Below are 50,911 nucleotides of genomic sequence, written 5' to 3'. Positions count from 1 at the left end.
GTGCGCGCCGAACACACCCTGGTGCAGGGTGGAGAACCAGCAATGTGCGGCTGGTGAGCGCTCCGGGTGTTTCCCGGTCTGTGCAGGTGATTCGGCGCCCTGCCCCAAGTCGATTGGAATCCGTTTGGACGAGTTTCGCCGACGGCTGTCTGTCCTACGCTCGGTCCATGCAGGGGATAACGATCCGAACGACGACCGAGGCTGACTGGGAAGCCGTCCGAGCGCTCCGCCTGGAGATGATCCAGGACACCCCGATGGCTTACGCGGAGCACCTGGCGGACGCCGAGCAGCACGACGAGACCGAGTGGCGTGCGCGGGGTCGCCGCGGTCAGGACGTCGGGGGAACCTCGCTCGTGGCGATCGACGCCGACGGCCGCTGGGTCGGTGCGATGGGGGCGTTCATCCCGGACGCCGCCACCGGACCATTGCTGGTCGGCGTGTACGTCGCGCCGTCGCACCGCGGCCGTGCGGCCGGCGTGACCGATGCGTTGCTCGACGCCATCGAGTCGTGGGCTTCCGGCCACGGCGCCACGCTCCGACTCCACGTGCACGAGCGCAACCTCCGGGCGCAGGCCTTCTACGCGCGACGTGGGTACGAGCTGACCGGGGCGACCGAGCCGTACGTCCTCGCGCCCGACGAGCGGGAGCTCGAGATGATCCGTCGACTCGACGGGATCTCCGCATGACCGGCGGTGGGGTGCGGTGGCTGCTGCTCGACGTCGGTGGCGTGCTCGAGATGGTCGACGACGCGGCATGGCCCGGGCAGTTCCGCGCGTGGTGGGCGGCTGCGTTCGGCATGACGGACGAGGAGTTCTCCTCGCGGTTGTCGGACGCCGACCTGCCCGATGCCGCGCGACGGACCGGGGTCGACGACGAGTACTGGGGGAAGATCGGCGCCGCTCTCGGCGCCTCGGCCGAGGTGCTCGCGTCGATGCGAGCCGACTTCTGGGACGCGTACTGCGGCTCCTTGAACGAGCCGCTCTTCGACTTCGTCGCCGGTCTGCGCGGGACGGTCGGGCTCGCGATCCTGTCCAATTCCGGTGACGGCGCCCGTCAGGAAGAGGAGCGACGATTCGGGTTCGCGGCCGTGTTCGACCCGATCTGCTACAGCCACGAGATCGGGGTCACGAAGCCGGAGCCAGAGGCCTTCCGGATCACGCTCGATCGGCTCGCTGCCGCGCCCGCGGATGTCCTCTTCGTCGACGACGTACCGGAGAACATCGAGGCTGCGCGGGCGGTCGGGATCCGGGCGCACCTGCACGTCGAGACCGCAGACACGATCGCAGCAATCCGCGCGGCGATGCCGGAGGATCGGGAGCAGTGACGGAGCCGGTGCGCGGCATGGTCTTCTTCGACGTCGACGGGACGCTCGTGTCGACCGGTTCGAGCAGCAGTCATCTCGCGGAACGATTCGGGCACCAGGACGCGCTGGACGAGGCTGAGCGTCGGTACGCCGACGGCTCGCTCACGAATCGACAGGTGAGCGAGATCGATGCCGCGGGCTGGCGCGGCGCATCGACGACGACCGTGGACCGCTGGCTCGACGACCTACCGGTGCTCCCCGGTGTGGAGCTCGTGGTGGCGTGGTGCCGCACGCACCAGGTCGTCCCCGTGCTGGCGTCGCTCGCGTGGCAGCCGGTCACTCGGTCGCTCGCGCGGCGGTTCGGGTTCGTCGCGCACGGCGGACCGCGGGTCGGGGTCACGGGTGGCACCTACGACGGGGCGGTGGCGGAGCACTTCGACGAGTTCGACAAGCGAGACCGTGCGCTCCGGTACGCGCTGGCCCGTGGTGTGCCGATCGAGCGGTGCTGTGCGATCGGGGACAGTCGGTCGGACATCCCACTCTTCGAGGTGGTCCCCGCGGCGCTGGCTCTCAACGCGACCGGAGCGGCCAGGGCGGCAGCATCGACCGCGATCGACACGGCGGACCTGTCGGACGTCGTGCCGTGGCTCGAGACGTGGCTGAACAGTCTGGACTGACCCGGCTCAGCGAGTGGATGCCCCGGCCTCCGTCGTGAGCGACTCCACCCAGCCCTGCGCCGCGCGGAGCAGGTCGTCACGTGACGCGCCTTCGAACGCGCTGAGGCGCAGGAAGTGCTGCGTGATCGTGATGCCGAGGATGCCGCTCACGGTCATCAACGCCCGCAGCCGGGCGTCGTCGCCGTCGAGAGAGCGCGCCAGGTTCTCGACCCGCTCGTCGAGGTAGCCGCGCATGGTGTCCGCCGCCTCGGGCACCGTCAGCATCGACCGGACGAGCGCCGCCGTCTCGGCGGGGAGCGCGTCGAACCGGATGCCCAGGACGTCGAGGAGGTGGTCGGCCGCCGCGCGCTCGCTCCCACCGTCCGACGTGGCCGGCAGCTGCACGGCGGTCGCGAACAGCGCTGCCTTCGACCCGAAGTGCTGCATGACGAGCGACGGATCGATGCCCGCTGCTGCGGCGATGCTCCGGATCGTCGTGCCCTCGTACCCGTTCGCACCGAACTGCCGCCGAGCGGCTGCGCGGATGCGCTCGGCGGTCTGTGCGCGTTTCGCGTCGCGTGAGGTCTCGGTCATGCGTCCGACTCTACGGCGTTGAGCGAGGTGTACGGTTCACTCAACGCCGATGAGTGAATGCACTGGCGCGAGACCAGACGGAGGAACCCCGATGACCCTGATCGCGATCGAAGAGCACTGGAACCACCCGGCCCTGACGGACGCCGTCAACGCCCTGCCCGACGACCGCCGCGACCCGAGCACGGCGCTGGACGAACTCGGCGACAACGGCGAGCTGCTCCGTGACCTCGGTGACGCCCGGCTCGCAGCGATGGACGCGCAGGGGATCGACGTCCAGGTGCTGTCCCTTGCGCCGCCCGGAGCGCAGCCGCTCGATGCCGCGGACGCGATCCCGCTGAGTCGGCAGGCGAACGACATCGCGATCGCCGCGGTCGCGGACCACCCGGACCGGTTCCGCGCGTTCGCGACCCTGCCGATGGCCGACCCGGACGCTGCCGTCGCCGAGCTGGAGCGCACTGCCGGCTTCGGTTGCGTGGGGGCGATGGTCTACGGGCGGACGGGCGAGGTGCAGCTCGACGACCGCCGGTACGACGACCTCTTCGCCGTCGCGGCGTCGCTCGGGCAGCCGGTCTTCATCCACCCGCAGATCCCGTCGAAGCGCCTGCGCGAGGCGGCGTACGAGGGGTTCGACCCGATGGTCGAGCTCGGATTGGCGACCTTCGGGTGGGGGTGGCACCTCGAGGCGGCACGCGCGGCACTGCGCCTGATCGTCGGCGGCACCTTCGACCGGCACCCGGACCTGCAGGTCGTGCTCGGCCACTGGGGCGAGCTGCTGCTGTTCTGGCTCGACCGTGCGGACAGCCTGTCGCGGGTCGCCGGACTCGAGCGGACGGTGTCCGACACCGTCCGCTCGAACCTCCACATCACCAGCTCAGGGATGCTCAGCCCCACGCTGCTCCGGCACGCGCTGGACGTCACGACGACCGATCGGCTGCTGTTCTCCACCGACCACCCGTTCCAGCGACCCTCCGCCGCCGAGATCGACACGTTCCTGCAGCAGTTCCCCTCGGACGCGGCCCGCGACGCGTTCACGTCGGGGAACGCACGTCGGCTGTTCAGGATCGGCGACCAGAAGGATGCGGCATGATCGGTCCGTGCCCAACCCGAACGTGACCGCCGCGTACCGCGCTGCCCGTGACCAGTTGCTCTCCGCAGAGTCCGCCGATGCCGCCCGCGCCGCCTTCCGGTGGCCGGACCTCGGCGACACCTTCAACTGGGCGGACGACTGGTTCGACGTCATCGCGGCCGGGAACGACCGCATCGCGCTCTGGATCGTCGACGCGGCCGGCTCGGAACAGCGGCTCAGCTACGCGGAGATGGCCGCCCGGTCCGACCGTTTGGCCGTTCGCCTGCACGAGCACGGCGTCCGGAAGGGCGACCACGTGCTCGTCATGCTCGGCAACCAGCTCGAGCTGTGGGAGACGATGCTCGCGGTGATCAAGCTCGGAGCGGTGATCCTGCCGACGTCGACGATGCTCGACACCGCCGACCTGCAGGACCGCGTCGACCGCGGAGCCGTCGCACACGTCGTCACGAACCGCAGCGAGACCGCGAAGTACGACGACGTCCGCGGGGAATTCTCGCGCGTGGTGATCGGCGGCACGGCGGACGGGTGGACGGACTACCCGTCGGATCTCGGCGAACCAGCGCCCGCGGGGGAGTCGCGACCGGTCGTGGTCACCAAGACCGCCGATCCCTGCCTCGTCTACTTCACGTCGGGCACGACCTCGAAGCCGAAGATGGTCGTGCACACCCAGACGTCGTACCCGGTCGGACACCTCAGCACGATGCACTGGCTCGGTCTGCGGCCCGGAGACGTGCACCTGGCGATCAGCTCACCGGGCTGGGGCAAGCACGCCTGGAGCTGCTTCTTCGCGCCGTGGATCGCCGAGGCGACCGTCTTCGTCCACGACACCCCGCGGTTCGATCCGGCCGCGCTCCTCGCCCAGCTGGAGTCCGCCGAGGTGAGCACGTTCTGCGCACCGCCCACCGCCTGGCGGATGATGCTCCAGTCCGATCTCGGTGCGCGCCCTCGGGCACTGCGCGAGGTCGTGTCGGCCGGAGAACCGCTGAACCCCGAGGTCATCGACCGCGTCGAACGCGCTTGGGGTCTGACCATCCGCGACGGCTACGGGCAGACCGAGACCACCGCGATCATCGGCAATGCCCCCGGCAGCGCTGTGACCCCGGGGGCGATGGGCCGCGCGTTGCCCGGTGTGACCGTGACGCTGCTCGACCCGGTCACCGGGCAGCCCGGCGACGAGGGCGAGGTCTGCCTCGACCTCGACGAGCGACCGGTCAACCTGATGGCCGAGTACCTCGGTGACCCCGACCGGACCGCGGCATCGATGCGTGACGGCTTCTTCCACACCGGCGACATCGCGGTGCGGGACGCCGACGGGGAGCTGACCTTCATCGGTCGGACCGACGACGTGTTCAAGTCGTCCGACTACAAGGTGTCACCGTTCGAGGTCGAGAGTGCCCTGCTGCAGCACCCCGCCGTGGCAGAGAGCGCCGTCGTACCCGCGCCGGACGACGCCCGGCTCAACGTCGTCAAGGCGTACGTGTCGCTCGCCGCCGGGTTCGACGCGACGGCGGAAACCGCCGAACAGGTGCTCGCGTACGCGCGGACCGCACTCCCGGCGTACGCACGCGTGCGTCGGGTCGAGTTCGCGGAGCTGCCGAAGACCATCTCGGGCAAGATCCGGCGCGTGGAGCTGAGGGAGCGCGAGGAGCGTGCGGCCGCAAGTGGCACGCCGATCGACGGTGAGTGGCGCGACGAGCAGTTCCCCGAGCTGCGCGTTGGCCGTCCAGCCAGGCCGTCGATGGAGGCCTGACTGCCGGGTTGGCCCTGACGGCCGGAGTCGCACGGGATCAGCCTTGACGCTGACACTCCGGAAGGAGTGCGTCAAAGGCTCCCGCCTCGGCTTCGCGCTTGATCCGTCCGTGGTAATCGCCGGCAGGGATGGCGCCAGTGGTGATGCTCGAGGTGCGTCCGATGGCCTCAGCGTCCGCGCACACGGCGACGATCACGCCGCCTTCGCCATCCGGTTCGGCCCCTCCGATCAAGTCGCCTTCCCGGTGGAGGATCTGCTCGGTGAGGTCGTACCATGCGTACGACCGACCCGAGGGGACCTGCTCGGTGGCCAGCGCGACGCTCTTGCCGATGAGATCGGTGGTCGCGACGTCAGGAGCGGAAGTGCACCCTGACAACCCGAGCAGTGTGGTCACGATCGCAACGGAAACGAGAGTGATGCGCATGCGTCCTCCTTCAGCTAGAAGCTCCTGATGTCGCAGGAGACGCGTGCGCTGCCAGGATTGAACGCGTACAGCCACTTCGACGTGCCCGACACGTAGTCCTTGCCAGCGCCGGTGATGTGCTTCTGGATCTTGTACTTGTAGCGAACGCCGACCGGGTACGCGACGAGTTGCTTGCCCTTGGGGACCTTCCGCTTGCTGCAGGTCACCGAGACGCTCTGGGTGGTCGAGGCGCTGATCTTCAACTGGCCAGCAGCCCAGCCGCGAGAGGCGCCCAAGTCGAGTCCGATCGTGCGGTTGGCCGTCCTTCCGCGAGTGAGTGAGCAGTCCATCGCGGCGGTTCGTGATCCACACGATGCGAGTTTCTGGGATCCTACGTGGCTTCCGGTCGACGTCTTGCTGATGATCTTGTGGTAGCTGCCCCACGCTGCTCGAGCGTCCCGTGCGCCCGGTTTCTCCGCCGCGGTCGCCGGCCCAGCGGCGCCCAGCGCTGACACGGTGAGCGCGACGCCGATCACTACCCCGAGGGCAGACCTCATTCTCCGCCGAACAGACATCGATCTCCTGAAGTTTCAACTATCAAATACTATCCACGAGTCTGGCGCGCTTCACCCTGTCCCGCAACTCGAGTCGTCAGTCGACCCACGATCGCGTGGGTGTCTAGGGTCGACTCGTGGAACTGATCACCGACGTGTCCCGCGGCGCCTGGCTGCTCGCCCGCGCGGGGGCGTTCGGCACCGTGGGCGGGACAGTCGGAACCGGCTTCGACGCCTACGCGCGCATCCTCCACCCGGTGTCGGCGGACCGCGAGGACCATTCGATCGTGGACGAATGGGACGACCACCCCGTCCTCGAGTCCGCCTGGTCGGTGGTCCGACGTCGCGTCGCGAACGGGCGGCATCGCGCACCCACTCGTCCAGTGGCGGAGCCTGACCGGCCGGACCGACGAGTCCGACCTGGTGTTCGAGGACGGATGGCGCGTCCACCCGCCCGAGGAAGGCTGGTTCGAGCCGATCCTGCTTGCTGCGCTCACCGAGCACCTGGCCGAGGCCACGTCGACCCCGGACGATCTGGTCGCAGCGGTCTGGGGCGGGTGGGGTGATCTGAGCGGCGGTTCGACGCTCGCCGTCGGTTGGCAGGGTCCGGACGAGCCGACTGCGGAGGAGATCGAGTCGATGCAGCGGTACGTCGTCGAGCAGCAAGCAGTGCACGACGGAGATCAGGCGGCGATCCGCGCCGCCCTCGCCGTCGAGCTCTTCCCGTCGCCGCACCGCGAGTGCTTCCTCCTCTCGGTGACCCTGCCGCAGCTCGCCGACCCGACGTGGCTCGACCGCGCTCGGATCGGGACGGTCGTCGACCTCGCCCACACCCCGCAGATGCTCTGGCCGGAAGACCACTCCTGGGTGCTCGCGTCGGAGATCGACTGGGACTCGACGATCGTCGCCGGGTCACGTGCCCTGGTCGACGCGGTCCTTGCCGACGACCGGTTCGAGGCCTTCCCGGTCGACGAGGACAGCGACCTGACGTGGGGCGGGGACCTCGTCAACGGTTGAACCGTGGCGGTGTCGGCGGCCTCGTCCGCCGTCCGTCGCCTAGAGCCGCGCGGGGAACGCCGACCGCCGGCCGACCAGCGTGAGCAGCGCCGCGATCGCCCCGAACACGATCATCACCACGGCCAGGACCAGTCCGTCGAACACGGTCAACAGCGCGGCTCCGAAGATCCCGGCGACGAAGATCGCGATGTTGAACGCGACGGGCAGGAAGGCGCTGGCGACGTCGGCGTTCTCCCCACCTGCCGTGGTGAGCGCCGCCTGCAGCTGCGTCGAGGCGCCTCCGAAGCTGACACCCCACAGGACGGCGGCGACGAGGACGGCGACCGGCGACGAGTGGCCGACGAGCAGGACGACCCCGGTGACGACGAACAGTCCGACGCTCAGGTGCAGCAGGGGCCGGGGATGCCGGTCGAGGAGCGCGCCCGTGATCACGACGCCGAGGATCGCCGCGATGCCGTAGACGAGGAGGACGAGCCCGGCGCTGAGGTCGGTGCCGGTCACCCGCAGGTACGGGGAGATGTAGGTGTAGATCGTGTTGTGCGCGACCATCCAAGCGGCGATGACGGCGAGGATGATCGCGATCCCACGGATGCGGAACACCTTGACCACGGAGAGCTTCGCAGTGCCGGTCTGGCCGGGTGCGTCCGGCACGAACACGGCGATCAACCCGAGGATGACGACCCCGACGAGGCTGAGGCCGATGAACGACCAGCGCCAGTCCAGGGCGGTGCCGATGAACGACCCGAGCGGCGTGCCCAGCGCGAAGCCGACGGGCGCACCGGTGGAGACGATGGCGAGGGAGACGCCCGCGAACCGGGCGGGACTGATGCGCCGCGCGTAGGTGGCGAACATGCCCCAGATGATCCCGGAAGCGGCGCCGGCGACGAACCGCGTGACGAGCGCGATGGTCACGTTCGGGGCGAACGCGGTGACGGTGTTCGCGATGATCAGCACGGCGATGGCCGTCATGATCAACGGCTTGCGGCGCAGGCCCCGCGTGAGGGCGATCGCCGGCACCGTGGCGATGACCGTGCCGATCGCGTAGGCGCTGACGAACAGTCCGACCGTGCCCTCGGACGTCCCCATGCCGTCCGCGATGACCGGCAGGAGGCCCGCGGGCATGGTCTCCATGGCGACGAGCACAAACCCGATCGCCGCGAGCAGTGCGAGCGGGAACCACGGCAGCCGGTCGTCGGCAACCGGAGTGGTCGACGGAGTCGACGGGGTCGTGGTCACGAGGGGGTCCATGTCCCTGACGGTAGGGCGGCTCGAGCGTCGGGAGGGAGGTTCTGCTCGACCCCGTTTCGGCAGAGCCTCACTCGCTGCGCGGAAGTGGTCTTCGCTGGGGGCATGACCGAACCCCAGACCTTCTTCATCACCGGGACCAGCCGCGGCATGGGCACCGAGTTCGCGCGCGCCGCCCTGGACGCCGGACACCACGTCGTCGCGACCGGGCGGGACCCGGAACGTGTCGTCGCAGCGGTCGGCCAGCACGACGAGCTGTTCGCCGTCGCGTTGGACGTCACGGACGAGCGCACCGTCCGGAGCGCGGTCGAGGCAGCGATCGAGCGGTTCGGCCACATCGACGTCCTGGTGAACAACGCCGGGAGCTTCCAGGGCGGGTTCTTCGAAGAGGTCTCCGCGGAGCAGTTCCGCGCGCAGATGGAGACGAACTTCTTCGGTGCGATGAACGTCACCCGCGCGGTGCTCCCCGTCATGCGCGCGCAGGGCTCCGGTCGGGTCATCAGCATCAGCTCGACCGCCGGCATCGTCGCCGGAGCCGGTGGGAGCGCGTACGCCGCGTCGAAGTTCGCGCTCGAGGGGTGGATGGAAGCGCTGCACGACGAGGTCCTGCCGTTCGGCATCCACACCACGGTCGTCGAGCCCGGCTTCTTCCGGACCGACCTGCTCGCGGAGGGCAGCTCCACGTTCTGGGGCGACGTCCACCTCGACGACTACCGGTCCTCGTCGGACCAGACCAAGGAGTTCTTCCGCGGCATGGAGGGCAAGCAGAGCGGCGACCCGGCGAAGCTCGCCCGGACGCTCCTCGCCCTGACCGAGATGTCCGCACCACCGGTGCGCCTCGTCGCCGGTGCCGACAGCGTCGAGGGGGTCGTGCGGAAGGCGCAGCAGCTCATCGAGCAGGCGCGGGCGTTCCCGGAACTGACCACGTCGCTCGACCTGGACGACCAGTCGAACTGAGGAGGGCGACCGGGTAGCACTCGGGACACAGCGCACGGATCCGGCTCCAGCGTGCAGCACGCGGCAGCGAGACTGGGTCGGTGCGCTCTCGTCTCGTCATCGGACTCCTCGTCGCCCTCGCCTGCACCGTACCGCTCACGGCGTGCTCGGCCGCGGAGGGCCTGGCCCGGAACGCACTGGGGTCGTCTGGCGGATGGAGCGGCACCGAGACGGCGGTTTGCCCGAGCTCGGAGGCGCCGGCGCCGGACGCAGCGAATGCGACACCGGACCCGACCCCGGCGCCGACACTCGACCCCGCCGTTGCGAGCCAGGTGCGCACCGCCCTCCGACAGGTCCGTGCGCTCCCGGCCGTCGCCGAGGCGACGCAGACGACCACGAACACCCCCAGCTCCGCCCCGGACCCGACCTGCTCCACCCGGTGGGTCACGTCGAACCACTTCGCGTCGCGGTTCACGGTCACGATGGACCCCGACGCGACCCCGTCCGAGGCCGGAGCCGTCCCGACGACGATGGCCACCGAACTGGCGTGGACCGGCGTCTCCCTGACGCTGACCGTGCCGGCGGACGAGGGGCACATCGCCAGCACCGTCCACTACAACGGCACGTTCGACCAGCAGATCCCGATCTCGACGTCCACTGCGGTGGCGCAGGGTCTGGCGACCCTCGCCGCGACCCCGCACGTGACCGGGCTCGAGGCCTCGATCCCGTACACGATGCGCGTCGACTACGGCTCGCTCGTCATCGGCGTGGACTCGGACGACCAGGGCGTCCTCGATGGCGTCCGCGCCGTGATCGACACGACGGCCTTCGCGGACACGACCCTGCACGGCGCGTTCGGCAACGGCGCGAAACCGTGACCCGCGGCGGCGGAGCGCGCCGGTAGCGTCGAACGGTGATCTCCACACCTCGCCCCGGTGTCCGCCCGTCCGTGTCCGACGACGGGCCACAGCGTCAGCTCACTGACCGCGCGACCCCGGAGCGGTGGGGACGACTCGTCGCGGACGCACTGGCACTACCGGACGTGGTCGAGGGGCACAGTCAGGTCTCGCCGGCGTCGTCGCGCGCACTGTTCCTCCGCGACCGTGCCGACCACGTCGTGCCGTGGACGTCGCTCGCTCCCGATGGGCGCCTCGAACCCGTGCACCTGCACGGTGTCGATGACACCTCGGTGCACCTGTGCCTGCCGGCGGCGCGCGGCGTCGAGCTCACCGCTCTCGGGTGGGCGACCCCGCACCAGTACGAGGACCACGGCACCGAGTTCCTCGTCTACGGGCCGCGCGACGACCACGAGGTGGACGTCGTGCTCTCGATCATCGCGGAGAGCCTCGCCTTCGCCCGCGATCCCGGCGACGAACAGCCCGGACACGGCCCGGCCTGAAGCCCGCCGCCCGCCATACTGAACCGATGACCCGCGCGCTGCTCCTCGTCGACATCCAGCTGGACTACTTCCCGGGCGGGGCCTTCCCCCTCGTCGAACCCGAGGCCGCTGCCGCCGCGGCCCGCACCGTGCTCGACTCCTTCCGCACCGCCGGCGACCTCGTGGTGCACGTCTTCCACGTGTCCACCGACCCCGACGCCACGTTCTTCGTGCCGGGCACGCCGGGCCTCGACTTCCACCCGTCGGTCGCGCCCGTCGATGGCGAGCCGGTCCTCGAGAAGCACGAGCCGAACAGCTTCATCGGCACCGGACTCCAGGAACTGCTGACCGACGCCGGAGTCGACGAGGTCACGATCGTCGGGATGATGAGCAGTATGTGCATCGACTCGACGACCCGGGCCGCGCACGAACTCGGCTTCACCGCGACGGTCGTCGCCGACGCGTGCGCCGCGCCGGACCTGACCTCCGGGGGCGTCACCGTCCCGGGCGCGAGCGTCCACGCCGCCTTCATGGCGGCGCTCGACGGCAGCTTCGCGACCGTCACGACGAGCGACGCGCTGAGCCGCTGACGTCCGCAGGGCGCGTTCGGGGCACTGAGACCAGGGCGAAGCGGACGGGAGGCCCGTGGCGGCCCCGCCCCGCGCCTCCCGTCCGCCAGCCGGCTCAGTTGATGATCTCGCCGCGCTCGTCCGCGCGCAGTGCGGCCAGGCGCTCGTGCCAGAGGCGCAGCGCGTCGGGCGTGAGTCGGGGCCAGTCGGTGACCTCGCGGACGATCCGCACCGGTTCGGTGCTGCGGTAGGACCGGGTCGGGTTGCCGGGGAACTTCTTGTCGGTGACGTTGGGGTCGTCCTCGTACGGACCGGTCGGCGCGACCTCGTAGACCCGCGGTTCGGCGTCACCGGCGGCGAGCTCGGCCGCGAGCCCGGCGCCGTCGGAGACCGCCGTGAAGTAGACGTGGTTCATGACCACCTCGGGGCGGTAGTTCGACCGGAAGCCCGCGGTGAGCAGGTCGCCCGGCACGAGGTCGGCCTTGGTGCCGTGGAAGAACGGTCCGTCGTCGTGTGCCTGCTTCACGGCGACAGGCTACGCCGAGCGGGTTAACCCCAGGCACCTGACATATCCCCCTTCCGACGGACGCGCCGCCGGACACCGCTGCAATAGCGTGGCCGCCGTGATCGAAGTCAGCCACCTCACCAAACAGTACGGTCCGAAGACCGCCGTGGACGACGTCTCGTTCGTCGTCCGACCCGGCAGTGTGACCGGCTTCCTGGGGCCGAACGGCGCCGGGAAGTCCACCACGATGCGCATGATCATGGGCCTCGACCGGCCCACCGCGGGGAGCGCGACGGTGAACGGCCAGCCGTACACGACGTTCCGCGACCCGCTCCGACAGGTCGGCGCCCTGCTCGAGGCGAAGGCGGTCCACTCGGGCCGCAGCGCCTACAACCACCTGCTCTCGCTCGCGGCGACCCACGGCATCCCGAAGGCCCGCGTGCACGAGGTCATCGACATGACCGGCCTCGAGTCGGTCGCGAAGAAGCGCGTCGGCGGGTTCTCGCTCGGCATGGGGCAGCGCCTGGGAATCGCTGCCGCACTGCTCGGCGATCCGAAGACCCTGATCCTCGACGAGCCCGTCAACGGTCTCGACCCCGACGGCGTCCTGTGGGTCAGGCAGCTCGCCCGACGCATGGCCGCCGACGGTCGCACCGTGTTCCTGTCCAGCCACCTGATGAGCGAGATGGCGCAGACCGCCGACCGCGTGGTCGTGCTCGGCCGCGGCAAGGTCCTGGCCGACGCCCCGATCGCCGAGTTCGTCGCCGGTGGGGGAGCCGCACCGGGCGCCGCTGGCGGTGGCAGCCGGGTCATCGTCCGGACGCCGTCGCCCGACCAGCTGTTCCAGGCCATCGGCCCGAACGCGACGGTCACCCCGCGCGAAGACGGCACCTTCCTGGTCGTCGGTCCCGACGCACCGACGGTCGGCAACATCGCCGCCCAGGCCGGCGTCGCACTGCACGAACTCACCCCGACCGGCGCGAGCCTGGAGGAGGCCTACATGGCCCTCACCCGCGACGACGTCGAGTACCGATCGGAGGGCACTCGATGAGCGCCACCACCTCGCCCACCACGCCGTCGACCCGCATGCACGGCGCGACCCGTCTGTCGTTCCCGCACCTGGTGCGGAGCGAGTGGATCAAGCTGCGCAGCATCCGGTCCACGTTCTGGTGCTATGCGATCCTGGTGCTCGTGACGATCGGCATGGCCGCACTCGTCGGTGCGAACACCAACAGTGGTGGCGACCAGATGCCGACGGACATCGCCAACGGCACCCTCGTGAACGTCAACACCGTGGGCGTCCTGCTCTCGTCGCTCGTCGTGGGTGTGCTCGGCGTGCTCATCATCACCGGCGAGTACGGCACCGGTCAGGTCCGCTCGACGTTCACGGCCGACCCCCGGCGCACCGGTGTGATCCTCGCGAAGGCCGTGGTCCTGGCGGTCACGACGTTCGTCGTCAGTGCCGTCGCGACCTGGATCGGTGTACTCATCTCCCTGCCGCTGCTGGCCGGCAACGGGGTGGAGCCGGAGATCGGCAACCCGTCGGTGTTCCTGCCGATCCTCGGGTCGTCCGTCTACCTGACGCTGCTCGCGCTGCTCGCGTACGGGATCGGCCTGCTGGTCCGGTCGAGCGCCGGCGGCATCGCGATCACGCTCGGGATCCTGCTGGTGCTGCCGGTGGTCCTGTCGCTGATGGCGGGGCTGATGAACCTCGAGTGGCCGGTCAACATCATGAAGTTCCTGCCCGACCAGGCCGGCAGCCAGCTCTTCGCGTACTCCTACGACGGCCAGGAAGCCAGTCAGGACGACATCGTCCTGAACGGCTGGGGCGGCTTCGGTGTCTTGGCGGCCGAGGTGCTCGTCGTGGGTGCACTCGCGCTGACGGTCGCGCGTCGACGCGACGTCTGACCCGACCGACTGCGCACGCGTCCTGCGACGTCCCACCTGTCGATCGACAGGTGGGACGTCGCTCGTTGCACACGCATCGACTGCCCGTGCGACGAGTGGCCCCGCGGCGTCGCTAGGCTCACGGCGTGCGACACCTTCCCGCCCTGGTCCTGCCGGCGCTCGCCGTCGTGGCCCTGCTCGCCGGCTGCACGTCGGCGCCGCCCGTCGACGAGCAGGCCCTCGCCAAGTGGAAGACGCAGCAGGAGGCGACGACCGAGACCGAGGACGCGGTCCTCGGCGTGCTGAGCGCCGACACGACCCCCGGCGACGAGGACCCCGCCCATCTCGAGCCCGGCGTCCGCGTGCAGTTCCCGGACTCCCGGACGATCGACCACCTCGAGTTCTCCTGCTACGGCAACGGGCACATGCGTGGCATCGTGCGGACGGTGCTGCCGGGCGGATCGCAGAGCATCGAACTCGATCCGATGGACTGCCGCGACAGCCCGCACCAGATCGAACTGTCATCGAGCAAGGACGTCGACAGCGTCGCGTTCAACGACTTCGACAGCGACCGGCCGAGCGCCTGGCGACTCGTCATCTTCGGTCCGGGCCCCTCGGGAGAGTGACTACCGCAGCACCTGGTAGCGGTGCAGCGTGACCCCGTTGTGGTACTCCCGCTGCTCGAGCAGGTCCAGCAGCACCGGCGATCGCACGCCCGTCACCGGCGGGTCGAACAGCGGCCGACCGGCGCCGAGCACCGCGGGGTGCGTGTAGAGCAAGAGCTCGTCGAGCAGCCCCGCGTCGAGCAACTGCGTCGCGAGGTTCGGGCCGCCGACACCGATGTCGCCCTCGGACTCCTCGCGCAGGACGGCGAGCTGCGCGATGGCGTCGTCGCCTCCGATGACCCGGGTGTTGTGGTCGGCGCTGGTCCGGGTGCGCGATACCAGGACCTTCGGCTGGTCGGTCCAGACCTCGCCGTACTCGCGCATGAACGCCGGCATCGACTCGTCGGTGCGGGCGTCCGGCCAGAACGGGTCCATCATGTCGCGGACGACCCGCCCCTCGACGGACAGGGTCATCGCGGCGGCGCGGGCGTTGAACTCGCGGTGCAGCGGCTCGTCGATCCGCATCCACTCGGGCCCCTCGACGTCGCCGAGTTCTCCGGCGTCGCGCTCGACGAAGCCGTCGATCGACACGTTCATCCAGTACACGAACCTCGCGGGCATCGCAGACTCCTTCGTCGCGCGGAACCGGACGGAACCGGCCCGGTCCGCTGCCCGCGAGCGTACGCTCGCGCACGCAGCCCTTCCTCGACGATGAGAGCAGGACCCCGTGCGCCGAACAGTCGCAACCATCCTCGCCGTCGTGACGCTCACGGCGGTCGCGGCCACGGGCCTCCCGGTCGGCCCCGCCGCAGCGTCCACGCCCGTGGCGGACCGGACCACCGGACACAGCGGCTCGGGACACGGCGCGGCTGCGCCGACCCACCGGAACCCGGTCGCGCTCAGCCTGCCCGACGGCGAGACGGCGGCGAGCTGCGCCGACCCGACCGCGATCCGCGGCGTCGGGCGCGACCGCAACTGGTACCTGTACTGCACGACCGACGCGTTGACGGCGACGGAGCAGAACGCCGACGGGTCGCTCGTGCAGCACGGTGTGCCGACCTACCGGTCGACGGACCTGACGCACTGGACGTACGTGAACGACGCGTTCCCGACGCGACCGGCGTGGGTGGGGTCCGCCAACGGGATCTGGGCGCCGGACGTCGTGTACCGGGCCGGCGACCGTGGTCGCGCGGGCACCTGGTACCTGTACTACGCCGCGTCCGACACGCCCTCGGCATCGGCACCGACCGGCGGGGGATCCGCGGTCGGCGTCGCGACGAGCTCGAGTCCGACCGGTCCGTGGAAGGACTCCGGCGGCCCGGTCGTGGCACCGCAGACCGCCGCGAACGGCACCGGGGCGCGCTGGGCGTTCGACCCCGAGGTCATCACCGACAAGGGCACCACGTACCTGTACTTCGGCAGCTACTTCGGCGGCGTCAACGTCCGCACGCTCAGCGCCGACGGACTCCGCTCCGACCCCGCGAGCGAGCGGCAGATCGCGATCGACAACCGGTACGAGGGCGCGTACTTGATGCGCCACGACGGCTGGTGGTACTTCACGGGCTCCGCCACGAACTGCTGCAACGGCGCCCTGACCGGGTACGGCGTCTTCGTCGCCCGGTCGCGCAGCCCCCTCGGACCCTTCACCGACCAGGACGGTGTCGCGATCACGAGCACCCGGGTCGGCGGGACACCCCTCCTCGCGCAGAACGGCAACCGCTGGGTCGGCACCGGGCACAACACCGTGGTCACCGACCTCGCCGGCCAGGACTGGATCATCTCCCACGCGGTCGACCGTGGCGACCCGTACTACACCGGGCAGCCGACGTACACGAAGCGGCCGGCGCTCATCGACCCGCTCGACTGGCGGAACGGCTGGCCCGTCGTGCGGGGCGGAGCGGGGCCGTCCGACACGGTGCAGCCGGGGCCGGTCGCACAACCGGGGCAGCGTGCGACCTACCGGGCGACCACCGCACCCGTCGACGTTCCCGGACGGACCATCCGCGCGCTGTCGACGTCGTTCGACGGGACCACGCTCCCCGCGGCGCTCCGCTGGACCCGCGAACCCGACCGCTCGACCTGGACCGTCGGCGGCGGCACGTTCCGCTGGCAGACACAGGACGCCGACATCCACCCACCGGCGACGCCACTCGCCTCGGTCCTGTCCGAACCGGCGCCGCGAGGCGACTACGTGCTGCAGACGACCGTCGCGGTTGACACCCCCGCCACCGGCGACGGGGTGAACTACGTGCAGGGCGGACTGATCGTGTGGGGCGACGACGGGAACTACGTCCGGCTGACGTCGAACTCGATCTTCAACACCCGGCAGACGGAGTTCGGCAAGCAGGTGTCCGGGCAACCGGCTGGGTCGCCGAGCTACGGCAACACGGTCGTCGGACCGGTCGGGGACACCACCACGCTCCGGATCGTGCACCGGGTGGTCGGCGGAGAGCACCGGTACACGGCGTCCACGAGCGTCGACGGGCGGCACTTCGTCCGAGGTGGGACCTGGACGGCGGACCTCGGGAGCGCGCCGAGGATCGGGCTCATCTCGCTCGGCGGTGCCGGGTTCACGAGCACGTTCGAGGACCTGCGGGTGAGCACGGTGGCGACGCACCGGCGGTGACGGTCTGACGTGCCGCGCACGCCGGCGCCGTCCATCCGGAGAACGCCGCGGGCCCCCACGATCCCCGTCGGGATGGGAGGATGCACCGACGCCTGCCCGCACCGAGAACGAGGTTCGATGAGTCCGACCGAGGACCCCCAGTCCGCGGCCCCACTGCTCGACGGGCGCTACCGACTCGAACACGCCATCGGCCAGGGCGGCATGTCCGTCGTGTACCGCGGCATCGACGAGAGCCTGCACCGCCCCGTCGCCGTCAAGGTGTTCCACGCCGGCACGGTCGACATCGCCCGGCAAGAGGCCGAACTCGGCGTGCTCGCCTCGCTCGAGCACCACAACCTCGTCAGCCTGCTCGACACCGGCGTCGTCACCGGCCACGACGGCACCCACCAGCGGTACCTCGTGATGGCGCTGGTCGTCGGCCAGGACCTCGAGGAACGCCTCGCCGTCGGCCCGCTCGCCTCCCGCCACATCGCCGAGATCGGCTACGACATGGCCGAGGCGCTGCACTACATCCACAGCCACGGCGTCGTGCACCGCGACATCAAGCCGTCGAACATCCTGCTCGTCGACTACGGCCACGACTCCGACCGCGCCCGCGCGCGGCTCACCGACTTCGGCATCGCGCTCGCCGCGGGCGTCGAACGCATGACCGCCGACGGCGTCACCACCGGCACCGCCGCCTACCTCAGCCCCGAGCAGGCCCGCGGCGGCGACGTCGGGAGCCCGAGCGACGTCTACTCGCTCGGCCTCGTGCTGTTGCAGTGCTTCACCCGCCGCCGCGAGTTCCCCGGCTCGCTCGTCGAGTCCGCGGTCGCCCGGCTGTCCCGCGACCCGGTCGTGCCCGAGCCACTGCCCGAGCACTGGAAGCAACTGCTCCGCGCGATGACCGCGCAGGACCCGGCCGCACGCCCCGCCGGCGCCGAGCTGGTCACGATGCTGCGCGACGTCGTCATGACCGAGACCGCCGGCACCGACCACGTCGTGGACACCACGGCCGCGGCTCCGACCGCCGCTGCCGGTGCGCCGCGAGCCGACGCCGACACAGCCCGCCCGGCGACGCTCGACACCCTGCCCGACGAGGCCCTGCACCGCACCACCGCGATGGCCGCCCGCCTGTTCGACGCGCCCATCGCCCTGGTCGAGGTGCTCGACGAGGACCGCGCCTGGTCGCAGTCGTACATCGCCGAGGGCGTCGACGAAGCAGCGCGCAACATCAACTTCGGCAACGGCTTCGCGCCCGTCGCGGTCCCCGTCGTCATCCCGGACGGGTCGATCCACCCCGACATGCAGCACAGCCCGCTCGTCACCGGCGCGCTCGGCATCCGGTTCTACGTGAGCGTGCCGCTCGTGCGGCACGACGGTGTCCCGATCGGCACCCTCGCGGTGCTCGACACGAAGCCGCGGCAGGCGACCGAGGCCGACCTCGCCAACCTGCACGACCTGGCCGCCCTCGCCGTGACGCAGCTCGAGATCCGGCAGGAGTCGCTCCGCACGACGAGCGACTCCCTGCCGGTCGCGCAGGCGGTCCCGCAGGAGGGCGCGCGGCCCTAGACGGTCGCCGCTGACGGACGGGAGGCCCGGTGCGGGCCCGCCCCGCGCCTCCCGTCGGCCCGCGGTCGTGCCTCGTGCGTCGGTCCCGCCCGCGGGCGGCTGCCTGCCTGCCCGGTCGCCGCGCGCCGCGCGCCGGCCTGCTCGCTCGCCCGGTCGGCGCGCGCTGGATGCCGAGCGGGCGAAATACCGGGGTTGCGCGCCCCGCGACCCGGGCTTTTCGCCCGCTCGCGGTCGCATGCCGCAACTCGCATGCATCCGGTGGAATACGAGTGCCCGTTCGCGGGTTCGGGGGCATTGCGGGTGCGGGAACGGTGGCGCGGTGACACCTGGACGGGAGGTGGCGTGGGCGGCGGCGTCGGCCCTACTGTCGGTTCGTTGCGCGGCAGCGGCCGCCACGGAGGGATTGCACTGTGTTCATGGACCTGTCCGAGTCGCACGTGATTGTGCTCCTGCTGATGCTGGCCCTCGAGGTCCTCGCGCTCGTGCAGGTCTGGCGTGACCGTCGGCGCACGCTCGTGGTCAAGGTCCTCTGGACGCTCGTGATCCTGGCACTGCCGGTCATCGGCGTGCTGGGCTGGGCCGTCAACTGGCTGCTCGGCAAGGCTGCAGAAGCGCTGCAGCGACGGAACGCCTGACCGCCGATCCCGGCTGATCGGGCACTGCCCCTATCGGTTCAGGCCGCGCAGGCGCATGCTGTGCGAGGTAACGGAACCCGAATCCGCAAGTGGTCGAAGCACGATCGACCCGTGGGGAGGGAGCGCCTCTCTGGGCCTCAGTCGAGCGTCGACGCTTCCTTCCTGTCCTGCCCCGCAGCTCGTCCCGCCGCGATTCGGGTGTCGCGACCGGACGGGAGGGACGTCCGCGTCCCCGCGAGCCGGGCACTCACCGTCGCCCGGCTCGTGCAGTTCACTCAGTGAGGGCCGCTGCGTAGGCGCGGACCGAGCGGTGGTAGCGGGGGAGTGTCGGTTCGACGGCCTCGATCGCGACACGGAGCGCCTCGTCGTGACGGCCCGCACTGTGCAGGGCGAGCGCGAGGAACACCTTCGGCGCGGCACCGGTGGACGGGTGTTCCGGGGCGTCGCGGAGCATCGCGATGGCCTCGTCGACACGGTCGAGGTTCCGGAGGGTCGAGGCGTGCTGCACGACCATCTGCGCAGCCCGGGCAGGATCGACGTGCGCGAGTCCCGCGGCGGTGGCGGCTGCGTAGTGGACGTCGGCCTCGGCCTCGTGGCCGCCGGAGTCGTTCGCGCCGCCGAGCTCGAACGCGCCGAGGGCCGGGTGCGGCGCAGCGTCGGCGAGTTCGCGCATGCGGTCGATGCGCTGCTGGTCGTCGATCGTGTCGTCGGCCCAGAGTGCGGCGACGCGGGCTTCCCAGTCTGCGGTGCTCATCGGTCCAGCGTATTGCCGCCCGGCGTCGCACCGTCGGCGATCGTCGCGCGGAAGGACCGGACGAGCGGGACGCCGGGGTGCACGAGCGCCGGCGCACGCCAGGCGAGGGCCGAACCGATCGCCGGGTACTCGGCGGCCCGGACGAACCAGGGATCGCGGTGGTCGAGCGCTTCGAGCCGGATCGTCGCAGGCGCTCCCTCGAACACCGCGGACCACTCCACCCAGGGCGCGACCGAGCCGTGCACCGCCGCTTCGCCCTGCGCGTCAGCGGTCCGGACGACCACGTCGGTGCAGTCGGCGAAGCGCCAGAAGAACCCGCCGTACCCGGCGCCGACCCGGCCGTTGCTGCCCGGACCGCCGAGGTGCACGACGGCGTCGCCGGGGGTTCGGAACGAGGACGACCAGGTCAGCTCCCACCCGGAGTCGACGGCGCGCCAGGCGAGGGTGCGGTCCTCGTGCAGGACGACCGTGTGGTCGGGGCCGCGCCAGACGAGTTCCTGGACCGTGCCGCCGCCGTGCGGGGCTGGGTGCTGCTCAGCCCGCACGACGTCGACGCGGCCGTGGTCGTCGCGCCACACGTAGCCCGGACCGTGCACGTAGGTGCGGCCGCCCCAGCAGTTCACGGCGTCGACGTCCGGGATCGCGACCCCGACGCCGCAGTGCCAGTCGTGGTCGGCCGGGTGGTCGGCGCTCAGGACGGTGCCGCCGAGGGTCCGCACCGGGTGCAGGTACGGACGCGGCGACGACGTCGCGATGGTGGCTGCACCGTCGCGCTCCGTGGCCACCGGTGCCCCGTCGACGCGCAGGACCTGCAGCACCTCGTCGCGGGCGGTGTGGGCCCAGGGCGCACCGACCTCCGAGAACAGCGCTCGTGCGTCGGCGGCGCGGTCGACGATCGCCTCGACGTCGGCGACGAGCGGACGACGGGCCGGCCCCTCGCCCTCCCACGTCACCCAGGGGTGGTCGATGCGGACGGGCTCGGCGGCGCGAACGGCCTCGAGCACCTCGACGAACGCACCCGTGGAGACCAGGGGGACGAGCAGGTCGTCGCCGTGGGACCGGTGGGCGAGCAGATTCTCGAGCAGGTCCGTCCGGCCGAGCGTCCGGGTGGTGTCGCCGACGGTGACCTCGTCGGCCGTGTAGTGCAGCACGGCGCTCCCGGCGGTGCCGCGGACCCGAACGGTCGGCAGGACCTCGGACGGAGCGCAGAGGGTCAGGGCCGCGGTGGCTTCGAGCCCGGCGCTCGTCGTGACCCGGACGGCCGAGGTGTCGTCGCCCTCGATGTCGTTCGCCCGGAACAGTTCGACCTCGACGCGCCTGACGTCGGACGCCCGACGGCAGCCGACGAGCGCCAGGGCCGTCGCGACCGCGTGGGCGAGCGGGTTCGTCACGACGCCGTCGAGGACGTCGACGCCCTGGACCCGACGCCGTCCGGCCCACGCGGAGCGGTCCCAGTACGCCTGGTTCCGCGTCCACGTGCCGACGGCCGCGGCGGAGCGGACCGGACCGACGAGCGACCCGTCACGGAACGCCGGCAGCGCCTCGGACCCGAGGCTCTGGAACCCGACCTGCACGACGCGGCCGGTGCGCTGCTCGGCGTCGAGCAGGGTGTCGAGCGCGTCGCGGGTGGTCACCGGGGGCTTCTCGAGCAGGACGTCGGCACCGGCCTCGAGGGCAGCGAGCGCCAGCGGCAGGTGCGCGGCGATCGGGGCGGCGATGACGACGACGTCGACCGGGCCGTGGTCGCGCGCTGCGGCGACGTCCGACGCCACCGGTGCGCCGTCGTCGGTGGTGGTGCCCAGCGTGGGGTCGACGACGGCGGTCATCGTGCAGACCCCCGCGGCGACGAGCCGGTCGATGTTCGCCCGGTGGTGCAGGCCGTAACCACGCGCACCGACGAGCACCACGCCGGGGAGGGTCATCGAGCGGTGCCGATCACGATGCGCGTCGTGCCGGGGGAGCGCCCGGTCACGTGGACGTGCTCGCCGTCCGGTCGATCGGTGCCGCCGAGGAACGCGTAGTCCTGTCCGGGCGCGTAGAACGCCGACTGGGTCGGGCCGCTGCCGTTGCCTGCCCCGAAGGACACGGCGTCGTCGCCGACACGGTAGGTGCCGGTCCCGTCGGCGAGGACGGTCTCCCCGGTCGCGGCGTCGGTGCTCACACCGGTGAACGTACCCCCGCCGCGGAACGTCAGCTGGAGCGACCACGGCACGTCGGCGCCCTCGGTCGCCACGTCGAGCGAGACCGCGTCCGGCGTGATGGTGATGTCGACCGTCGTGGTGAGGGAGACGGTGTCCGCCGCGCGCGCACCGAAGGACATCGACGCTGAGAACCGGCCCTCGTCACCGAGCGCGTACGCGCCGTCGGTCCGTCGAGCCGCGGTGGGCAAGGGCTGGTGGTACCCGGCGGACACGGTCTCGGCGAGCCGGTACCGCCCGTCGCCGAGGGACTCCAGCGACGTCGGACGGAACGGTCCGAGCCCGAAGAACTCCCGCGACAGCCGGACGTCGGACAGCACGACCGAGCCGGCGAACACCCGCAGGAACGTGGGGCTGTTCGCCAGGCCCGATCGGACGTGGCCCTGCGACCGCACGTCCGAGCCGGCGAACAGGACGACGCTGCGGACCTGTTCTCGGACGTGCACGAGCCGGGCGCCGGCGAAGGTGTGCACGACCGGTTCGAGCGGCGCACCGACGGGCAATGGACGGGCGAGCAGCGGATCCGTCATCGCGCGGGCGGCGACCGCACCGGGCTGCCACATGTCCGCGACGGCGGCCCGGGCAGCGACGGCGGCGAGGTCGGCGCGGTCGTCGAGCACGGCCACGTGCCAGAGCAGGGGCGCGAACGCGCCGATGCCGAACGCCTGCGACTGGTCCTGGCGGCGGGACTGGACGGTCTCGACGGTGTCGTCGGGCAGCAGCAGCGCAAGGGTGGCGTCGAGGGACCGGCGGACGGGGCCGAGCAGCTCCGGGCGGTCGAGCACCGAGGCGAGGACGAGGAACGACGGGCACGAGACGGCCGCCGCGTAGTTCGGGCTGCGCTCGGACCACAGCCCGTCGGCGTCGATGTCCGCGCCCTCGGCGAGCCACTCCTCGATCCGCGCAACCAGCGCCGGTGCCGGGTGCAATCGGTGGATCCGGGCGAGCGCGGCCGAGACCTCCCACCGGTGGTTCGGCGTGTGCACGCCACCGGTGAGCAGCGCCGGCGTCGCACGGTGCACGATCCGGTCGAGGTCGTCGGCCAGCACCGCGGCCGCCGGGACCGACGCCCGGTACGGCGCGAGCAGTTCGAGGGCGTCGCAGACGTCGTTCACCGTGAACGCCGAGTCCGGCGGCGAGAGCACGTTGTCGCCGCCGACGAACGTGCCGCCGGGGGACTGCCGGGCCGCGAGGTGTCGGACCCAGCCGTGCGCGGTGGCGAGGTCGTCGTCGGGAAGGCGATCGGGGCCTCCCGTCCGCTCGTTCCGGACCCACGCCCCGACCAGGGTGAGGGCACGCGCCATCAGTTCCCGGTGCTGCAGCGCAGCCGGATCGTCGTCGGCGAGCCGGAGGCGCGCGACGGCGGCGTCCGCGGCCGGGCCGACCGCGTCGAGGAACCCCATCAGTCCTTGAGTCCCGCGTTGAGGTCTGCGCCGTTCACGTACTTCTGGAACACCAGGTAGATGAGCACGAGCGGGATGATCGAGATCACCGAGGCACCGAGCAGGACGGTCCAGTTGACGTTCTCGGCCCCGACGATGCTCTGCAGTGCGATCTGGATCGTGAACTGGTGCGGGTCGTTGAGCACCAGGAGCGGCCAGATGTAGTCGTTCCACCGCCACTGGAACGAGAAGATCGCGAGCGTCAGCATGATCGGCCGGGAGATCGGCAGCATGATCCGCCAGAAGATCCCGAACTCGCTCGCACCATCGATGCGCGCGGCCTCCACCAGGTCGTCGGGCACCGTGATGAAGAACTGCCGGAACATGAAGATGCCGGTCGCGGTGATGACCGACGGCACGATGATGCCGGCCAACGAGTCGTACATGCCGAGGTCGCGGATGACGATGAACGTCGGCGCGAGGATGACCTCGGTCGGCAGCATGGTCGTCGCCAGGATGCAGACGAAGAAGACCTTGAGCCACTTGTTGTCGTACTTCGCCAGGGCGTATCCGGTGGCGGCGCTCGCCAGGACGGTGAGCACGGTGGTGACCAGCGCGACGATGACGGTGTTGCCGAAGTAGCGGGCGAAGTCGTAGCTCGCCCACGCCTCGGTGAAGCCGCTGACCGACCAGTTCTTCGGCAGCAGGGTCAGCGGGTACGAGAACAGTTCGCCGCCGGGCTTGAAGGCGCTCAGCACGAACCAGAGGACCGGGAAGCCGAAGGCGATGATGAAGACCCAGAGCAGGGCGGTGGCGGCGATGGCCTTCGGACGGGGCGGGCCGTCGAGGCGCTTGGTCTTGGTCGTGCTCTTGCTCTTGCTCTTGCTCTTGGTCGTGTTGTCGGTTGCGGGTGCGCCGGGGGCGCTGGGCAGGGTGGCGGTCATCGACGGGCCTCCGTCCGACGGTTCACGGCCAGCTGGATGAGCGCGATGGCCATGAGGATGAGCATGAGGACCATCGACGCCGCGCTCGCGTAGCCGATGTGGGCGTTCTGGAACCCGTTCGTGTAGATGTACTGCACGAGCAGGTTGTTGTCGGTGCCGGGTCCGCCGCCGTTGAGCGCCTGGATGGTGGCGAACTCCTTGAACGCCCCGAGCGACGACAGCAGGATCACGATGAACGACGTCGGCGCGATGCTCGGCAACGTGATGTACCGGAACTGGTGCCAGGCGCCGGCCCCGTCGAGGGACGCTGCCTCGTAGTACGACTGCGGCACGTTCCGGATCGCGGCGACGAACAGCAGCATGTTGAAGGCGGCTCCGGCCCACGCGGTGGCGAAGACCACCACGAGCAGCGAGAGGTCGGCGTTCGACTGCCACGGCACGGCCTTGCCACCGAGGGACTCGATGACGAAGTTCGCCAGGCCGAAGTTCTCGCCGAACATCCACCGCCAGATCACACCGGTGACGATCGGGGAGATGAGCCACGGCACGAAGAACACGATGCGTGCGACGCTCCGGCCCTTCGCCGCCGGGCTCGTCAGCATCAGCGCCATCGACAGTGCGAGGACGAAGCCGAGCGGGACGGCGACGATCGCGTACAGGAAGGTGCGCCCGAGGGCTGCGTAGAAGGTGTCGTCGGCGAACAGCTCGAAGTAGTTCGCCAACCCGATGAACTTCGGGTCGACGACGCCGTTGTAGTCGGTGAACGAGTAGCCGAGGCCGATGACGGCGGGCCACACGAAGAACACGACGAACAGGACGGCGTTGACGCTCACGAACAGGATCGGGGCGAGGACGGGCTTGCTGACGCCGGAGCGGCGTCGCTTCGTCGTCTTCGCGGCTCCGGGCCGGTGGGGCGGCACCGGGGTGGGGACGGCGGTCTGCACGTCACCGGCTGCGGTGGGGATGCTCACGATGATCCTCTTCGTTCGTCGTGGTGCTGCTGTGGAAGGAGAGGCAACGGGGCCGGACGCGTGCGCCCGGCCCCGTTCCGTCAGCCGACGTGCTCCTCGTAGTACTTCGTGATCGTCTCGAGGGTCTTCTTCGCCGACTGCTGCCCGTTGATGAGCTTGCCGACCTCGGCCGTGGTGGGATCGGTGCCGAGTTCCTTGCCCTCGACCGCCCACTTCGCGCTCTCCTTGGCGTAGGAGCTCGAGATCGGGTCGGCTGCGTCGATCTCCTTCTGGTACAGCGCGAAGGAGTCCTTGGCTGCCTGGGACTCGAACGGGTACTGGATGTCCAGCCCGGTCTCGACCGGCAGGAAGCCGTTCGTCGTCACGAGCTTCGCGTAGTTCGTCGGGTCGTACATGTAGTCGATGAACTTCTTGGCCGCGGCACCTCGGGCGTCCGAGTTCTCGAAGCCGACGATGTTGCCGCCGTAGTTGATCTCGGTGGCGTGGGTCGGGTCGGCCGGGGTGGCGGCGCTCGCCCAGTCGAAGTCGGTGATGTTCGACGCGAAGTCCGACGACTGCCACACCCCCGAGAAGTACGCGACGACCTGACCGCTCTTGAACAGGGCGTTCGGGTCCTGACCGCTCGTCCACACCGACTTCGGCATGACCGAGTCGTCGTTCATGTCGGCGAAGTCCTGCAGTGCGTCGACGGTCTTCGCGTCGGTCGGGAAGGAGCCGTCCTTCTCCTGCTGCATGAAGTCGGTGCCCTTGGTGAACATGTAGGCACGCAGACGCGACGGCGACGAGTCGAACACCATGTCGTACTTCGCGCCGGTCTTCGCCTTCACCTTGTCGGCGGCCGTGAGGAACTCGTCCCAGGTCCACGCCTTCGCGGGGTCGGTCGGGTAGTCGACGCCGGCCTTCTCGAACAGCGACTTGTTCACGAACAGGCCGGCGGCGGTGACATCGGACGGGATCGAGGTGACCTTGCCGTCGTCGTCCTTCGCGATGATGTCCTGGTCGATCTTGTTCGCGTCGTCGTCGACGATCGAGGCCAGGTCGACGGTCTTGCCGGTCCAGATCGGGTCGATGCCGGCGGCGCGCACGACGTCGGGCAGCGAGTTCGCCTGGGCGGACTCGCGGAGCTTGGTCTGCAGTCCGTCGTACGGCAGGTTCACGATCTTGACCGTGACGCCGGTCTTCTCCTCGTACGCGGTGGCGAGGTCCTGGTAGCCCTTCTCCTGCGCGGTGGAGGTGGAGAGCCAGAAGGTCAGCTGATCGACCTTGCCGCCGTCGCCGGAGCTGCCGGAGGCACAGCCGCTCAACAGGGCCAGTGCGGCGATGCCGCCGGCGAGCGCGAGCATTCTCTTGGATGACTTCATCGTCACTGCTTTCGTTCGGGACCACTGGCGTCTGCCGTGGGCGAGCGTTCGGGGTGTCTCGGCCGAGGACCCCAGGTCTACACGACGTGAGCGCTCATGGCAAGCGCTTTCCTGGGTGATGTTCTGACAATGTGACCAGCCGTCTCGGATGGCCGCGCCGACGGCGCGGACGCTGGTCGGGCCTCCCGGGAAATCGCTATCCTCGCCACAGACCGCGCACGGCGCGGACCGGACTGGAGGCACGACATGCCCGAGCGAGGCACCGTCACCCTGGCCGACGTGGCCGAGCTCGCAGGCGTGTCGCTCGCGACCGCCTCGCGGGCGCTGAACGGCAGCACGCGGAAGGTCCGACCGGAGTCGGTGGACCGTGTGCAGGCCGCCGCCCACGAGCTCCGGTACACCGCCAACGTGCAGGCGCAGGCCGTCGCTCGCGGGACCACCACGACCCTGGCGCTCGTCGTCGGCGACATCGCCGACCCGTACTTCGCCGCGATCGCCGCGGGGGCGATCCGGGCTGCCGACGACGCCGGGCTCGTGGTGACGATCACCTCGACCGGCGGGGATCCTTCGCGCGAGGCCGCGGTGCTCGGCGTCGTCGCCGGACTCCGGCCGCGGGCCGTGGTGCTCGCCGTGAGTCGTCGACTCGGTGCCGGGCAGACGTCGGGAGCGTCGGACTCCGCAGCTGCCGTCGGCGCACTCGTCGCCGCCGGTGCCGGGGTGTCCGCGCTCGTGTCCGACCTCGACGGTGCCGCCGCCGGGGTGCCCGGCGTGCACGGGGTCGTCATCCGGAACCTCAGTGGTGCCGCGGCCCTTGCGGGTGCGCTGGTCGAGCAGGGGCACGACTCCTTCGCCGTCCTGTCCGGCGACCCGGACCTGGCGACGGCGCACGCGCGGGTCGAGGGCTTCGTCGCAGGGCTCGCCGCGCACGGCATCCGGGTGCCGGACGACGCGGTGGTGCCCTCGGCGTTCACGCGCGACGGCGGGTACCAGGCGATGGTGACCCTGCTCGACCGGGCGGCGGGCGGTGCGTGGGCGTTGCCGCGGTGCGTGTTCGCGGTCACCGACCTGATGGCGGTGGGGGCGGTCGCGGCGATCCGGGAGCGTGGGCTCGTCCCCGGGGTGGACGTCGGCGTCGCGGGGTTCGACGACGTGCAGATGCTCGCCGACGTCGTGCCGGCGCTCAGCACGGTGCGGCTCCCGTTGGAGGAGATCGGGGAGCGGGCGGTGCGGCGGGCCCTGGGGCTCGAGGCCGACGGGGCCATCGACGGCGAGGTCGTCCTGCGCGCGAGCACGGCGCGGTAGCGCGGCGGGGGCGGGGCGCTCGCGCTTGGTGAGCAGAAAAGGTCGAGTCCGGCGCCGCCACTCGACCTTTTCTGCTCACTGAGTGCGGCGCCGGCGGCCGGTCGGGCTCGAGGGTGCGTGACACGCCGTCGGTCGGGCGTCGAGGTTCCACAACATGCCGCGGGTTCGGCGTCGAGGTTCCACGGAACGCCGTCTGGCGCGCCGAAGTTCCGAGATCTCGGAACCTCGGCTGGCGCGGTCGGGAGCGTCCCAGGCGGTCCCCATCGGCCACCGGCGCATGCGGAGCGTCGCACGACACTCCGACGCCCGGGGCGTCGAGGTTCCACAACACGCCGCGGGTTCGGCGCCGAGGTTCCACGGAATGCCGCTCAGCGCCCCGAGTCTCCAAGATTTCGGAACCTCGGGCGCGGGCCGCAGCAGCCGGAGCCGCCGGGCCCGGGCCGCGCGTGTGCGTTCGTGTTCGGGTACTACTGCAGCGCGCCGGGCGTGGTGTACGGTTCCGGGCAAGCGCTTTCCACCACGCGGAGAGCAGGCCACAGCGAGCAAGGGAGCACGCGTTGACCACCACGCGCACCATCGGCATCATCATGAACGGCGTCACCGGACGCATGGGCTACCGCCAGCACCTCGTCCGGTCGATCCTGGCCATCCGCGAGGACGGCGGACTCCGGCTGCCGGACGGCTCCCGCGTGCAGCTCGAACCGATCCTGGTCGGCCGCAACGCCGCGAAGCTCGAGGAGATCGCCACCCTCCACGGCCTCGAGCACTGGACGACCGACCTCGACGCCGCCCTCGCCGACCCGCGCTGGGACGTCTTCGCCGACTTCGCCGTCACGAGCGCCCGTGCCGATGCGCTGCGCAAGGCGATCGCTGCCGGCAAGGCGGTCTACACCGAGAAGCCGACCGCCGAGACCTCCTCGGAAGCGCTCGAGCTCGCCCGGCTGGCCGCCGAGGCCGGGGTGCCGAACGGCGTCGTGCACGACAAGCTCTACCTGCCGGGCCTCCGGAAGCTCCGCCGCCTGATCGACTCCGGGTTCTTCGGGAAGGTCCTCAGCGTCCGCGGCGAGTTCGGCTACTGGGTGTTCGAGGGGGACTGGCAGACCGCACAGCGCCCGAGCTGGAACTACCGGCAGCAGGACGGCGGCGGGATCGTCGTCGACATGTTCCCGCACTGGAACTACGTGCTCGAGCAGCTGTTCGGCCGCGTCGAGTCCGTGTACGCCCGCGCCGTCACCCACATCGAGCAGCGCACCGACGAGCAGGGTCACGAGTACCCGGCGACCGCGGACGACGCCGCCTACGGGGTCTTCGACCTGGCCGGCGGCATCACGGCGCAGATCAACTCGAGCTGGGCGGTCCGGGTGGACCGTGACGAGCTCGTCGAGTTCCAGGTCGACGGCACGCACGGCAGCGCCGTCGCGGGACTGTTCGGCTGCCGCATCCAGCCCCGGACGGCGACGCCGAAGCCGGTGTGGAACCCCGACCTGAAGGACGACCGTGACTACAAGGCGCAGTGGCTCGAGGTCCCCGACAACGAGGTGTTCGGCAACGGGTTCCGCGCCCAGTGGGAGGACTTCCTGCAGGACCTGGTCGCCGGCCGCCCGCACCCCTACGACCTGCTCTCCGGTGCCCGCGGCGTGGCGCTGGCGGAGGCCGGCCTGCGGTCCAGCGCCGAGGGTCGACGCGTGGACCTGCCGGAGCTGCACCTGCCCACGGGAGCCGAGCCGCGCCTCCAGGTCGAGACACCGGAGGTCGCCCAGCACACCGAAACGGTCGGCGCACGCGCATGACCGACCTCACCCTCCTCGCCGCCGACGGCACGACCAGCCGGACGACCCTGAACCCGCCGGCAGTCACCGCCGCCGCCAAGCCGACCGCGCCCCTGACCGAGCGCCTCGTCTACGCGGCCGCCCACGTCGTCCCGCGCACCGCCGCCGACAACACCCCCGGCGCCCCGGCCGACCTCGACTGGGACGCCACCCTCGCGTTCCGCCACCACCTGTGGTCGTGGGGACTCGGCGTCGCCGACGCGATGGACACCGCGCAGCGGAACATGGGCCTCGACCCGGCCGCGACGCGCGAACTCATCACCCGCAGCGCCCGCGAGGCGCAGTCCGTCGGCGGCCGCATCGTCGTCGGCGTGAACACCGACGACCTGCCGGACGACGGGGACGACCTGCCCACCGAGCAGCAGGTCGTCGACGCCTACGTCGCCCAGCTCCACCACGCCGAGGACGCCGGCGCGGGCGTCGTGCTCATGGCGAGCCGCCACCTGGCGCGACTCGCGCAGCGCGCAGACAGCGACAGCCCCAGCAGCAACGCCGCCGCCAGCACCTACCGCCGCGTCTACGGCCGGGTCATCGAGCGGGCGAGCGCCCCCGTCGTCCTGCACTGGCTGGGGGAGGCCTTCGACCCCGCCCTCGCCGGCTACTTCGGCGGGCAGCAAGGCCCCGACACCGTGCTCGACATCATGCGCGACGCCGGGCCGAAGGTCTCCGGCATCAAGATGAGCCTGCTGAACGCCCGCGCCGAGGTCGCCCTCCGCTCCCAGCTGCCCGCGACCGCGCGGATGTTCACCGGCGACGACTTCCACTACGTGGACCTGATCGCCGGAGACCGGGCCGGAGACCGGGCCGGAGCACGGGGCCGAGCCCACTCCGACGCCCTCCTCGGCGCCTTCGCAGCCATCGCCCCCATCGCCTCCGCCGCCGTCCAGGCCCTGCCCGACGAGACCGCCTACCGCGCCCTCCTCGCCCCCACCGAGGCGCTCTCCCGCCACGTCTTCAGCGCCCCGACCTGGCACTACAAGACCGGCATCGCGTTCCTCGCCTGGCTGAACGGCCACCAGCCCGCCTTCCAGATGGTCGGCGGCCAGCACGCCGGCCGCTCCCTGCCGCACTTGTCCGAGACCATCCGGCTCGCGAACGCCTGCGGCGCCCTCGAACACCCGGACCTCGCCGCCTCGCGCTGGCACGCGCTGCTCGCGGTGGCCGGCGTGGAGACACGGTCGACCGGGAGGCCCGGATCACCCGCCGTCGACCGCACCGTCGCCGAGGTGGTCGCGTGACGACCGCGGCGGACGCCGTCACGCCGGTCCGGTCCGCCGGCGCTGCGCCGCATCCGCGGCTGTCGGTCAACCAGGCGACGATCAAGTACGCGCCGCTCCGGCAGGCGCTCGACACCGTGGCGGAGGCCGGCGTCGGAGCCATCGGCACCTGGCGGGAGCCCGTCGCCGAGGTCGGTCTCGCCGAGGCCGCCCGGATGGTCGCGGACTCCGGGCTCCGGGTGTCGTCGCACTGCCGCGGAGGCTTCTTCACGCTCCCGCCAGGCACCGCGCGGCAGCGGGCGCTCGACGACAACCGCCGCGCGATCGACGAGACCGCCGCCCTCGCCGCGACCGGAGCACCCGGTTCGGCGCCCGTGCTCGTGCTCGTCGCCGGGGGACTGCCCGAGGGCTCGCGCGACCTGGTCGACGCCCGGGGCCGGGTGGCCGACGCGCTCGCCGACCTCGTGCCGCACGCCCTCGACGCGGGGGTCCAGCTCGCCGTCGAGCCGCTGCACCCGATGTACGCCGCCGACCGTGCCGTGGTGTCGACGCTCGCGCAGGCGATCGACCTGGCGGCACCGTTCCCGGCCGCTGCCGTGGGGGTCGTGGTCGACACGTTCCACGTGTGGTGGGACCCGGCGCTCGCGGCGTCGATCGCCCGCGCCGGGGCTGCCGGGCGGATCGCGTCGTACCAGGTGTGCGACTGGACCACCCCGATCGCGGCGGACCCGCTGCTGTCCCGGGGCTACCCGGGCGACGGCCACGTCGACTTCGGGCCGGTGACGGACGCGGTGGTCGCGGCCGGGTACACCGGTGACGTCGAGGTCGAGCTCTTCAACCAGGCGATCTGGGACACCCCGCCGGCCCAGGTGGTGGCCCGCGTCGTGCAGGCGTTCGACGCCGCGGTCCCACTCCCGCGCTGACCGTCCGGCGCTGCACCGTCCGGCGCTGCAGCCGTCGTCAGCGCGCGCGGCGGACCAGCACCACGCTGTCGAGGACCTCGTGCGGGTCGCCGTCGGGAGTCGTCGCGGTGCGTGGCCGGAGTTCGGCGGCGACGACGTCCCACGAGCCGTCGAGCTGCAGGGCCGTCAGGTCCTCGTCGGGCGTCGGGAACCGGTACTCCCGCATCTCGACCGGCAGGTCGTCGTGCGGTGGGGCGGCGTGCGCGGTCACGAGCAGGTGCCCGCCGACCGCGACGAACCCGGTCGCCCGGCGCAGGATCTCCGCGCGCGGGATCTCCACCGGCCACGACTGCAGGAACGACGCCGTCACCAGGCCGAAGCGCGCAGCCGTCTCCCACGTGGCGAGGTCGGCAGCGACGAACGCGGTCCGTTCCTCGACCCCGGCCGACACGGACGCCCGCGAACCGCGCTCGATCGCCGTCACCGACAGGTCGACCCCGAGTCCGTCCCAACCCTGCTCGGCGAGCCAGACGACGTCGCCGCCCTCACCGCAGCCGAGGTCGAGCGCGCGCCCCATCGGCAGCGCCCCGGCGACGTCGGCCAGCACCGCGTTCACCCGGCCCGACCAGATCCCGTCGCGCTCGGCGTACCGCTGCTCCCACCAGTCGCGGGCCGAGCCGACGCCATCGGTGGTGGTCTCGTGTGCATGCATCCGCCCACTCCAGCGCACCCGCCGGGCCCGACCCAAGCCCTGTTGCCGCCCCAGCAACGTCGCGCGGTGCGAGGCGGACCCGCACCGCGCCTCCCGGCCGCCCGATCGTGAGCAGAAGATGTCGGGTCGCCGCCACGGACCCGACCATTTCTGCTCACGAAGCGCACGCCCCGCGCGCACGCGCCCCGCTACTCGGCGGGAGGGATGGGCTCCGCGTTCTCGATGCGGGCGCTCGCCGTGGCCATGTGCTCGTCCATCGCACGCTGCACGGCGGGCACGTCGCCGGCCCGGAGCGCCTCGTAGATCGCACGGTGTTCGTCGTAGGCGGCCTCCGTGGCCTGGCGGGTCTGCACGCGGCGGCCGACCCACACGCTGAGCATCGAGCGCAGGCTCTGCAGCAGGTCGCCGAGCACGTCGTTCCCCGCGGCCCGGGCGAGCAGGACGTGGAAGCGGACGTCGGCGTCGATGAAGGCCTCGGGGTCGTCGAGGGTCGCCTCTTGCCGGACGAGGTACTCGCCGAGCTCCGCGACCTGCTCGGGCGTGGCGCGCTGCGCGGCGAGGATCGCGACCGTGCGCTCGAGCGACGACCGGACCTCGAGCAGCTCGCGGGTGCGGTTCGAGGCGAGCATGAGGCCCCACGACAGCGTCGTCGGCAGCAGGTCCGAGGTGCCGCCCTGCAGGTACGTGCCCGAGCCGGGCCGGATCTGCACGATGCCCAGGATCTCGAGGGCCGCCAGGGCCTCGCGCACGGCGGAGCGTCCGACCCCGAGCCGTTCGGCCAGGATCCGCTCGGACGGCAGTCGCGAACCGGGGGCCAGCTCGCCCGCGGTGAGCAGGGACACGAGCTGTCGGGCGACCTCGGAGGCGGGCGACCCCGCGGGCACGGACTCGAGTTCGAGTCGGATGTTGAGGGGATCGTCCGGGCTGAACGCGGGCATGCAGTGAGCGTACCGTTCGGTCAACCGGTTGGGCTTCGAGGCACTCGGGATGGTTTGGTCAACCGGTTGACAAGTCGGATTCGAATCCGCACACTGGACCAGGCGCACCGATGCGCCCGCTCCGTCCGGGCGCAGCAGCACGGGTCGGAGTCGTACCACCCCCACCGAGCAGGAGTCATCGTGGACATCCCCGCCACGCGAGGCATCCCCACCTCGGTCGTCGAGAAGACGGCCATCCGCAAGATCGCGATCCGCATCGTGCCGTTCGTGGCACTGATGTTCTTCATCAACTTCCTCGACCGCACCGCGATCTCCTTCGCGGCCCCGAACGGCATGGAGGCGGACCTCGGTCTGACCGCCGCCCAGTTCGGGTTCGCCTCCGGCGTGTTCTTCATCGGCTACCTCGTGCTCGAGGTGCCCTCCAACCTGGCGCTGCACAAGTTCGGCGCGCGGATCTGGCTCGCGCGCATCATGATCACGTGGGGCATCGTCTCGCTGCTCTTCACGTGGGTGCAGAACTACCCGCAGCTCGTCGGGCTGCGCTTCCTGCTCGGCATCGCCGAGGCCGGCTTCTTCCCCGGCGCGATCCTGTTCCTGTCGACGTGGGTGCCCGCCCGGCACCGCGGCAAGATGCTCGCGCTGTTCTACCTGGCCCAGCCCCTGACGAGCGTCATCGGCTCCCCGCTCGCCGGCTGGCTGATGACCCACGAGGGCATGCTCGGTGGCCTGGCCGGCTGGCGCTTCATGTTCCTGTGCGTCTCGATCCCGGCGATCATCGTCGGCGTCCTGTGCCTCTTCGTGCTCAAGGACAAGCCGTCGCAGGCGAAGTGGCTCGACGAGGACGAGAAGCTGTGGCTCGAGGGTGCCCTCGCAGCCGAGAACAAGGCCAAGGGCGGGGGAGACGGGCACGCCAAGGGCGGTCTCCGTGCAGCCTTCGGTTCCGGCCGCGTCTGGATGCTCGCCGCGGTCTACTTCGGCTTCATCTACGGCCTCTACGCCCTGAGCTTCTTCCTGCCGACGATCATCGACGGCTTCCAGGAGCAGTTCGGCACCACGTTCGACCTGTTCCAGAAGGGCATGATCACGGCGATCCCGTACGTCCCCGCCGCGGTCGTCCTGTACTTCTGGTCGCGTGACGCCTTCCGCCGTGGCGTCCGGGTCTGGCACATCGCCGTCCCCGCGCTCGTCGGTGGCCTGAGCATCCCGGTCGCGCTCTACATGAACAGCCCGGCCGCCACGATCGCCGTCATCGCGGTCACCGCCTGCGCGATCTTCGCCGCGCTGCCGAACTTCTGGACCGTGCCGACGCAGTTCCTGACCGGTGCCGCCGCTGCCGCGGGAGTCGCGCTCATCAACACGATCGGCAACCTGGGCGGGTTCGCCGCCCCGTACATCACGGGCGTCGTCAGCGGGTGGACCGGCGGCTACCAGGTCCCGATGTTCATCGTCGGCTTCTTCATGGTGCTGTCGAGCGTGCTGATGTTCGTGCTCGGTCGGAACACCAAGCGGAACGAACGACGGGACGCCGACGCTGCGGCGCAGGCCACTACGACCCCGACCCAGGAGAGCCACGCATGACCCGCCTGTTCAACGACCCGGCCGACTTCGCCGACGAGATGGTCGACGGCTTCGTGTCCGCGAACCAGGCCCGGGTCCGCAAGGTCCACGGCGGCGTCGCCCGCTCGACCACCAGCCCCGAGGGTACCGTCGCGCTCGTCGTCGGCGGTGGCTCCGGCCACTACCCGGCCTTCGGCGGACTCGTCGGGCACGGTCTGGCAGCCGGTGCTGCGATGGGGAACCTGTTCGCCAGCCCGAGCGCCCAGCAGGTCACGGCGGTCGCGAAGGCGTCCGAGCACGGCGGCGGGGTGCTCCTGAGCTACGGCAACTACGCCGGCGACGTGCTCAACTTCGACGCCGCGGCGCGGGCACTGGCCGACAGCGGGATCGACGTCCGCACCGTGCGGGTGACCGACGACGTCGCCTCTGCCCCGAGCGACGAAGCCCACAAGCGCCGCGGCATCGCCGGTGACCTCTGCGTCTTCAAGGTCGCCGGTGCCGCAGCGGAACGCGGGGACGACCTCGACACGGTCACCGCGATCGCGACCCGCGCCAACGACCGCACCCGCAGCTTCGGCGTCGCCTTCTCCGGCTGCTCCCTGCCCGGTGCCGACGAACCACTCTTCACCGTCCCCGAGGGCCGGATGGCCATCGGCATGGGCATCCACGGCGAACGCGGCATCGCCGAGGCCGACGTCCCCACCGCGTCCGGACTGGCCGACCTGCTCGTCGACAAGCTGCTCACCGAGCTGCCATCCGGTGTCGTCGTCGACGGGGCACGCGTCGTCCCGATCCTCAACGGCCTGGGCAGCGTCAAGTACGAGGAGCTCTTCGTCGTCTTCGGCGCCGTGCAGCGCGGGCTCGCGGCGGCCGGTGCCGTCGTCGTCGAGCCCGAGGTCGGCGAACTGGTCACGAGCTTCGACATGGCCGGCGTCTCGCTGACGCTCTTCTGGCTCGACGACGAACTCGAGCAGCTCTGGGGCGCCCCAGCCGACAGCCCCGCGTACCGCAAGGGCGGTGCCGTCCCGCAACAGCCGGTCGCACCCGAGGCCCTCGCCGCGGACGAGCAGGCACCGGTCACGCCGGGCACCGAGGCGTCGCAGGCGTCCGCCGCCCGGGTCGCCGAGGCGATCACGGCCATCCGCACCACCATCGACGACCACGCCGACGAGCTCGGCCGGATCGACGCCGTCGCCGGCGACGGCGACCACGGCATCGGGATGCAGCGCGGCTCCACCGCCGCGGACCGCGCCGCTTCGGATGCGGTGACGCGCGGCGCCGGCGCCGGGAGCGTCCTGGCGATCGCCGGAGACGCCTGGTCGGACAAGGCCGGTGGCACGTCCGGCGCGATCTGGGGAGCCGCCTTGGAGGCACTGGGTCGCGTCCTCGGGGACGCGTCACGTCCGACCGCCGCCACGGTCCAGAGCGCGGTGCACGCCGCCACCGAGGCGGTCCTCGCGTTCGGCGCCGTCCCCGGCGACAAGACCATGGTCGACGCGATCGTCCCGTTCGACCAGGTCCTCACCGACCGCGTCGCGGCCGGCGACGACCTGGTCCGTGCCTGGTCGGCCGCGTCCGCCGCGGCGACGGCGGCCGCCGACGCGACCGCCGACCTGCTGCCGAAGATGGGCCGCGCCCGCACCCACGGCGAGGACGCGGTCGGCACCCCCGACGCCGGCGCGATCTCGTTCGCCCTGATCACCGCCGCGGTCCTCGCGACGCTGGCCGAGAAGTAAGGAAGCCCCCCATGACCGAGCAGCAGTTCCGCATCGTCGTCGGCTCGGACGACGCCGGGTTCGACTACAAGGAGATCATCAAGGCCGACCTCGCGAAGGACCCGCGCGTGGTCAGCGTCACTGACGTGGGCGTCGACGCGGACGGGCACACCGCGTACCCGCACGTGGCGGTCGACGCAGCACGACTGGTCGCGAACGGCGAGGCGGACCGGGCGATCCTGATCTGCGGCACCGGACTCGGCGTGGCGATCGCGGCGAACAAGGTCCCCGGCATCCGCGCCGTCACGGCGCACGACTCGTTCAGCGTCGAGCGTTCGGTCCTGTCGAACGACGCCCAGGTCCTCTGCATGGGCCAGCGGGTCGTCGGCGTCGAGGTCGCACGCCGGATGGCTCGCGAGTGGTTGGGCTACACGTTCGACCCGTCCTCCGCCAGCGCCTCGAAGGTCGCCGCGATCTGTGCCTACGACGGCTCGGCCCCGGTCGGGACCGACGCCTGATGCCGGCGACCACGGCGGCGGCCCCGATCACGATCGGGGTGTCGCTCAAGATGTACTTCGGGCACGCCCGGACGCTCGAGTGGGCTGCCGCCGTGGCCGACATCGCCCGGACCCACCCGGCGGTGCAGTCCGGCGCCGTCGAACTCTTCGTCATCCCGACGTTCCCGTCGCTCGTGCCGGTGCACGCCGTGCTCGAGCGCACCCCGGTGCTCCTCGGCGCGCAGGACCTGGCGTGGGCCGACGAGGGTGCCTTCACGGGTGAGGTGTCCGGCCGCGAACTCCGCGAGGTCGGGGTCGACCTGGTCGAGATCGCGCACGCCGAGCGTCGCTCCCTGTTCCACGAGTCCGACCAGGACATCGCCGGCAAGGTGCACGCCGCCTTCCGCAACGGCCTGCGTCCCCTCATCTGCATCGGCGAGACCGACCGCGCGGCCGACGGCGACCCGTCCGCTGCCGTCGCCGAGGTCACCGCGCAGCTCGACCGCTTCGTCGCCACGGCGGTCGCCGACGGGCTCGCCGGGCCGGTCATCGCCGCCTACGAGCCGGTCTGGGCCATCGGCGCACCGCAGCCCGCTCCCGACGAGCACATCGTCGCGGTGCTCGCGGGCATCGAGCAGCACCTGGCGAACCGCCCGGAACTCGCCGGTTCGGTCGTCATCTACGGCGGCAGCGCCGGGCCTGGTCTGCTCACCCGGGGACAGGGCCGTATCGGTGGCCTGTTCCTCGGCCGCTTCGCCCACGACCCCGAGGCGATCCGCACCATCCTCGACGAAGCCGAGGCGCTGGCCGCGACGCAGAACGGAGCACCGGCGTGACCTCCCTGCTCGGCCTCTCCACCTACGCCTACACCTGGCGCATGTCCGACCGTGTGCCGGCACCGCTGTCCCTCGACGACGCCCTGCACGACGCCGCGTCGCACGACGGCGTCGACCTGTTCCAGATCTGCGACCACCTGCCGCTCGACACCGCGTCCGACAACCGGTTGGGCGCGATCCAGACGCTGGCCGACGACCTCGGGCTCACGCTCGAGGTCGGCACCCGCGGCACCGACCCGGCGCACCTCGCTCGGTACCTGCACGTCGCGCAGGTGCTCGGTGCGACGCTCGTCCGGTCGATGTGGACGAGCGGCGACGACCAGCCGGACGCCGCCGAGACCGAACGCCGTCTGCGCCAGGCGCTCCCCGCCTACGAGGCGGCCGGGGTGACGCTCGCCCTCGAGACCTACGAGTTCGTGGCCACCGCCGACCTCGTCGCGGTCGTCCAGGCGATCGGCTCCGACCACCTCGGCATCTGCCTGGACCCGGCGAACACCGTCGCACGGCTCGAACACCCCGCCGACGTCGTCGCGATGACCGCCCCGCACGTCGTCAACTGGCACGTCAAGGACTCCGGGTTCACCCGGTCGCCGGGGTGGGTCGGCTTCCAGTACACCGGCGTCCCGATGGGCACCGGGGTCGTCGACCACGACAGCATCCGCGCCGCGATCGACCCCGACGCCCGCGGGATCAACCGCGTCATCGAGTTCTGGCTGCCCTGGCAGGACGAGCACGCGGGCGCCGAACCACGACCGGGCGAGACGCCCGCACAGACCACCACCCGCATCGAGGCGGCGTGGACCGAACACACCATCGAGCACATCAGGAGCAAGGAATCATGACCGACACCGTCACCACCCCCCACACCGTCGCTGCCGGATCCGGTACGGCCGACGTCACCGTCGCCGTGATCGGTGCCGGCGGCAAGATGGGCACCCGCGTCTCGAACAACTTCGCGAAGAGCGAGTACACGACGCTCTACAGCGAGGCCTCGCCCGCCGGGCAGGAGCGCATCCAGGCCCTCGGCCGGTCACTCACCGACAGCGTCGAGGCTGCCAAGGTCGCCGACGTGGTCATCCTCGCCGTGCCGGACGTCCTGCTCGGCACCATCTCGGAGCAGCTCGTCCCGGTCATGAAGTCGGGTGCCAGCATCCTGACGCTCGACCCGGCCGCCGCCTACGCCGGACTGCTCGCCAAGCGCGAGGACATCCACTACGCCGTGGCGCACCCGTGCCACCCGTCGGTGTTCCTCGAGCGCACCACCAAGGCCGAGTGGGACGACACCTTCGGTGGCATCGCCGCCCCGCAGGAGGTCATCGCGGCCTTCGACGCGTCCGAGTCCCTCGGTGACCAGGACGACTCCGCCAAGGCGATCGCCGAGGCCGTCATCACCACCATGTACGCGCCCGTCATCCAGGTGCACTGGGTCACCGTGAAGCAGCTCGCCGTCCTCGAGCCGACCCTGGTCGAGACGATCGCCTGCATGATCGGTGACTTCCTCAACGACGCCCTCGAGGAGACCGTCACCGGTGTCGGCGTGCCCCGCGAGGCCGCCCGCGCCATGCTCTACGGCCACACCTGGATCGCGCTGACCAACGGCCTGCGCGGCTCGAACCCGTTCTCGGACGCCTGCCACATCGCCATGGGCTACGGCCGCGAGAAGCTCATCAAGGAGGACTGGAAGCAGGTCTTCGACGACAGCGAGCTCGACAGCGTCATCGCCAAGATGCTCAAGATCGACGCCGTCCGTCGCTGACACCCGTCTGATCCGCCGAAGCGACAGATTCCCGCCGACCATCGGCGGGAATCTGTCGCTTTCGCGGTACTCACCACGCGCTACCCCGGCAGCGGCCCGCCGCGGGGTCCCCAGGCCTCGGCGAGGGTGATCGAGACGACCCCCGGCACCGTCAGCGCCTCCACGGACGCCGCGAACCACGCCCGCGCCGCCGCCGAGTGCTGCGCCGGGTCCGTCGCGTCCGCCACGAGCTGCGGCCCGTACCCGGCCTCGATCGTCGCGTCGGTCACGACGGGGCGCGCGGACGTCGCCACCGCGTTGAACCGTGGCCGCAGCGTCACCGGTCCGACGTGGAGCGCCCTGCCGGCGGCCAGCCGGGAGGCGCTCATCACCACCCAGCGCTGCATCCGGATCGACTCGGTCACCTGTTCGGGCGACCGGTCGTGCATCTGCGGCGTCACGCTGAAGGTCAGGGGCCCGTCCCAGTCGCGGAACAGGTCGACGGTCCGGTTCAGCTCGGTGAAGTGCGCGCGGGTGCCCGCCACGACCTCGAGGTCGCCCGCAGCAGCCGCGGCGTTGCGCAGGGCCCGCTGCAGCGCCGGGGTCGTCACGTGCGAGGTCGGGTCGAACGCGCCGATCCGCACGACCGCGCCCGAGTCGAGCACGTCGTCGATCGCGGCACGCAGCACGTCCGGGTCGTCGGTCACGAACCGGACGTCGAGCGGCCCGCCACCCGCATCGAGCCGAGCTGACGCCAGCACCGCCCCGACGTTCGGATCGCCGAGCACGGGTTCGACCAGGACGGGCACGCCGAGCGGCACCGCGGCCGGGCGTGCAGCGGCCGGGGCCGAGGCGGCGAGCAGCTGGAGCGTCGGGGGTGGGGCGACCACGGCGGTGGGAGCCGGCCCGTCCAGGAACGCGAGGTCCGGGGCGGGGGAGGCCGTGCCTCCCGGTCGACCGTCCGTCGTCGCGCGCAGCGTGAGCGACTGGTGGACCACGGAACCCGCGTCGAGCGCGACGGGGAACGGCTCGGACAGCGGCGTCGAGTAGGTCTTGAACGAGGCATCGGTCCAGTTGCGCTGGTCCTCGGTCTCGAACACGTCGCCGGCCAAGTCGAGCGTCAGCGCGACCCGACCCGTCGACCAGTCCAGCCCCGACAGGTCGGCGGCCGGCTGGTGCGGCGCGATCCAGGTCGGGAACGCGGCCGCGGTGGCGGAGCCGGACGGGTGCCGCGCGGTGAACGGCACGCCGGCGAGGGTCGGCGGGTGGAGCACGACCAGGCCGATGCGGTTGCGGCGGAACGGCGTCGTCGTGGTGCCGACCGCGTCGACGTGCAGGATGGGGCCGTCGACGGTGACCTCGAGGACGTACCGGAGCACCTCGGTGCCGTCGTAGCGCGCGCTGGCCTCGATGCGGAGCCGCCCGCTCGTGCTGTCGGTGCCGGTGTCGGTCGTCCGGGCGAGCACGACGTCGTCGGCGGTGCGCCAGTCGTGGTCCCGCGTCACGAAGCGGATCGCCCGCAGCACCGGTTCGTCGTCGTACCCGAGGTCGGCGAGCTCGGCACCGCGCAGCGTGAACCGCCACGCTCCGATCGACACCACAGTGCCCATCGACGTCACAGTGCCCATCGACGTCAGAGTCATGGCTCATGACTACCACCGGTCAACCGGTTGGGCAATGATGGGTCCGTGGAGCGACGACGCTCCCAGGACGGAGCTCCCGCATGACCGCTCGACTCGACCACAGGACCGCACTCGTCACGGGGGCGGGCTCCGGCATCGGCCGTGCGATCGCGGACCGGTTCGTCGCCGAGGGAGCGCGCGTCGTCTACGCCGACCGGGACGCGACGGCGGCGGGCACCGCAGCAGCGGCAGCCGGCGCGCTCGCGCTGCCGCTCACCATGGACATCGCCGACGAGACCAGCGTCGCGGCCGGGTTCGCCGCCCTCGCGGAGCGCGACCTGACGCCCGACGTGGTCGTCGCGAACGCCGGCGTGCAGCTGTTCGGCCACGACGCCCGGGTCGCGGAGGTCTCGCTCGACACCTGGAACCGCACGGTCGCGGTGAACCTGACGGGCACGTTCCTGACCGTCAAGCACGCCGTCCGGGCGATGCTCGCGGCCGGCGGCGGCGGGTCGATCATCGTGACGGGCTCACCCACCGGGCTGAACGGCGAGGGTGCGGAATTCGCGGCCTACTCCTCGACCAAAGGCGGTATCCACTCGCTCGTCCGCGCGACCGCGATGGCCTACGCGCGGGACGGCATCCGGGTGAACACCGTCGTGCCGGGCTACACCGAGACCGGGCTCGTCTCGACGATCTCGGGCGACCCTTCGGCGCGGGCCGCGATCGTCGCCCGCACGCCCCTCGGTCGCCCGGGGACCCCCGACGACGTCACCGGCATCATGGTCTACCTGGCCAGCGCGGAGTCGTCCTATGCGACGGGCGCCGAGTTCCGCGTCGACGGCGGCATGACGAGCCTCTGACCGCGGCGTTCCGCGAAAGCGACAGTGTGCCGCCAACGGTTCGCGGCACGCTGTCGCTTTCGCGGACGTGACGGCGCGCGGCCGACGAGATCTGTCGCCTTCGCAGCACGCACCACCACCCCGACCGGGAGGCCCGGCGCAGCCCCGTCAGGCCGGCGTGCGGTGCGCGAGCAGTGCGCCCAGGGCCGCGGCCCCGCCCGCAGCGTCCGGCACCGTCACCATCCGTGCCTGCCCACCGCGGAGCCGTGCCACGAGGCCCGGCCCGGACCGCACCACGTAGGCGACCCCGCGGCCGGAGAACCGGTAGCCCCAGCCACCCCACTGTCCGGGCGAGACGTCCTCCCACCCGCAGGACTCGATCCGCTCGAGCGGGACGCGCATGAGCGGGATGCGGGTCCACGTCGAGGTCAGCCGCATCCCGCGACGGTCCACGGTGAGCTCCACCCGGGCGAGCACCAGCACGGCGAGCCCGGCGACGACCAGCACCGCTCCGGAGGCGACGGCCGCACCGAGGTCGGCCGGAGCCATCGCGAGCCCCGTGCCGATCCCGAGTCCGACCACGACGGCCCCGAGCGCCGCGAACCAGCGACTGCCGATGCGGGCGCGCCACGCGACCCGTGTGTCCGACCCGATGCGCAGCGGTTCGACGTCGTGCGCGGGCACCGGTGGAGCCGACCGGACGAGCGCGACGACCGGCACCGCGGCGATGACCGCGCTGACGGCCAGGAACGGCACGGTCCACCAGCCGGACAGCGTCCCGTCGCCGACGGTGTTCGTCGCGGCGAGCACGATCCAGGCGGTGCCCAGGCTGCCGGCGAACAGGTTGGCGACGAGCACCAGGGTGGCGGCGGTCCGGCGGTCGGGCATCCGCAGCGCCGCGAACGCCAGGGCCACGGCGCCGGCGGTCACCGCGAGCGTGATCCAGAACACCGGCCAGGGCGAACTCCAGCCGTCGGCGGTGCCGTCGGCCCCGAAGTGCACGGCCATGCGGTCCGGCAGGCTCGGCGCGGCGACGAAGGCCGCGACCACCAGGGTCAGCAACACCACCATCCCGGGTGCCACCACTGCCACACGGGTCCTCAAACGCATCGGTCGGTTCGTCATCGTGCCCCCTTGATCATCGTGAACAGGTCGTCGAGCGGCACCCCGAGCGTGTCGGCCTGGTCGCGCAGCTCGTCCACGAGCGTGCGCAGCCGGTCGAACGACGCGTTGCCCGATCGCAAGACCGTTGCTCCGCGACCCCGCCGCAGTTCGATCAATCCGTCGTCCTGCAGCTGCGCGTAGGCGCGCAGCACCGTGTGCATGTTGACGTCGACCGCGGCGGCGAGGTCGCGCGCCGACGGCAGGCGTTCCCCGCTCGCGAGGTCTCCGCGTGCGATCGCGTACCGGATCTGCGACGCGACCTGTTCGGCGAGCGTGGCCCGTGCGGTCGGGTCGACGGTGATCAACATGTTCGCATTGTATGCGAACAATCCCGCCGTGGCGAGGGTGCTCGTGTCGCGCTCTCCGGCCTTTGGCCATGGAACGCAGGCCCCCGTCCGGGGGTACGGCGTCCGGGTACTTTCGGCTGCAGCGAACCACTCGCTATTCAGGGAGAAAACCACGATGACGAACTACGAATCCGCCGACGGGGTGGAGCCCGTCCAGGTCACCACCTACCGTCTCGTCCGCAAGGCCGCCCGACGTGGTTGGGCCGTGCCCACCGACGAGGCCGAACCGTCCCTCGCCGACCTCGTGAGCACCCGCGGCTCCGCGCGCCCCGAGGCCCGCTGACCCCGCCACCGACGCCGCTTTGGGGCCAGCAGTATCGTCGGCTCATGCCCCCTTCGACCCGAGCGGTCACCCGTGGCGTCGAGGTCGGGACCCGAGGCTCCGACACCGGCGTCCCCGTACTGGTCCTGCACGGCAGTCCCGGCGGGATCGACGTCGCCGAGTTGATGGGGGCGTTCCTGCCGTCCGAGGACTTCCGCGTGGTCACGGTCTCGCGACCGGGCTACCTCGGCACCCGGCTCGACGCCGACCACTCCACGATCGACGACGAGGCCGACCAGCTCGCCCGGGTCCTCGACGACCTCGGCATCGACCGGGTCGGCGTGCTCGCCTGGTCCGGTGGTGCTCCGGCCGCGTACCGACTGGCGGCCCGCCACCCAGATCGGATCAGCGCGCTCGCCGTCGCCTCCGGGGTGTCCGGTCGCTGGGTCCCCGGGCCGGCGGGACCTGCCGAACGACTCGTGACCGACACCGCGTTCGGCGCCGGTCTGGCAGCGGCCGCTGCGCGCATCGCCCCGGCTGCCGCGGCACGCGCTGCGGTGGCCGGCGTGAGCACCCTGCGTGGCGGTGCCCTGCGGGAACACGTCGCCGGCGTCCTGGCCGACCCGGAGCGGCGGGCGTTCCTGCTCGGCCTCGCCCGGACCGGCAACGCCTCCGGACCCCGACGCGCCGGCTGGGACAACGACGTGCGCCAGCTCGCGGCCGTCGAGTCGCTCGACCTCGGAGCAGTCCGAGCCCCGACGCTCCTGGTGCACGGCGACGCCGACACCGAGGTCCGGCGGGACGACAGCACCCGCGCCGCCGCAGCGATCCCCGGCGCCGAGCTCGTCACGCTGCCGGGTGGCACGCACTTCGCGCTCTGGGACCACCGCGACGCCGCCGCCGTGCAAGCACAGGTGCGCGCACACCTGCAGCGACCCTGACCACCGGCTCGCCCACTTGCTCACGATCCGGTATCGACGAGGTCTCGATCGCGACACGACGCCCCGTGCGTGACGACGGCGCTGCCACGATGGCGGGTGTGGCTTCCCTCCGACTCGCACTGCCCCTGGTCGTCGGCGCACTGCTTGCATCCGTCGCCCTGTCGTCGTGCTCGGCCGACGCCTCGTCGACCCCGGCGCCGACCTCGTCGAGCGCTCGGTCGGCGGACGCAGCGGTGGACGCACCGGCGGCGTCCCCCACGGTGGACCCGATGGAGGAGGACCGGAGCGCCGCGGCCGTCTGCGGGCAGATCAGCGCGCTGTCGACGATCGCCCTGAACGCCTCGGACGGTCGTTCCCGCGGTGCCCTGACCGATGCGCAGTACGAGGCGCTGATCGCGGCGGAGCGCTTCGGGTACGAGCACCTGTCGAGCAGCGACGAGCGGCTCGACAACGCGATCGACTACGCGCTCGAGTACCTCGACGCCCACCCGGCACCCACGTCGGGGCCGGCGCTCCAGGACAGCCCCGAGTGGGAGCTCGTCGGGCGCACCCTGAACACCGCGTGCCAGCAGGCCGGATCGAACGTGGTGGCGACCGCTCAGTCCGGCGGCTGATCGCGACTCGTCCGGCGGCCAGAGCGCACCGGGGCACCAAGAACACCATGGTCACGCAACGGTGTCGGTCCGCTCGACCGACGCGATCAGCGCATCGAGGGCACGGTCCAGCTCCGGCACCGTCACCGCCCCGTACCCCAGCACGATCCCGGCCGGCGTGCTGCCCGGAGCGATCCCGTACTCCTCGAGCGTCGCGACGAGCACGCCGGCACCGGCCATCCGCGCCGCGACCTCCTGCCCGGTCGCCGGGCCGGACCACACGACCACGGCGTGCAGTCCGCCGGTCAGGGCACGGGCCTCCAGTCCGGCGACGCCGTTGAGTCGAGCCGCGATCCGGGCGCGACGGTGCGTGTAGTCGCGCCGGACCCGGCCGAGGTGCCGGCGGAGCGCGCCGGTCCGGAGCAGGTGCGCGAGCGCGACCTGCACGGGCTCGGCGACGACCGCGCCGCGGGCGCGACGGGCAGCGAGCACCGCGTCGGTGACCCCGACCCCGACCACGGACGCGGACACGGACCCGGACCCGGCCTCGACCGGCCCGCCTGCCGCCGCGGGCAGCACGACGTAGGAGCAGCGCAACCGCGGGTCGAGCGTCTTCGAGAACCCGCCGACGTGGAGTACCACCCCCTCGGCGTCGAGTGCTGCGAGCGCGGGCACGGGGCTGCCGCGGTGCCGGAACTCCGAGTCGTAGTCGTCCTCGACCACGAGCGTGCCCGTCGCCGCAGCCCAGGCGAGCAGCCGCTGCCGTCGAGCCACCGGCATCACCGAGCCGAGCGGGTACTGGTGCGTCGGCGTGACGAGCACGACGTCGACCGGCGGGGCTGCCGTCAGGGCGTCGAGGTCCATCCCGTCGTCGTCGAGCGGGATGCCGACCACGGTCCCGCCCGCGCTGAGCACCGCACGCTGACCGGTCCGGTACCCCGGGTCCTCGACCGCGAACACGGGGGCGCGACCGAGGTGCACGCGGAGCGCCTCGGCGACGAGCGACAGCGCCTCCGAGGTCCCCGCGGTCAGCAGCACCCGGTCGACCGACGGCGCGAACCCGCGACTCAGGCCGAGCTGCGCCACCACCTGCGCTCGGAGCTCCACCGTGCCGAGGGGGTCCGCGACCGCGTTCCGCAGTGGGGCGTCGGCCGCCGCCCGCCAGGCTGCGCGCCAGTCCCGCTGCGCGATCGCGGTGACGGCGGGGACCCCGGGGCGGCAGTCGATGGTCCGGGCGGCGGCGGCCGCCGCTGACGCCGCAGCTGACGCCGCCGCTCGAGCACGCGGGTCCGTCGCCAGCAGCAAGTCCCCGACGACGGCGCCGCCCCGGCCGCCCACGCCGCCCACGCCAGCCGACGCGACGACCCGCGCCACCGCACCGTGCCGCGTCCGGATCCAGCCCTCGCCGTCGAGCTGGTCGTAGGCGGCGACGACCGTTCCGCGTGCGACGCCGAGCTCGGCGGCCAACGCCCGGGTCGAGGGCAGCGGATCGCCCTCGCGCAGCGTGCCGTCGTGGACCATCCGCCGGATGCGCTCGACGACCCCAGCGGTCTTGCCGGACTGGTCCACCACGATCACCTCGATCTGGTCCACGCACCGGACCACTGTCGAACCTAGCGTGGCCCGCATGAGCACCCCGAACCCCGTCGACGGCCCCGACCTGCGCGTCCGACGCATCCGCGAGCGCCAGTCCGACGACCCCGCCGTCCTCCGGGCGATCCTCGCCGAGGCCCACCTCGCCCACGTCGGGTTCGTCCGCGGCGGCCACCCGATCGTGCTGCCCTTCCTGTGCGGCGTCGGCGACCTCGGCGCCGGCCCGGTCCTGCTGCTGCACGGATCGACCGGCGGCGGCCTCTTCCTCGGAGCAGGTGCCACCGGCGTGCAGGTCGCAGCGACGGTCACGCACCTGGACGGGCTCGTGTTCGCCCGTTCGACCTTCGACAGCTCGGCGAACTACCGCAGCGCGATGATCGCGGGCGCCGCGACGGTCGTGCCGCCTGAACTCCGCACCGAGGCGCTCTGGCAGGTCTCCGACCACCTCATGCCCGGCCGCCGCGACGAGGTCCGCGAGATGACCCCGAAGGAGGTCCGCGCCACCCAGGTCCTGCAGCTGCCCCTCGACCGCGCGAGTGTGAAGGTCCGGTTCCAGGGCAACGGCGAGGCCGCGGACGACGGCGAGGACCACGCGGTCTGGGCCGGCGTGCTGCCGCTCGCGGTCCGCGCGGGCGTCCCGGTACCGGGGGACATCTCGGGGGACGCCCCGGTGGACGCGTCCGTCGTGGCGCTGGCGGCTCGCCTCGACCGGCTGTCGTCCGACCGGGAGGCCCGGATCGCCGCCGTCATGCGGGTCGCGTCCGTCTGAGGCCGGGTCTTCAGGCCCCTGGTCGCGGATCCGCCGCATCTGAGCGACCTGCGAGGACCGCCCGTTCCTGTGACGAGCCGCAGGAACACTCCGGGACTGCCCAGCCTCGATCCGCCCCGTGACCAATACGTTACTTTCCGGATCGCCCAGCGGTCCCGACCCGGAAGGACCCATGGGACGCCACGCCCTGCCTGCAGCAGCCGAAGACCGACAGCCCTCGCGAGGGACCCCGCACACCGCGGTGGAACCCGCTCCGGCGTCTCCGCAGCCGCAGCTGTCCCGTCCCCGTGGTCGTCGCTCGGCCCTCGGTCCCGCTGCTGCCCGGGCCACGTTCGTGGAGCACCCGAAGCCGACCCGCACCGTCCGGATGCAGCCGCGTCCGCTCCCAGTCGCCTCGAGCGCCGGTGCGGCCGTGCTGAGCCGGAAGGCCGTCCTGCGTGCCGAGCGGGCCGTCGACCCGCGGCACATCCGCCGCACCGCGAACGCCAAGCGTGCCGCGATCCTGCTCGCACCGGCGATCGCCGTGACCTCGAGCCTGACCCTGGCCGTGCCGGCGAACGCGGCGACCCCGGCCGAGACGCAGCAGGGCACGACGACCTCGCAGGCCGCGCAGACCTTCACCGTGGCGCACGACGTCAAGGTCCCCGTCGTCACGACCGACGGCATGACCACCACGACCACGGTCGTCTCGTACCCGACGCTCGACCTGCGCTTCGGGGTGACGACAGCCCAGGCGCAGTCGGCCCTTTCGGCGGCGCTGTCCGCCGGCGGCGACCGCGCCACCATCGTCGAGACCGCCCTGCAGTACATGGGGGACCCGTACGTCGAGGGTGGCGCGAGCCACGAGGGCATCGACTGCTCCGGCCTGACGATGGTCGCGTACGCGGCTGTCGGCATCCCGCTCGTGCACTACGTCCCGACGCAGGACGCCGCGGCGACGACGATCCCCGAGTCCGAGGCGCTGCCCGGCGACATGGTCGTGTACGACGACGAGGACCACGTCGGCCTGTACCTCGGCCAGGGACTCGTGCTGCAGGCACCGCACCCGGGCGAGGTCGTCGACATCGTGCCGATGTACTCGGCCGCGCACCACTTCGCGCGCCTGCTGCCCGCCGGCAGCTGACCCGACGCAGGCGGGGCCGTGGATGGTGACCATCCCGGCCACCGGAGGGTCCGGCACCGACGTGTCACGGGCCTCCCGTATCCTGGCCTGATGGCTTCCGACACCCGTACCCCGTTCGAACAGCAGCAGTCTGCTCGTCCGCAGGTGCGCCCGCGCACCGAGGGCTGGAAGCAGGCGACCGACACCGACGGCCGTCCGCTGCTGCAGTTCGCGTCGCCGAAGCGCGGCAAGCCGCCCGTGCACCTGGCCGACCTGACGGCCGAGGAGCGCGAGGCCCGCGTCAAGGAACTCGGGCTGCCGGGCTTCCGCGCGAAGCAGCTCGCGACCCACTTTTTCACGCACTACACGTCCGACCCGGACAAGATGACCGACCTGCCGGCCGCCCAGCGCGAGCAGCTCGTCGCCGGGATGCTGCCGCCCCTGCTGACCGAGACCCGGCGGCTGGCGACGGACAACGGCGACACGATCAAGTTCCTGTGGAAGCTGCACGACGGCGCCCTGGTCGAGTCGGTGCTCATGCGGTACCCCGGTCGCATCACGCTCTGCGTCTCGTCGCAGGCCGGCTGCGGCATGAACTGCCCGTTCTGCGCCACCGGCCAGGCGGGGCTGACCCGCAACATGTCGACCGCCGAGATCATCGAGCAGATCGTCCGGGCCAACGCGGCCATCGCCGCGGGGGAGCTCGGGGGCGATCCCCGCAAGGGCGGCAAGGACCGCGTCGACGCCGAGCGCGTGACGAACATCGTGTTCATGGGCATGGGGGAGCCGCTCGCCAACTACAAGCGGGTGATGGACGCCGTGCGGTTGATGGTCGCGCCGCAGCCGAACGGCCTCGGCATGAGCGCCCGTGGCATCACGATCTCGACCGTCGGGCTGGTGCCCGCGATCCTCAAACTGGCGGACGAGAACATCCCGGTGACCTTCGCGCTGTCGCTGCACGCCCCTGATGACGAGCTCCGCGACGAGCTCATCCCGGTGAACTCGCGCTGGAAGGCCGACGAGGCGATCGACGCCGCGCACAACTACTACGTCAAGACGGGCCGCCGTGTCTCGATCGAGTACGCGCTCATCAAGGACATGAACGACCACGCCTGGCGTGCCGACCTGCTCGCCGAGAAGCTCAACAAGCGCGGCAAGGGCTGGGTGCACGTCAACCCGATCCCGCTCAACCCGACGCCGGGCTCCGTGTGGACCTCGTCCGAGGTGCACGTGCAGGACGAGTTCGTCCGCCGGCTCAACGCCGCGGGCATCCCGACGACCCTGCGCGACACCCGCGGCAAGGAGATCGACGGGGCCTGCGGGCAGCTCGCTGCAGCGGAGTAGCCCCGCCGCCGACGGGCGCTCCCAGGCCGACACGCCCGGGAGGAACCACGGTTGGCGAGGCCCCCGGAGCCTGTGTAGTGTTACCTCTCGTTGCCACGGCGGCGGAGAACGGAACGGCTGAGACGGTCACTGGGTTTACCCGGGGATCTTGTCCGCCACGGTTCTTCCCCGGGCAGCGGAT

At 71.8% G+C, this 50,911-nt stretch carries 51 protein-coding genes; 33 read left to right on the top strand and 18 right to left on the bottom strand.

The genetic code is table 11. The features are described 5' to 3' along the window. The first annotated feature begins 167 nt into the window (after nt 1-167). Genes ACIPV1_RS18865 through ACIPV1_RS18855 form a run of 3 tightly spaced genes read left to right on the top strand, consistent with a single transcriptional unit; the run spans nt 168 to nt 1,980 of the window. Nucleotides 168-686 carry a GNAT family N-acetyltransferase gene (locus ACIPV1_RS18865; RefSeq protein ID WP_123936752.1) on the top strand — a complete coding sequence of 173 codons (519 nt, stop codon included), beginning with the start codon at nt 168-170 and terminating at the stop codon, nt 684-686. Further along, complete coding sequence (locus tag ACIPV1_RS18860; protein ID WP_123936753.1) at nt 683-1,324, top strand: HAD-IA family hydrolase; 642 nt, start codon at nt 683-685, stop codon at nt 1,322-1,324. The genes ACIPV1_RS18865 and ACIPV1_RS18860 overlap by 4 nt, the downstream gene beginning before the upstream one ends. Then, nucleotides 1,321-1,980: an HAD family phosphatase gene (locus tag ACIPV1_RS18855; protein WP_243834110.1), complete on the top strand. Its 660-nt coding sequence runs from the start codon at nt 1,321-1,323 to the stop codon at nt 1,978-1,980. The genes ACIPV1_RS18860 and ACIPV1_RS18855 overlap by 4 nt, the downstream gene beginning before the upstream one ends. A gap of 6 nt (nt 1,981-1,986) precedes the next feature. Here ACIPV1_RS18855 and ACIPV1_RS18850 read toward each other — a convergent pair whose 3' ends face one another. Continuing rightward, nucleotides 1,987-2,553, bottom strand: a complete 567-nt coding sequence (locus tag ACIPV1_RS18850) for a TetR/AcrR family transcriptional regulator (protein WP_123936754.1) — start codon at nt 2,551-2,553, stop codon at nt 1,987-1,989. Between the two features lie 91 nt (nt 2,554-2,644). Between ACIPV1_RS18850 and ACIPV1_RS18845 the strand changes: the two genes are divergently transcribed. Next, nucleotides 2,645-3,640 (top strand): amidohydrolase family protein, encoded by a 996-nt coding sequence (locus tag ACIPV1_RS18845; RefSeq protein WP_123936755.1) that lies wholly within the window; start codon nt 2,645-2,647, stop codon nt 3,638-3,640. Beyond that, nucleotides 3,630-5,390, top strand: coding sequence for an AMP-binding protein (locus ACIPV1_RS18840; RefSeq protein ID WP_123936756.1), 1,761 nt, complete (start codon nt 3,630-3,632; stop codon nt 5,388-5,390). Before ACIPV1_RS18845 ends, ACIPV1_RS18840 begins: the two co-directional genes overlap by 11 nt. Nucleotides 5,391-5,427: 37 nt before the next feature. On the opposite strand, the gene ACIPV1_RS18835 is transcribed toward ACIPV1_RS18840, so the two are convergent. Together ACIPV1_RS18835 and ACIPV1_RS18830 are read right to left on the bottom strand one after the other, a co-directional pair. Then, complete coding sequence (locus ACIPV1_RS18835; protein WP_123936757.1) at nt 5,428-5,814, bottom strand: hypothetical protein; 387 nt, start codon at nt 5,812-5,814, stop codon at nt 5,428-5,430. A gap of 14 nt (nt 5,815-5,828) precedes the next feature. After that, nucleotides 5,829-6,056 carry a hypothetical protein gene (locus ACIPV1_RS18830; RefSeq protein ID WP_402727034.1) on the bottom strand — a complete coding sequence of 76 codons (228 nt, stop codon included), beginning with the start codon at nt 6,054-6,056 and terminating at the stop codon, nt 5,829-5,831. A 714-nt stretch (nt 6,057-6,770) separates the two neighbouring features. On the opposite strand from ACIPV1_RS18830, the gene ACIPV1_RS18825 reads away from it, so the two are divergent. After that, nucleotides 6,771-7,364, top strand: coding sequence for a hypothetical protein (locus ACIPV1_RS18825; RefSeq protein ID WP_123936759.1), 594 nt, complete (start codon nt 6,771-6,773; stop codon nt 7,362-7,364). Nucleotides 7,365-7,403: 39 nt separating this feature from the next. Here ACIPV1_RS18825 and ACIPV1_RS18820 read toward each other — a convergent pair whose 3' ends face one another. Next, nucleotides 7,404-8,612, bottom strand: coding sequence for an MFS transporter (locus ACIPV1_RS18820; RefSeq protein WP_123936760.1), 1,209 nt, complete (start codon nt 8,610-8,612; stop codon nt 7,404-7,406). Nucleotides 8,613-8,714: 102 nt separating this feature from the next. Between ACIPV1_RS18820 and ACIPV1_RS18815 the strand changes: the two genes are divergently transcribed. The 4 genes from ACIPV1_RS18815 to ACIPV1_RS18800 all read left to right on the top strand — a co-directional run bounded on the left by ACIPV1_RS18815 (nt 8,715) and on the right by ACIPV1_RS18800 (nt 11,513). Then, entirely contained in the window at nt 8,715-9,566 is an 852-nt protein-coding gene (locus ACIPV1_RS18815) for an SDR family NAD(P)-dependent oxidoreductase (RefSeq protein ID WP_123936761.1), read from the top strand. A 311-nt stretch (nt 9,567-9,877) separates the two neighbouring features. Continuing rightward, nucleotides 9,878-10,423: a hypothetical protein gene (locus tag ACIPV1_RS18810; RefSeq protein WP_402727033.1), complete on the top strand. Its 546-nt coding sequence runs from the start codon at nt 9,878-9,880 to the stop codon at nt 10,421-10,423. 35 nt (nt 10,424-10,458) lie between these two features. Then, nucleotides 10,459-10,944: a luciferase family protein gene (locus tag ACIPV1_RS18805; RefSeq protein WP_243650159.1), complete on the top strand. Its 486-nt coding sequence runs from the start codon at nt 10,459-10,461 to the stop codon at nt 10,942-10,944. 26 nt (nt 10,945-10,970) lie between these two features. Next, nucleotides 10,971-11,513 carry a cysteine hydrolase family protein gene (locus ACIPV1_RS18800; protein ID WP_123936762.1) on the top strand — a complete coding sequence of 181 codons (543 nt, stop codon included), beginning with the start codon at nt 10,971-10,973 and terminating at the stop codon, nt 11,511-11,513. 94 nt (nt 11,514-11,607) lie between these two features. Here the strand turns inward: ACIPV1_RS18800 and arr are convergent, their stop codons facing one another. After that, entirely contained in the window at nt 11,608-12,018 is a 411-nt protein-coding gene (gene arr, locus ACIPV1_RS18795; protein ID WP_123936763.1) for an NAD(+)--rifampin ADP-ribosyltransferase, read from the bottom strand. 97 nt (nt 12,019-12,115) lie between these two features. Here arr and ACIPV1_RS18790 point away from each other — a divergent pair, with 97 nt between their 5' ends. The 3 genes from ACIPV1_RS18790 (at nt 12,116) to ACIPV1_RS18780 (ending at nt 14,510) form a co-directional block, all read left to right on the top strand. Further along, entirely contained in the window at nt 12,116-13,048 is a 933-nt protein-coding gene (locus ACIPV1_RS18790) for an ABC transporter ATP-binding protein (protein ID WP_123314435.1), read from the top strand. Next, nucleotides 13,045-13,905: an ABC transporter permease gene (locus ACIPV1_RS18785; RefSeq protein ID WP_111086514.1), complete on the top strand. Its 861-nt coding sequence runs from the start codon at nt 13,045-13,047 to the stop codon at nt 13,903-13,905. The genes ACIPV1_RS18790 and ACIPV1_RS18785 overlap by 4 nt, the downstream gene beginning before the upstream one ends. Before the next feature lie 125 nt (nt 13,906-14,030). Further along, a complete protein-coding gene (locus ACIPV1_RS18780; RefSeq protein WP_123936765.1) occupies nt 14,031-14,510 on the top strand; it encodes a hypothetical protein in 480 nt (159 codons plus the stop codon). Here ACIPV1_RS18780 and ACIPV1_RS18775 read toward each other — a convergent pair whose 3' ends face one another. Beyond that, a complete protein-coding gene (locus tag ACIPV1_RS18775; RefSeq protein WP_123936766.1) occupies nt 14,511-15,110 on the bottom strand; it encodes a dihydrofolate reductase family protein in 600 nt (199 codons plus the stop codon). 106 nt (nt 15,111-15,216) lie between these two features. Here ACIPV1_RS18775 and ACIPV1_RS18770 point away from each other — a divergent pair, with 106 nt between their 5' ends. The 3 genes from ACIPV1_RS18770 (at nt 15,217) to ACIPV1_RS18760 (ending at nt 19,301) form a co-directional block, all read left to right on the top strand. Beyond that, nucleotides 15,217-17,115 (top strand): family 43 glycosylhydrolase, encoded by a 1,899-nt coding sequence (locus ACIPV1_RS18770; protein WP_123936767.1) that lies wholly within the window; start codon nt 15,217-15,219, stop codon nt 17,113-17,115. Nucleotides 17,116-17,232: 117 nt separating this feature from the next. Beyond that, nucleotides 17,233-18,666 carry a GAF domain-containing serine/threonine-protein kinase gene (locus ACIPV1_RS18765; protein ID WP_194673362.1) on the top strand — a complete coding sequence of 478 codons (1,434 nt, stop codon included), beginning with the start codon at nt 17,233-17,235 and terminating at the stop codon, nt 18,664-18,666. Between the two features lie 416 nt (nt 18,667-19,082). Next, the gene (locus tag ACIPV1_RS18760; protein WP_123294949.1) at nt 19,083-19,301 is read left to right on the top strand and encodes a PLDc N-terminal domain-containing protein; all 219 of its coding nucleotides are present in this window, start codon (nt 19,083-19,085) and stop codon (nt 19,299-19,301) included. A 271-nt stretch (nt 19,302-19,572) separates the two neighbouring features. On the opposite strand, the gene ACIPV1_RS18755 is transcribed toward ACIPV1_RS18760, so the two are convergent. From ACIPV1_RS18755 to ACIPV1_RS18730, 6 genes are all read right to left on the bottom strand, one after another. Next, a complete protein-coding gene (locus tag ACIPV1_RS18755; protein ID WP_131881652.1) occupies nt 19,573-20,055 on the bottom strand; it encodes a tetratricopeptide repeat protein in 483 nt (160 codons plus the stop codon). After that, complete coding sequence (locus ACIPV1_RS18750; protein WP_402727032.1) at nt 20,052-21,977, bottom strand: DUF6807 family protein; 1,926 nt, start codon at nt 21,975-21,977, stop codon at nt 20,052-20,054. The genes ACIPV1_RS18755 and ACIPV1_RS18750 overlap by 4 nt, the downstream gene beginning before the upstream one ends. Beyond that, a complete protein-coding gene (locus tag ACIPV1_RS18745) occupies nt 21,974-23,656 on the bottom strand; it encodes a hypothetical protein (protein ID WP_402727031.1) in 1,683 nt (560 codons plus the stop codon). The genes ACIPV1_RS18750 and ACIPV1_RS18745 overlap by 4 nt, the downstream gene beginning before the upstream one ends. Then, nucleotides 23,656-24,579 (bottom strand): carbohydrate ABC transporter permease, encoded by a 924-nt coding sequence (locus tag ACIPV1_RS18740; protein WP_248705085.1) that lies wholly within the window; start codon nt 24,577-24,579, stop codon nt 23,656-23,658. Before ACIPV1_RS18740 ends, ACIPV1_RS18745 begins: the two co-directional genes overlap by 1 nt. Continuing rightward, nucleotides 24,576-25,550, bottom strand: coding sequence for a carbohydrate ABC transporter permease (locus tag ACIPV1_RS18735; RefSeq protein ID WP_402727030.1), 975 nt, complete (start codon nt 25,548-25,550; stop codon nt 24,576-24,578). The genes ACIPV1_RS18740 and ACIPV1_RS18735 overlap by 4 nt, the downstream gene beginning before the upstream one ends. 80 nt (nt 25,551-25,630) lie before the next feature. Next, a complete protein-coding gene (locus ACIPV1_RS18730) occupies nt 25,631-26,911 on the bottom strand; it encodes an ABC transporter substrate-binding protein (RefSeq protein ID WP_166673275.1) in 1,281 nt (426 codons plus the stop codon). 246 nt (nt 26,912-27,157) lie between these two features. Here ACIPV1_RS18730 and ACIPV1_RS18725 point away from each other — a divergent pair, with 246 nt between their 5' ends. The 4 genes from ACIPV1_RS18725 to ACIPV1_RS18710 all read left to right on the top strand — a co-directional run bounded on the left by ACIPV1_RS18725 (nt 27,158) and on the right by ACIPV1_RS18710 (nt 32,182). Then, a complete protein-coding gene (locus tag ACIPV1_RS18725) occupies nt 27,158-28,213 on the top strand; it encodes a LacI family DNA-binding transcriptional regulator (protein ID WP_123936770.1) in 1,056 nt (351 codons plus the stop codon). 587 nt (nt 28,214-28,800) lie between these two features. After that, on the top strand, nt 28,801-30,003 hold the full coding sequence (locus ACIPV1_RS18720) for a Gfo/Idh/MocA family protein (RefSeq protein WP_402727035.1): 1,203 nt from the start codon (nt 28,801-28,803) through the stop codon (nt 30,001-30,003). After that, on the top strand, nt 30,000-31,280 hold the full coding sequence (locus ACIPV1_RS18715; protein WP_402727029.1) for a DUF993 family protein: 1,281 nt from the start codon (nt 30,000-30,002) through the stop codon (nt 31,278-31,280). Before ACIPV1_RS18720 ends, ACIPV1_RS18715 begins: the two co-directional genes overlap by 4 nt. Continuing rightward, nucleotides 31,277-32,182, top strand: coding sequence for a sugar phosphate isomerase/epimerase family protein (locus tag ACIPV1_RS18710; protein ID WP_402727028.1), 906 nt, complete (start codon nt 31,277-31,279; stop codon nt 32,180-32,182). The genes ACIPV1_RS18715 and ACIPV1_RS18710 overlap by 4 nt, the downstream gene beginning before the upstream one ends. Nucleotides 32,183-32,219: 37 nt before the next feature. On the opposite strand, the gene ACIPV1_RS18705 is transcribed toward ACIPV1_RS18710, so the two are convergent. Continuing rightward, on the bottom strand, nt 32,220-32,873 hold the full coding sequence (locus ACIPV1_RS18705; protein ID WP_402727027.1) for a class I SAM-dependent methyltransferase: 654 nt from the start codon (nt 32,871-32,873) through the stop codon (nt 32,220-32,222). 188 nt (nt 32,874-33,061) lie between these two features. Then, nucleotides 33,062-33,811 carry a FadR/GntR family transcriptional regulator gene (locus ACIPV1_RS18700; RefSeq protein ID WP_111086527.1) on the bottom strand — a complete coding sequence of 250 codons (750 nt, stop codon included), beginning with the start codon at nt 33,809-33,811 and terminating at the stop codon, nt 33,062-33,064. 180 nt (nt 33,812-33,991) lie between these two features. Between ACIPV1_RS18700 and ACIPV1_RS18695 the strand changes: the two genes are divergently transcribed. From ACIPV1_RS18695 to ACIPV1_RS18670, 6 genes are read left to right on the top strand one after another with little or no spacing between them, the layout of a single operon-like run. Continuing rightward, nucleotides 33,992-35,389, top strand: coding sequence for an MFS transporter (locus ACIPV1_RS18695; RefSeq protein WP_402727026.1), 1,398 nt, complete (start codon nt 33,992-33,994; stop codon nt 35,387-35,389). After that, nucleotides 35,386-37,104, top strand: a complete 1,719-nt coding sequence (locus ACIPV1_RS18690) for a dihydroxyacetone kinase family protein (protein WP_402727025.1) — start codon at nt 35,386-35,388, stop codon at nt 37,102-37,104. Before ACIPV1_RS18695 ends, ACIPV1_RS18690 begins: the two co-directional genes overlap by 4 nt. Nucleotides 37,105-37,115: 11 nt before the next feature. Continuing rightward, nucleotides 37,116-37,601: a ribose-5-phosphate isomerase gene (locus ACIPV1_RS18685; protein ID WP_123294933.1), complete on the top strand. Its 486-nt coding sequence runs from the start codon at nt 37,116-37,118 to the stop codon at nt 37,599-37,601. Then, complete coding sequence (locus ACIPV1_RS18680) at nt 37,601-38,416, top strand: triose-phosphate isomerase family protein (protein WP_402727024.1); 816 nt, start codon at nt 37,601-37,603, stop codon at nt 38,414-38,416. Before ACIPV1_RS18685 ends, ACIPV1_RS18680 begins: the two co-directional genes overlap by 1 nt. Continuing rightward, entirely contained in the window at nt 38,413-39,258 is an 846-nt protein-coding gene (locus tag ACIPV1_RS18675; protein WP_402727023.1) for a sugar phosphate isomerase/epimerase family protein, read from the top strand. The genes ACIPV1_RS18680 and ACIPV1_RS18675 overlap by 4 nt, the downstream gene beginning before the upstream one ends. After that, nucleotides 39,255-40,172 carry a phosphogluconate dehydrogenase C-terminal domain-containing protein gene (locus tag ACIPV1_RS18670; RefSeq protein WP_402727022.1) on the top strand — a complete coding sequence of 306 codons (918 nt, stop codon included), beginning with the start codon at nt 39,255-39,257 and terminating at the stop codon, nt 40,170-40,172. The genes ACIPV1_RS18675 and ACIPV1_RS18670 overlap by 4 nt, the downstream gene beginning before the upstream one ends. 80 nt (nt 40,173-40,252) lie before the next feature. Here ACIPV1_RS18670 and ACIPV1_RS18665 read toward each other — a convergent pair whose 3' ends face one another. After that, entirely contained in the window at nt 40,253-41,794 is a 1,542-nt protein-coding gene (locus ACIPV1_RS18665) for a hypothetical protein (RefSeq protein WP_402727021.1), read from the bottom strand. Between the two features lie 80 nt (nt 41,795-41,874). Between ACIPV1_RS18665 and ACIPV1_RS18660 the strand changes: the two genes are divergently transcribed. Next, nucleotides 41,875-42,636, top strand: a complete 762-nt coding sequence (locus ACIPV1_RS18660) for an SDR family NAD(P)-dependent oxidoreductase (protein WP_402727020.1) — start codon at nt 41,875-41,877, stop codon at nt 42,634-42,636. 147 nt (nt 42,637-42,783) lie between these two features. Here ACIPV1_RS18660 and ACIPV1_RS18655 read toward each other — a convergent pair whose 3' ends face one another. After that, nucleotides 42,784-43,740 carry a DUF1648 domain-containing protein gene (locus tag ACIPV1_RS18655; protein ID WP_402727019.1) on the bottom strand — a complete coding sequence of 319 codons (957 nt, stop codon included), beginning with the start codon at nt 43,738-43,740 and terminating at the stop codon, nt 42,784-42,786. Beyond that, entirely contained in the window at nt 43,737-44,087 is a 351-nt protein-coding gene (locus ACIPV1_RS18650) for a GntR family transcriptional regulator (RefSeq protein WP_111086536.1), read from the bottom strand. Before ACIPV1_RS18650 ends, ACIPV1_RS18655 begins: the two co-directional genes overlap by 4 nt. Before the next feature lie 154 nt (nt 44,088-44,241). Between ACIPV1_RS18650 and ACIPV1_RS18645 the strand changes: the two genes are divergently transcribed. The 3 genes from ACIPV1_RS18645 (at nt 44,242) to ACIPV1_RS18635 (ending at nt 45,943) form a co-directional block, all read left to right on the top strand. Continuing rightward, entirely contained in the window at nt 44,242-44,409 is a 168-nt protein-coding gene (locus tag ACIPV1_RS18645; protein ID WP_159572230.1) for a hypothetical protein, read from the top strand. A gap of 44 nt (nt 44,410-44,453) precedes the next feature. After that, nucleotides 44,454-45,329, top strand: coding sequence for an alpha/beta fold hydrolase (locus ACIPV1_RS18640; RefSeq protein ID WP_402727018.1), 876 nt, complete (start codon nt 44,454-44,456; stop codon nt 45,327-45,329). A 98-nt stretch (nt 45,330-45,427) separates the two neighbouring features. After that, complete coding sequence (locus ACIPV1_RS18635; RefSeq protein ID WP_402727017.1) at nt 45,428-45,943, top strand: hypothetical protein; 516 nt, start codon at nt 45,428-45,430, stop codon at nt 45,941-45,943. A 51-nt stretch (nt 45,944-45,994) separates the two neighbouring features. On the opposite strand, the gene ACIPV1_RS18630 is transcribed toward ACIPV1_RS18635, so the two are convergent. Next, nucleotides 45,995-47,515: a PLP-dependent aminotransferase family protein gene (locus tag ACIPV1_RS18630; protein WP_402727016.1), complete on the bottom strand. Its 1,521-nt coding sequence runs from the start codon at nt 47,513-47,515 to the stop codon at nt 45,995-45,997. A 34-nt stretch (nt 47,516-47,549) separates the two neighbouring features. Between ACIPV1_RS18630 and ACIPV1_RS18625 the strand changes: the two genes are divergently transcribed. From ACIPV1_RS18625 to rlmN, 3 genes are all read left to right on the top strand, one after another. After that, nucleotides 47,550-48,284 (top strand): pyridoxamine 5'-phosphate oxidase family protein, encoded by a 735-nt coding sequence (locus tag ACIPV1_RS18625; protein WP_402727015.1) that lies wholly within the window; start codon nt 47,550-47,552, stop codon nt 48,282-48,284. A 172-nt stretch (nt 48,285-48,456) separates the two neighbouring features. After that, the gene (locus ACIPV1_RS18620; protein ID WP_333926339.1) at nt 48,457-49,407 is read left to right on the top strand and encodes a C40 family peptidase; all 951 of its coding nucleotides are present in this window, start codon (nt 48,457-48,459) and stop codon (nt 49,405-49,407) included. A gap of 90 nt (nt 49,408-49,497) precedes the next feature. Beyond that, entirely contained in the window at nt 49,498-50,730 is a 1,233-nt protein-coding gene (rlmN, locus tag ACIPV1_RS18615) for a 23S rRNA (adenine(2503)-C(2))-methyltransferase RlmN (RefSeq protein WP_402727014.1), read from the top strand. Nucleotides 50,731-50,911: the final 181 nt, after the last annotated feature.

The organism is Curtobacterium sp. NPDC089991, assembly GCF_044748425.1.
Lineage (GTDB): Bacteria > Actinomycetota > Actinomycetes > Actinomycetales > Microbacteriaceae > Curtobacterium.
The sequence above is the reverse complement of the archived record's forward strand: the minus strand, read 5'-3'. Positions and strand labels throughout refer to the sequence as shown.

Excerpts from the sequence above, each read along its gene's own strand:
- ACIPV1_RS18715 (WP_402727029.1), top strand. The coding sequence starts at position 30,000 with ATGACCGACCTCACCCTCCTCGCCGCCGACGGCACGACCAGCCGGACG.
- ACIPV1_RS18685 (WP_123294933.1), top strand. The coding sequence starts at position 37,116 with ATGACCGAGCAGCAGTTCCGCATCGTCGTCGGCTCGGACGACGCCGGG.
- ACIPV1_RS18845 (WP_123936755.1), top strand. The coding sequence starts at position 2,645 with ATGACCCTGATCGCGATCGAAGAGCACTGGAACCACCCGGCCCTGACG.
- ACIPV1_RS18655 (WP_402727019.1), bottom strand. The coding sequence starts at position 43,740 with ATGACGAACCGACCGATGCGTTTGAGGACCCGTGTGGCAGTGGTGGCA.
- ACIPV1_RS18670 (WP_402727022.1), top strand. The coding sequence starts at position 39,255 with ATGACCGACACCGTCACCACCCCCCACACCGTCGCTGCCGGATCCGGT.
- ACIPV1_RS18720 (WP_402727035.1), top strand. The coding sequence starts at position 28,801 with ATGAACGGCGTCACCGGACGCATGGGCTACCGCCAGCACCTCGTCCGG.
- ACIPV1_RS18705 (WP_402727027.1), bottom strand. The coding sequence starts at position 32,873 with ATGCATGCACACGAGACCACCACCGATGGCGTCGGCTCGGCCCGCGAC.
- ACIPV1_RS18620 (WP_333926339.1), top strand. The coding sequence starts at position 48,457 with ATGGGACGCCACGCCCTGCCTGCAGCAGCCGAAGACCGACAGCCCTCG.
- ACIPV1_RS18765 (WP_194673362.1), top strand. The coding sequence starts at position 17,233 with ATGAGTCCGACCGAGGACCCCCAGTCCGCGGCCCCACTGCTCGACGGG.
- rlmN (WP_402727014.1), top strand. The coding sequence starts at position 49,498 with ATGGCTTCCGACACCCGTACCCCGTTCGAACAGCAGCAGTCTGCTCGT.
- ACIPV1_RS18745 (WP_402727031.1), bottom strand. The coding sequence starts at position 23,656 with ATGGGGTTCCTCGACGCGGTCGGCCCGGCCGCGGACGCCGCCGTCGCG.
- ACIPV1_RS18725 (WP_123936770.1), top strand. The coding sequence starts at position 27,158 with ATGCCCGAGCGAGGCACCGTCACCCTGGCCGACGTGGCCGAGCTCGCA.
- ACIPV1_RS18690 (WP_402727025.1), top strand. The coding sequence starts at position 35,386 with ATGACCCGCCTGTTCAACGACCCGGCCGACTTCGCCGACGAGATGGTC.
- ACIPV1_RS18730 (WP_166673275.1), bottom strand. The coding sequence starts at position 26,911 with ATGAAGTCATCCAAGAGAATGCTCGCGCTCGCCGGCGGCATCGCCGCA.
- ACIPV1_RS18650 (WP_111086536.1), bottom strand. The coding sequence starts at position 44,087 with ATGTTGATCACCGTCGACCCGACCGCACGGGCCACGCTCGCCGAACAG.
- ACIPV1_RS18815 (WP_123936761.1), top strand. The coding sequence starts at position 8,715 with ATGACCGAACCCCAGACCTTCTTCATCACCGGGACCAGCCGCGGCATG.
- ACIPV1_RS18800 (WP_123936762.1), top strand. The coding sequence starts at position 10,971 with ATGACCCGCGCGCTGCTCCTCGTCGACATCCAGCTGGACTACTTCCCG.
- ACIPV1_RS18680 (WP_402727024.1), top strand. The coding sequence starts at position 37,601 with ATGCCGGCGACCACGGCGGCGGCCCCGATCACGATCGGGGTGTCGCTC.
- ACIPV1_RS18850 (WP_123936754.1), bottom strand. The coding sequence starts at position 2,553 with ATGACCGAGACCTCACGCGACGCGAAACGCGCACAGACCGCCGAGCGC.
- ACIPV1_RS18865 (WP_123936752.1), top strand. The coding sequence starts at position 168 with ATGCAGGGGATAACGATCCGAACGACGACCGAGGCTGACTGGGAAGCC.
- ACIPV1_RS18775 (WP_123936766.1), bottom strand. The coding sequence starts at position 15,110 with ATGCCCGCGAGGTTCGTGTACTGGATGAACGTGTCGATCGACGGCTTC.
- ACIPV1_RS18700 (WP_111086527.1), bottom strand. The coding sequence starts at position 33,811 with ATGCCCGCGTTCAGCCCGGACGATCCCCTCAACATCCGACTCGAACTC.
- ACIPV1_RS18665 (WP_402727021.1), bottom strand. The coding sequence starts at position 41,794 with ATGACTCTGACGTCGATGGGCACTGTGACGTCGATGGGCACTGTGGTG.
- ACIPV1_RS18835 (WP_123936757.1), bottom strand. The coding sequence starts at position 5,814 with ATGCGCATCACTCTCGTTTCCGTTGCGATCGTGACCACACTGCTCGGG.
- ACIPV1_RS18760 (WP_123294949.1), top strand. The coding sequence starts at position 19,083 with ATGGACCTGTCCGAGTCGCACGTGATTGTGCTCCTGCTGATGCTGGCC.
- ACIPV1_RS18640 (WP_402727018.1), top strand. The coding sequence starts at position 44,454 with ATGCCCCCTTCGACCCGAGCGGTCACCCGTGGCGTCGAGGTCGGGACC.
- ACIPV1_RS18755 (WP_131881652.1), bottom strand. The coding sequence starts at position 20,055 with ATGAGCACCGCAGACTGGGAAGCCCGCGTCGCCGCACTCTGGGCCGAC.
- ACIPV1_RS18750 (WP_402727032.1), bottom strand. The coding sequence starts at position 21,977 with ATGACCCTCCCCGGCGTGGTGCTCGTCGGTGCGCGTGGTTACGGCCTG.
- ACIPV1_RS18645 (WP_159572230.1), top strand. The coding sequence starts at position 44,242 with ATGACGAACTACGAATCCGCCGACGGGGTGGAGCCCGTCCAGGTCACC.
- ACIPV1_RS18785 (WP_111086514.1), top strand. The coding sequence starts at position 13,045 with ATGAGCGCCACCACCTCGCCCACCACGCCGTCGACCCGCATGCACGGC.
- ACIPV1_RS18740 (WP_248705085.1), bottom strand. The coding sequence starts at position 24,579 with ATGACCGCCACCCTGCCCAGCGCCCCCGGCGCACCCGCAACCGACAAC.
- ACIPV1_RS18660 (WP_402727020.1), top strand. The coding sequence starts at position 41,875 with ATGACCGCTCGACTCGACCACAGGACCGCACTCGTCACGGGGGCGGGC.
- ACIPV1_RS18840 (WP_123936756.1), top strand. The coding sequence starts at position 3,630 with ATGCGGCATGATCGGTCCGTGCCCAACCCGAACGTGACCGCCGCGTAC.
- ACIPV1_RS18820 (WP_123936760.1), bottom strand. The coding sequence starts at position 8,612 with ATGGACCCCCTCGTGACCACGACCCCGTCGACTCCGTCGACCACTCCG.
- ACIPV1_RS18625 (WP_402727015.1), top strand. The coding sequence starts at position 47,550 with ATGAGCACCCCGAACCCCGTCGACGGCCCCGACCTGCGCGTCCGACGC.
- ACIPV1_RS18860 (WP_123936753.1), top strand. The coding sequence starts at position 683 with ATGACCGGCGGTGGGGTGCGGTGGCTGCTGCTCGACGTCGGTGGCGTG.